Source organism: Hymenobacter montanus (assembly GCF_014699115.1).
In the GTDB taxonomy this organism is placed as follows: domain Bacteria; phylum Bacteroidota; class Bacteroidia; order Cytophagales; family Hymenobacteraceae; genus Hymenobacter; species Hymenobacter montanus.
Map to the genome: position 1 here is coordinate 1 of NZ_JACXAD010000033.1, position 51863 is coordinate 51863.

General features: G+C 59.9%; 31 protein-coding genes. 14 read left to right on the forward strand and 17 right to left on the reverse strand.

Features of this window, described 5'->3' with window-relative positions:
* Positions 1-669: 669 nt before the first annotated feature.
* From IC235_RS20570 to IC235_RS20585, 4 genes are all read left to right on the forward strand, one after another.
* Positions 670-1818 carry a hypothetical protein gene (locus tag IC235_RS20570; protein WP_191007097.1) on the forward strand — a complete coding sequence of 383 codons (1149 nt, stop codon included), beginning with the start codon at positions 670-672 and terminating at the stop codon, positions 1816-1818.
* A 211-nt stretch (positions 1819-2029) separates the two neighbouring features.
* On the forward strand, positions 2030-4036 hold the full coding sequence (locus IC235_RS20575; protein WP_191007098.1) for a M1 family aminopeptidase: 2007 nt from the start codon (positions 2030-2032) through the stop codon (positions 4034-4036).
* Between the two features lie 197 nt (positions 4037-4233).
* Entirely contained in the window at positions 4234-5202 is a 969-nt protein-coding gene (gene rfaD, locus IC235_RS20580; RefSeq protein ID WP_191007099.1) for an ADP-glyceromanno-heptose 6-epimerase, read from the forward strand.
* A gap of 110 nt (positions 5203-5312) precedes the next feature.
* The gene (locus IC235_RS20585; RefSeq protein WP_191007100.1) at positions 5313-6731 is read left to right on the forward strand and encodes an FAD/NAD(P)-binding protein; all 1419 of its coding nucleotides are present in this window, start codon (positions 5313-5315) and stop codon (positions 6729-6731) included.
* 337 nt (positions 6732-7068) lie between these two features.
* Here IC235_RS20585 and IC235_RS20590 read toward each other — a convergent pair whose 3' ends face one another.
* The 4 genes from IC235_RS20590 to IC235_RS20605 form a co-directional block, all read right to left on the reverse strand.
* Positions 7069-7341, reverse strand: a complete 273-nt coding sequence (locus IC235_RS20590; RefSeq protein WP_191007101.1) for a hypothetical protein — start codon at positions 7339-7341, stop codon at positions 7069-7071.
* Between the two features lie 144 nt (positions 7342-7485).
* Complete coding sequence (locus IC235_RS20595) at positions 7486-8493, reverse strand: zinc-binding dehydrogenase (RefSeq protein WP_191007102.1); 1008 nt, start codon at positions 8491-8493, stop codon at positions 7486-7488.
* 1692 nt (positions 8494-10185) lie between these two features.
* On the reverse strand, positions 10186-11055 hold the full coding sequence (locus IC235_RS20600; protein ID WP_191007103.1) for a rhomboid family intramembrane serine protease: 870 nt from the start codon (positions 11053-11055) through the stop codon (positions 10186-10188).
* Between the two features lie 516 nt (positions 11056-11571).
* On the reverse strand, positions 11572-12417 hold the full coding sequence (locus IC235_RS20605) for a hypothetical protein (RefSeq protein ID WP_191007104.1): 846 nt from the start codon (positions 12415-12417) through the stop codon (positions 11572-11574).
* Positions 12418-12570: 153 nt separating this feature from the next.
* Between IC235_RS20605 and IC235_RS20610 the strand changes: the two genes are divergently transcribed.
* From IC235_RS20610 to treF, 3 genes are all read left to right on the forward strand, one after another.
* Positions 12571-12837 carry a hypothetical protein gene (locus tag IC235_RS20610; RefSeq protein ID WP_191007105.1) on the forward strand — a complete coding sequence of 89 codons (267 nt, stop codon included), beginning with the start codon at positions 12571-12573 and terminating at the stop codon, positions 12835-12837.
* 1233 nt (positions 12838-14070) lie between these two features.
* The gene (locus IC235_RS20615; protein WP_191007106.1) at positions 14071-15879 is read left to right on the forward strand and encodes a glycoside hydrolase family 10 protein; all 1809 of its coding nucleotides are present in this window, start codon (positions 14071-14073) and stop codon (positions 15877-15879) included.
* Between the two features lie 310 nt (positions 15880-16189).
* Positions 16190-17875, forward strand: coding sequence for an alpha,alpha-trehalase TreF (treF, locus tag IC235_RS20620; RefSeq protein ID WP_191007107.1), 1686 nt, complete (start codon positions 16190-16192; stop codon positions 17873-17875).
* Positions 17876-18127: 252 nt separating this feature from the next.
* Here the strand turns inward: treF and IC235_RS20625 are convergent, their stop codons facing one another.
* From IC235_RS20625 to IC235_RS20635, 3 genes are read right to left on the reverse strand one after another with little or no spacing between them, the layout of a single operon-like run.
* Positions 18128-19417 carry a hypothetical protein gene (locus tag IC235_RS20625; protein WP_191007108.1) on the reverse strand — a complete coding sequence of 430 codons (1290 nt, stop codon included), beginning with the start codon at positions 19415-19417 and terminating at the stop codon, positions 18128-18130.
* 39 nt (positions 19418-19456) lie between these two features.
* Positions 19457-21022 (reverse strand): SusD/RagB family nutrient-binding outer membrane lipoprotein, encoded by a 1566-nt coding sequence (locus IC235_RS20630; protein ID WP_191007109.1) that lies wholly within the window; start codon positions 21020-21022, stop codon positions 19457-19459.
* Positions 21023-21062: 40 nt separating this feature from the next.
* Complete coding sequence (locus IC235_RS20635; protein WP_191007110.1) at positions 21063-24191, reverse strand: SusC/RagA family TonB-linked outer membrane protein; 3129 nt, start codon at positions 24189-24191, stop codon at positions 21063-21065.
* Positions 24192-24577: 386 nt separating this feature from the next.
* Between IC235_RS20635 and nagB the strand changes: the two genes are divergently transcribed.
* Positions 24578-26512: a glucosamine-6-phosphate deaminase gene (gene nagB / locus IC235_RS20640; protein ID WP_191007111.1), complete on the forward strand. Its 1935-nt coding sequence runs from the start codon at positions 24578-24580 to the stop codon at positions 26510-26512.
* A 592-nt stretch (positions 26513-27104) separates the two neighbouring features.
* Positions 27105-28316, forward strand: coding sequence for an anhydro-N-acetylmuramic acid kinase (locus tag IC235_RS20645; RefSeq protein ID WP_223847456.1), 1212 nt, complete (start codon positions 27105-27107; stop codon positions 28314-28316).
* A 221-nt stretch (positions 28317-28537) separates the two neighbouring features.
* On the opposite strand, the gene IC235_RS20650 is transcribed toward IC235_RS20645, so the two are convergent.
* The gene (locus tag IC235_RS20650) at positions 28538-29851 is read right to left on the reverse strand and encodes a RagB/SusD family nutrient uptake outer membrane protein (protein ID WP_191007112.1); all 1314 of its coding nucleotides are present in this window, start codon (positions 29849-29851) and stop codon (positions 28538-28540) included.
* Positions 29852-29938: 87 nt separating this feature from the next.
* On the reverse strand, positions 29939-33136 hold the full coding sequence (locus IC235_RS20655) for a SusC/RagA family TonB-linked outer membrane protein (protein ID WP_191007113.1): 3198 nt from the start codon (positions 33134-33136) through the stop codon (positions 29939-29941).
* A 513-nt stretch (positions 33137-33649) separates the two neighbouring features.
* On the opposite strand from IC235_RS20655, the gene IC235_RS20660 reads away from it, so the two are divergent.
* The 3 genes from IC235_RS20660 (at position 33650) to IC235_RS20670 (ending at position 37484) form a co-directional block, all read left to right on the forward strand.
* A complete protein-coding gene (locus tag IC235_RS20660; protein WP_191007114.1) occupies positions 33650-34831 on the forward strand; it encodes an acyltransferase family protein in 1182 nt (393 codons plus the stop codon).
* A gap of 348 nt (positions 34832-35179) precedes the next feature.
* Positions 35180-35980, forward strand: a complete 801-nt coding sequence (proC, locus tag IC235_RS20665; protein WP_191007115.1) for a pyrroline-5-carboxylate reductase — start codon at positions 35180-35182, stop codon at positions 35978-35980.
* Positions 35981-36149: 169 nt separating this feature from the next.
* Complete coding sequence (locus IC235_RS20670) at positions 36150-37484, forward strand: hypothetical protein (RefSeq protein ID WP_191007116.1); 1335 nt, start codon at positions 36150-36152, stop codon at positions 37482-37484.
* On the opposite strand, the gene IC235_RS20675 is transcribed toward IC235_RS20670, so the two are convergent.
* The 7 genes from IC235_RS20675 to IC235_RS20705 form a co-directional block, all read right to left on the reverse strand.
* Positions 37409-37840, reverse strand: coding sequence for a DUF3703 domain-containing protein (locus tag IC235_RS20675; RefSeq protein ID WP_191007117.1), 432 nt, complete (start codon positions 37838-37840; stop codon positions 37409-37411). The two genes, IC235_RS20670 and IC235_RS20675, sit on opposite strands and share 76 nt — an antisense overlap.
* 22 nt (positions 37841-37862) lie before the next feature.
* Positions 37863-39962, reverse strand: coding sequence for a heavy metal translocating P-type ATPase (locus tag IC235_RS20680; RefSeq protein WP_191007118.1), 2100 nt, complete (start codon positions 39960-39962; stop codon positions 37863-37865).
* Between the two features lie 82 nt (positions 39963-40044).
* Positions 40045-40467, reverse strand: a complete 423-nt coding sequence (locus IC235_RS20685) for a Fur family transcriptional regulator (protein WP_191007119.1) — start codon at positions 40465-40467, stop codon at positions 40045-40047.
* Between the two features lie 110 nt (positions 40468-40577).
* Positions 40578-40769, reverse strand: coding sequence for a hypothetical protein (locus tag IC235_RS20690; RefSeq protein WP_191007120.1), 192 nt, complete (start codon positions 40767-40769; stop codon positions 40578-40580).
* A 213-nt stretch (positions 40770-40982) separates the two neighbouring features.
* Positions 40983-42608 (reverse strand): 3-(methylthio)propionyl-CoA ligase, encoded by a 1626-nt coding sequence (locus IC235_RS20695; protein ID WP_191007121.1) that lies wholly within the window; start codon positions 42606-42608, stop codon positions 40983-40985.
* Between the two features lie 90 nt (positions 42609-42698).
* Positions 42699-45680, reverse strand: coding sequence for a glycoside hydrolase family 3 N-terminal domain-containing protein (locus tag IC235_RS20700; protein WP_317173624.1), 2982 nt, complete (start codon positions 45678-45680; stop codon positions 42699-42701).
* A 432-nt stretch (positions 45681-46112) separates the two neighbouring features.
* Positions 46113-46526, reverse strand: a complete 414-nt coding sequence (locus IC235_RS20705) for a DUF6196 family protein (RefSeq protein ID WP_191007123.1) — start codon at positions 46524-46526, stop codon at positions 46113-46115.
* A 660-nt stretch (positions 46527-47186) separates the two neighbouring features.
* Here IC235_RS20705 and IC235_RS20710 point away from each other — a divergent pair.
* Both IC235_RS20710 and IC235_RS20715 read left to right on the forward strand, forming a co-directional pair.
* On the forward strand, positions 47187-48857 hold the full coding sequence (locus IC235_RS20710) for a leucine-rich repeat domain-containing protein (protein ID WP_191007124.1): 1671 nt from the start codon (positions 47187-47189) through the stop codon (positions 48855-48857).
* 76 nt (positions 48858-48933) lie between these two features.
* Positions 48934-51201 (forward strand): leucine-rich repeat domain-containing protein, encoded by a 2268-nt coding sequence (locus IC235_RS20715; RefSeq protein WP_191007125.1) that lies wholly within the window; start codon positions 48934-48936, stop codon positions 51199-51201.
* 471 nt (positions 51202-51672) lie between these two features.
* On the opposite strand, the gene IC235_RS22315 is transcribed toward IC235_RS20715, so the two are convergent.
* The coding region (locus IC235_RS22315) for a hypothetical protein (protein WP_223847457.1) at positions 51673-51863 on the reverse strand (191 nt) is incomplete at its 5' end.

The window sequence follows — 51863 nt, forward strand, 5'->3', positions numbered from 1 at the left end:
TGGCCGCGGGCCTCTACACCGTGCTCTGCCAGACGGCTGACGGCCAGCTCTTCGCTCGCCGCGTAGAGGTCCAATAGCCTCCGGCGGCCGACCCGCGGCCGAGCGCCGGGGCTGGGGCATCCCCTAGCCCGCGCTCACCCGATCAATTCGACAAACCCCCTTGGCACGGCCAAGGGGGTTTTTTGATGCCCACCGTGCTGGCGAGCGAAGCCTATTAACGAAAGTAACCCGACCGCCTTCGCCCCTGGAAATCAGCGCAACGAGGCCCGTTGAGTACTGATCAACAGCCAATTTCCTGGTTATGGACGCGCAGAATTGGGAGAGGTGACATGGGTAACCCTAGCCAGCCGCGGCCCTCTACCTGAGTTGATGAAAACAGGCTTTCCGAGAGCCAAAAGCGTCTGCAACACCCAACACTGAGTTCGTCACCGGCAACCCCTCGTTTGTCACTTTTCCGAGAATAAGGATGGTATCAGGCGCGACTATTGACGTAGACCCGCTTAACACTGCACCCTCTTATACTGGTCCCCAATCTTAACTCTTTTCTTGGTAAAAAGGCTTTAACACTCCTTCTACACCCCTTGCTGCCCTTCAAAATGCTGGGCGTTGGCTTGTACCGTCAAGTAAGCGGTATTTCTAAAACATCAATTTTTAAACCTCAAAAAACACATGTGGAACAACACAAAACTCGCTTTGCTGGCTTCGCTAATCTTCGTTGCTGGCTGCAAGAAAGATAAAGATGATATTATCCCACAGCCGCCCATCCAAAATAATTCGGCTTACATCCACGACATAGACGCTACGCCGTTGTTCGCCAGGGTAAATGATGCCACGGGCCGCACCAGTGAGGAGTTTATCCGGGCGGTTGGCCGGCCGGCCCGGTTTCTAACTGACTTTTACGGCTACCAGGCGCTGCGGCTGACCTCGCCCGAACGGATCAAGCGGGATTTCGTTCCCAAATACGCGCAGGTGGTTCGGGAGGATAACAACGTGCTGGAGTTAAAATTCAATAGCGGCTGGAACGGCACGTTTTACAGCAACACCGCGATGAGGATCAGGGCGTTTAACACCTACACTGTTCCCATCGACCATTTTTACGCGAGCGGAGCGACTTTTAGGGATTTTCTGCCCCGCCTGGAAGAGTTCCGCGACATCATCCGAAGGGAAGGGCTCGAATCCAGGTATTTGATTCCTAACCCGGATTACGAGTTGGAGCTTGATACTGAAGCTAAATTGCCTCAGCTGAGACCCGCTCCCGTTATCAGAGGAGATGAGATAAACACGTTTCCCTCACAAACAAACGCCATACTTATATTACCGGATGAGCACGGTAATGAGTCGATCTATAACGGGTTGTATACTGCTCTAAGCAATGCCGATATCTACGATTGGTTTGCATTAGAAATGATGAACGAAAGGCTACAGGGCGATGTGAATACCTTCTTGTCGGCCCCGGAAGGCAGTGACGCTTTTCTCAAGGCTAAAAAAGCCCTCCTGGATTACTACGACACGGCCTGGAACCAATATTTCCCAGGAACGCGGGAGAACAACAATTACTTCCGCCTGATTGACTTAGCCCGGCGGAAAGGTAAGCGGGTCTATGCGCTCGAAAAAGTCGACAATCTCAATTTCTTTTTCCGCTACGGAGAATTCCCTTTTGGCCTCTACGTTCGAAATAATGGCTGGGCCAAGAACCTCCCGGCAACGGGAAGGGGCATTGTTTTCGGGGGCAGCGCGCACTTTGAGGGGCCCGGTGCCGTCAACACGCAGGATTTCGTGCACCTCTATCACCCAGAACTCCGCATCTACAAGAATTGATGAGCGGCTGCGGCATTCGGAACGCCCCCGCAGCACGAGGCCCAAACACTATCTGAACGGCTCCATCATTGGCCCGGCTTGACCGGTCAGGCCGGGCCAATGATAAATACTAGAGCGGTTGGGATGCTGGTAAACAGCCCGGCAAGTGCCGGGCGCTTCTTGCCCAGCAGCCGGCGGCTGACTCATTTTTCCACTACTTGCTTTTCCTCACATGTTTCGCTTTTACTGCTTGGTGGCTGTTTTGCTGCTGACAACCGCTGGCCTTTGGGCGCAAACTCCCACTATCCGCCCGGCTTTCGCAGATTTAACCCATGACGCGGCGGCCAGCTGTGCCAAGGGGCACCGGCAAGCAGCCCAGCGCGGCCCCACAACCACCGTACGCCATCGCCAGAAAATGGACCGCTACGATGTGACTTACTACAAGCTGGACCTCGCTCTGGAAAACAACTCGCGGGACGTGAGCGGCAACGTGCGCCTGCTGGCCCGGAACCTGGCCCAGCCGCTCGATTCGGTAGCCTTCGAGCTGTACCCGACTTTCACCATCGACTCCGTGGTGGTAAACGGGCGCCGCTCGCCGGGCTTGCGCCGCGCCGGTTCCGACGTAACGGCCCGGCTGCCGCAGGTAGTGCCCGCCAACACCCTGTTCAGCGCCGTGATCTACTACCGGGGCACCGCGCCCAACGGCAGCTCGCCCGGTAGTGAGAACGCGCTCAGCACTCAGCTGGTCTCCGAGTTTGGCGTGAACGTCACCTGGAGCATCTCGCAGCCCTTCGCGGCGCACGAATGGTGGCCCTGCAAACAGGTGCTGACCGACAAAGCCGATTCGCTGGATGTGTGGGTGACGACGAGCAGCGCGAACAAAGTCGGCTCCAACGGGGTGCTGACGCGCGTGACGCCGCTGCCCAACGGCAAGAGCCGCTATGAGTGGAAGCACCGGGCCAAGCCCATTGCCTACTACCTCGTGTCGGTGGCCGTGGCCCCGTACGTCGAGTACGTCAACTACGCCCACCCGGCCGGTGGTCCTCAGATTCCCATCGTCAACTACGTCTACAACCAGGCCGCCCTGGAGAGCTACCGTGAGCAACTGGACTACACGCCGCTGCTGCTGGAAAACTTCTCCAGCCTGGTGAACCTCTACCCGTTTGCCTCGGAGAAATACGGCCACAGCATGGCCCCCATCGGCGGCGGCATGGAGCACCAGACCATGACCACGCAGGGAAACTTCAATGTCCTGCTCACGGCGCACGAGCTGTTCCATCAGTGGTTCGGCGATAACGTAACCTGTGCTTCGTGGGAGGATATCTGGCTCCACGAGGGGTTTGCCTCCTACGGCGAGTACCTTTCGCTGCAACGCTTCGCCCCGGCTGGTACCGACCGGGACTGGATGGACCAGGCCCACCAGCTTGTTTTGCAAAACCCCGGAGGTAGCCTCTGGGTCGCTGATACTACCGACGACGAACGCATCTTTAGTATCCGCCTTTCTTATCGAAAAGGCGCGGCGGTGGTCCACATGCTGCGCTACCTGCTCAACGACGATACCAAGTTCTTCCGGGCCCTGCGCACCTACCAAAGCACCTACAGTGGCCGCACGGCCCGCACCCAGGACTTGCAGCGCATTTTCGAGGCCGAGGCCGGCCGGTCGCTGCAGTACTTCTTTGACCAGTGGTACCGGGGGGAGGGCTATCCCACCTTCGACGTGCGCTGGAACCAGGTTGGGCCGAATTTCTACCTGCGCAGCACCGAAACCACGTCTATGCCCACGGTCACGCCCTTCTTCGACACGGACGTAGACTATACCCTGCGATTCACCGACGGCACCGAGCAAACCCTGCGCCGGCGCCAGAGCCAGCCGGTTTCCTCCTTCACGGTGCCCGTCAGCAAAGCCGTGGCTTCGGTCACCGTGGATGGGCAGCAGTGGATACTGAATGGCCCGGGCACCAGCGTGCGCGACAATACACTAGTACTGAGCACGGCCACCGCTAACCCAGCCCGGTTCACGGTATATCCTAATCCTTGCCGCGAAATCCTGCATCTGCCGGACCTGACGAGCCGGGCCAGCGCCGAAGTGAGCGACGCCACCGGCCGGGTACTGCTGCGCCAGGTCGTGGACCCGCTCAACGCGCGCATAGACACCCGTACCCTGGCGCCCGGCCTCTACCATCTGCGCCTGACTACCGCCAGCGGCGCCGCCTCCCTGGCTCGCTTCGTGCGGGAATAAAGCCAGGAGCCGAAAGCCGGAGCGGCAGTACGGCAGTTTGATCAGCGACCGCAGAGAACAGAGCAGCGGTCAGAGGTAAATACGACTCGGGCTAACAACCCGCCCCCAGCGGCAACCAGTGCTGCGGGGGGTGGGTTGTTAGCCCGAGTCGTATTCTACGCGAAATCAACCCTACTTTTGACGAAAATCCCCGCCTTATGATAGTCGTCACCGGTGCGGCCGGCTTCATTGCCAGCTGCCTTGTTTCCCGCCTCAACGCCGCCAACTTCAACGATGTGGTGGTGGTCGATAATTTCTCGATTGCGAAGAAGCTGCCCAACATTGAGGGCAAGAAGCTGCGCGAGTACGTAGACCGGGAAACGTTTTTTGAGTGGCTTGAGGCCCACCACGAGCAGGTGGAGTTCGTGTTTCACCTGGGGGCCCGCACCGACACCACGGAGATGGACCCGGCCGTGTTCGACCTGCTCAACCTGAATTACTCCAAGCGCATGTGGCAGGCCTGCGTGCGCTACCAGCTGCCCCTGGTATACGCTTCCTCGGCGGCTACGTACGGCGACGGTACGCTCGGCTACACCGACACCGACGAGGCCCTGTTCCCGCTCTACCGCCCGCTGAACCCCTACGGCGAGTCGAAAAACGACTTCGACAACTGGGCCTTGCAGCAGCCCGAAAAGCCCTATTTCTGGGCCGGGCTGAAGTTCTTCAACGTGTACGGGCCCAACGAGTACCACAAGGGCCGCATGGCCTCCGTGATTTTTCACGCCTTCAACCAGATTCAGCAAACGGGTTCGATGACGCTGTTTAAGTCGCACCACCCCGACTATACCGACGGCGGGCAGATGCGCGACTTCGTCTATGTTAAAGACGTGGTGGAAGTGTGCTACTTTCTGCTGCACCACCGGAAAGATTCGGGCATTTATAACCTGGGCAGCGGCCAGGCCCGCACCTTCCTGGACCTGGCGCTGAACACGTTCGAGGCCCTGGACCGTACGGCTGATATTCGGTTTAAAGACACGCCCGAGGACATTCGGGACAAATACCAGTACTTCACGGAAGCGGATATGAGCAAGCTCCGGGGCATTGGCTACGCGCAACCATTCACCCGGCTCGAAGACGGCATTGCCGACTACGTCCGGAACTACTTGGTACCAGGACAGTATTTGTAAGCTGAAGTTTTTAGCTTGCGCCAGCTGTTCCAGCAGCGCTCTTCCGGTTGGGGCCAGTGCTTGGCCACGCCGCTAGCCGTTCCATTGCTTTCCTCAATCTTTCGCTCGCTGTGAATCAACCTGCTCGTCCTGTTATCACCATTGTGGGCGGCGGCTTCGCGGGCACAGCGCTGGCCTTACAGCTGCGGCGCCAGCCGGCCCTGGCGCAGGCTGCTATTCATCTGATTGAGCCCCGGGAACTTCCCGGCCCGGGCCTGGCCTACACCGCTCGCCGCCCCGAGTACCTGCTCAACGTGCGCCCGGGCGCGCTGAGCCTGTACCCGAATGCTCCGCAGCACTTTGCCGATTGGCTGCGCGGCCAACCCGAAAGCACGGCCGGCGTGCCCGAATTTGCGCCCCGGTCCACCTACGGCCGCTACCTCAGCGAAGAGCTGCTGGCGGCGCTAACTGCTTCGCCGACCGCGGAGGCGGGCGGCTTGTGCTGGCACCGCACCACCGCCGTGGTGGCCCCGCTCCGGGCCGATGGCCGCCGTGCCGTGCTGCTGGCCAACGGCACAACCCTCGTGAGCGACTTCGTGGTGCTGGCCCTGGGTAACTTCCCGCCCCCGCCCCCGGCCGGACCCGACCACCGCTACCTGCACCACGACGCTTACCATGCCGACCCCTGGGCCGCCGGTAACCTGCGCCGCATCGGGCCCGACGACTCGGTGCTGCTCATTGGCTCGGGCCTCACCGCCATCGATGTGCTGCTGGCCCTGCGCAAAGACGGCCACCGGGCGCCGGTGAACGTAGTAGCTCGCCACGGCCGCTGGCCGGCCGCGCACGGCTCCGCTACGGCCTCTTACCCCAACTTTTACCCGGAACTGGCCGCCGAAACTACCGTTACCGGCGTGCTGGCCGTATTCAAGCGGCACTTGCGCCGCGCTGCCGCCGAGGGCATCGATTGGCGGCCGGTGATGGACGCGCTGCGGCCCGACTTAGGGCGCATCTGGGCCGCTTGGCCCCTAACCGAACAACGTCGGTTTCTGCGCCACCTGGCCGGTTTGTGGGCCGTGACGCGCCACCGCAGCCCCCCCGAAAACGCCGCGGCCCTGGCTGAGCTCACAGCTGCCGGGCTGGTGCAGCTGCACGTGGGCACGGTGCGCGAAATCCTCCCCGACGGCCCCGTGCTACGGGTGCGGGTGCGGCCCCACGGCACCCGGGGCAGCTGGCACGTGGCCCAACACGTGGTGTGCTGCACCGGCCCCCTGCTCGACTACAGCCGCATTACCGACCCGCTCGTGATGAGCCTGCGCGATGCCGGCCACCTCACGGCCGATTCCCTGCGCCTGGGCTTGCTCACGAGTGAGTGCGGGGCCGTGCGCGGCGCCGACGGCATGACTTCAAGCACCATCTTCACCCTGGGGCCAAGCCGGCGGCCGGCGTATTTTGAGTCCACGGCGGTGCCGGAACTGCGCCAGCAGGCCGTAATGCTGGCCACCGAGCTGGCCCGGCGGGTAAGCCAAGCCCGCTTGCTGGTCCCCGGTTAGAGCTACATCTCCCTGACTCCCTTGACCCGCGAGGCGGGCCGAGGAGCGAGTTTCAACAACCTATTTATAGCAAGCACCCTGCACAGCAAGCGGAATCGAAGCAACCTAAGGCTTAATACAGTACCGCAACTTACAAAGCTGTAATCTGAAGCAAAATATTGATTCTTACCAGATAGTGACTCTAATAAATCATTAAGAAATGAAAATCCCCACCTCTGTCCAGAGATAGGGATTTTCATTTCCTGGAGTTAGTAGTTCAGAGAATGATAGTGGATTCCCGTTGATGCGCATAGCGCGGTGACCTCTCATCACCACTCGCTCAGCTGTCTATTAGCTATTACGCGGCCAAAGCCGGATAGAGCGGTAACACAGGCGCTTCAGCCGGGAAAGAGGGGCTGATGTCGGCCAAGCGAGTGGGTGCGATGGCCCGCGATTCGTCGGCGTGGCGACGCAGGGCCCGCATCAGCAAATACTTATACTTTTCGGCATCAGCCAAGGCTTGCTCGACAGCCTGTACAGCGTCGGCGTAAGCTACTACGGGCTGCAGCTCGCGGCGGGGGCGGCGGGCTTCAAAGACATTAGAAGCGAGGTATTCGGCGGCTGATTTCATGACAAAAACGCAGGTGATTTTGAGGGCGAAATGCCTTGTTTTATTAACCCCAAAGTGCTTGTTTTCATTCCTTCGACTCCTGCTTTTTGCCACTATTCAGCGAAAAAATACAGCATCAATCAATTCGATTAACATCCTGATTTTTCAAACGATTTTTAGCACGATCTTACCAAATTGTGCGCCCGACTCCAGGCGTCTCAGGGCCGCTTCGCCCGCCGCGAGCGGGAACACTTCGTCGACCTCGGGTACGATGCTTTTCTCCGTTACCAGGGCCAGCATGTCGTCGAAGTCCTGGGGGCTGCCCATGGTTGAACCCAGAAGGCTGAGCTGCTTCCAGAATACTTTGGCGGGCGGCAGTTGGGGTATGGCCCCCAGGGTGCCTCCGTAAAATACAATGCGTCCTCCCGGGGCAGCCGCGTCAAGCAGCGCGTTAAAAGGTGCCCCGGCCGCGCTGTCGATGATGACGTCGAACGGGCCACCAGCTTGCTGTAGTAGCGTTTTCACCCAGTTTTCGGCAGTGTAGTTGATGCCGCCCCGGGCGCCCAACTGTTGGGCCCGGGCAAGCTTGGCGTCGGCGCTCGACGTCACCCACACTTCGGCGCCGCGGGCGGCACAAAGCTGGGCGGCTACGGAAGCGACGCCCCCTCCTACCCCGGTTACCAGCACCCGCTCACCGGGCTGCACCTGCGCCCGGGTGAACGCCGCCCGGTAGGCCGTCAGCCCCGCCAGCGGCAGCGCCGCGGCCTGCTCAAAGGTGAGGTGCGGCGGGATCGGCCGGATGTACTGAGCGGGTAAAGTGATGAACTCGGCAAAGGTGCCGGGGTCGGGCATGCCCAGCACCACAAACTCCTTCGCCTGGGCCCGGGGGTTGTCGCCCCAGCGCAGTCCAGGGTTGATGAGGACGCGGGCTCCCACGAGGGGAGCCGTGGCGGGCACGCTTTCGCCGTGCGCAGCTACTTCCCCGGCACCGTCGGCCCCCAGGGTGCAGGGCAGGCGCAGGCCGGCGTACTGGCCTTTTTGAATCCAGACGTCGCGGTAGTTGAGAGCGGCGGCGTGCAGCTTCACCAGGATTTCGCCAGCGGCGGGCGCAGGAGTGGGAACGTCGCGCACCGTGGCAGGCTGGTGGACGGCATCGAGTTGGAGGGCTTGCATGTTTTAGCTGGGCAGTGAGAGGGTAATTACTGAATTGGCAGATCAAAACAACCGGGAATCCGGCGGCGGAAGTTAAGTAGCCCGCGCTTCTACCGGGGAGCAACGGCGAATGGGCACAAGTTGCCCGCCGCAAAGCTGCCGGGCATCAGGCAACACAAGATTACGGCAGCCCGACCTTCAGCGGGCCTATAAACGCGCAGACTGTACTCGCTATACTCGCCACATTGGGGGCTGCTGAGTTTCGGCTGCATTGGGCCATTATGGGCTTACCGCTAGCCTCACGGCAGTAGGTAGTGCAGCAAACAACCCTGCTGCCTCTTCGGACCCCGGCCCTACAAATTGGGCCTGCCATGCGAGCAGGCTCAATAAATGGGCCATTGATGGTGACCAGTACCTATGTTGCCGTTATGTCGGACAGCTACATACCTCAAGTTGCGACCTAGCCTGGTAGCGGCAGTAGGTTGGTAGTAGTTCAAAGAGACCCTGCGGTTGAGAGCCGCGTCGCGGTCGTACCCGGTAGGGCGGAAGGTTGGTAGTAATTGAAATAGGCCCTGTGGTTCAGAGCCGCGTAGCGGTGACACATTTGGCGGTTGGCGTTGGCCTGTCACCGCGACGCGGCTCTCGTTTGGCCCGGGTTGCCATTTTCTACCAACCTCCCGCCCTACCGGGTACGACCGCGACGCGGCTAGTCCGCAACTTGGGTTACGTAAATAAATCAGGCGACGCAGCTTTCTCGATTTTTGGGACTAAATTTTAAAATACCAGAGCATCTCTTTAGCGTTTTGGCTTTATCCAGTTAATAAACCCTTCGGCAGCGTCTTTGACTCTGGGAGCCAACTCATTTAAGCCCTCAGCTAATTCATTTAATAAGATCATGCACATAATAAGGTACATTAAAAAAAGGGTGACGCAAAGAATAAGAAATGCGTTTAGGTAGAAAACCCAACGAGTTTTAATCCGCCTATACATTCGATATATCAGGAAGAATGCAAACGTAGGCGGAATACTTAATACAAGGCTAAAGTGAACGAAAGTATGTTTTAGCGAAGTGGGATCAATGTCAGGATAATCTGATATTTCAAGTCCAATGGTAACACCTACACAAAATAATATAAATACAATTATTACCTTACAAAACAGGTTGAATATATTCTTCATGATTATTTCTTTTACTGTCGTTTTTCCAGGCTGAAGTTTCTCCTTGCGCCATTTAGTTACTGCTGGCCAGAACTGAGATGACTTAAACTGCTCCCTTACGACTTATAGCACTACCCCATCGTATGCATAGGTACGACGTAGGTAGCTACTTCCCTGAGCCAGAGCGAGGCTTTGTGAGGGGCGGCAAGCGGAGCAGCCATAGCCGGAGCGAGCGGTTGGGCTCTTCACCTATCTAAAAATGTTCTCAGGCTCACCACTGGCAGGCGCTAGTATTAGGGGCTCGCTCATTTGATCTCCACCGCCACTATTTGCGCCGGGCTTTTTCAGGCGGGCTGGATTAGTAATGCTCAGGGTGGGCAACCAAAAACAGTAGTTCAGCGCTGATTTTGGTGATAAAAATCGGGGAAGGAATCAGCCACAGCACTCGGTCGGGGTGAAAGAGCAGAGGCGGCAGCAAGATGGCTAATGCCGCCCAATCAACCGCGCCTAATCCCTACCGCCCTAGGCCACTCAAGGGCCCACCCTCCGCAGGGCTTACGCATGGGTTTTTAAGCCAATCAGGGCCAGGGGGCCGGCCACTAGCAGGCCGGTTGCCAGGCCACCCAGATGAGCCGCGTTATCGATATTTCCAGTTACGCCCGCCAACAGGTTGCTCAGTACCAGATACAGTACCAGGCCGAGCATGGCCCGGCGGTCAGACTTGTCGAGCACCAGCTTCTTGCCAATCAGCAGGGTCAGCAGTAGGCCGTAGAGGCCAAAGATGGCCCCGCTGGCTCCCACTGAGTTGATGCCGGCAGTGTGCCACCACAGGCTGGCGAGCCCGCCACCCACGCCACAGGCCAGGTACACCAGCACGAGGCGCCCGGGTCCCACCCGGTCTTCGACCAGGAGGCCCAGCAGCCACAGCGAAAACATGTTCAGGAGCAAGTGCGAGAGGCCCGCGTGTATGAATAAGCAGCTGAATAGGCGCCACGGCTGCCCGGGCAGCGTGAGCCCCGACACGTTGGAGCCCCAAAGCATGAGCTGGTGGCCCGTGGGCTCGGCAACCGACACACCACTCAGCACCATCAGCCCGAACACCAGCAGGTTGAGGTCGAGCAGCAACGGGGTGGCCAGGAAGCGGCGCGAAGGAATAAACAAGCCCCGCATCAACGCCCCAATGAGCTCCGGCCACGTTTCGGCAGACGCGGTGGGAACGGGCACGTGCTGGGGCGGGGCCTCGGGCAGCAGGCCCCGGCGCTTCAGCTCAGCTACGGCGGCGGCCCCCACGGCTGGTGGGTAACGGGCCGCGTTTTGGGCCATATACAGCAGCTCGGCTTCGGGCTTCTGAGCGAAGAGCTGGGCGGCCAGGGCAGCCGTGGAACCGGGCTCCGGGGTTGCGTTATTAGGGGCGGGTGCGTCCATACGAGCTGCTGGCGCAAGGAGTGCGCCAGCCTGACCAACCGGCCACTTTGCCAGTTGTTGGAAGGTCGACTAGTCGCTTTCCCTCGGCAGAGGAGGTAACAGCAGGTCAGCGCTAAGGCGCGGCAATTGGAATCGTTCAATGACCCGATGGTGAGTGATTTAGCCCTCATGGGCCATTGTCTAAGAGGTTGTTTGAGTGAATAAAAACGGTCCTGCTTCGACCAGCGGACGCCAGATAGAGCAGGGCGTTCAAAAGTGATTTTCACTGATTCAAACAGCCTCTAAGGATTTCCGCCTCCTCCATTTTCGCTAGCCTGAGTGAAAAGTAGCTGTTTCCAAGAGTATTCCGACTGTTTAGGCAGTCCTGCCGGGCGTAGCGGCGCGCGTACGGGTGTTGGCCGGCATCAACAGACCAGAGGCTGCGCCCAGCGCGCCGGCCTTGTACCCTAACGGTCCATACCCGCTAAGCAAGACTGTTGCTTCTCTCGTCTGAAAGAGGTTCTTCTCCTTCTCTCTTTACAAACGGATGTGGCGCACCATTGGCTTGTAAGGCCGGCCGGTAACCGGCGACTTGGGCAGCAGCCCCGACAGTAAGTCACTCACGTCGGCGGCGCGCCGGCGGGTTTTGTCGTTTTCGTAGGCCTGCGGGTTGTTGGCGACCAGAAGCAAATCGGCCAGCCCTTCCTGCTGCTGCTGGGCCACGCGCATCATCAAATCGAGGTGGTCAGCCATGGCGGGGCCGAACTTGTAGCTATATACCGTAGCCTTGTTCCACTGCCGCCACGTGGCACCCACGGCTTCCACGTGGCCTGGCAGCGCCGCGTTGGGCTGGCCCTTGCGGGCCTCCTCGAGCACGTACTCGGTCTGGGTTTCGGCAGCCCAGAAGCGTTTGACGAGCTCGCGGTACTGGTGCAGGGGCTGGTGGGCCTGGGTAGCGGCGGCCCGCTCGGCGGCGGGGACGCGCCGGAGCTGCTGCTCCACGACCTTCGCCACTACTCCATCGTAGTTCGGCACGACGGAGGTAACCACTTCTGTGAGCCGAGGCGGCCCTTTGCGAGGGGCAGCCAGCGGAGCAGGCGGGGCCGGAGCATTCGGGCCCTTCACCCAGTACCCTATGCCCAGCCCCACCACCAGCAGGGCGGCTACTATCAGCAGAGTCGGACTGATTGTTCTGGCCGCCCGCTCATCGACAGCGGGTGGGGCCGCGGGGCTGGCGGGGGCCGGCAGGGGCACTCCGCGCCGCCCCAATTCGCGCCGGGCCTCGTCAATCAGGCTGGGCTGATAATGCTCGGGGTGGGCAACCAAAAACAGCAGCTCGGCGTCGGTTTTTTGGTGATAAAAATCGGGGAAGGAATCAGCCACAGCAGTTGGTTGGAGGTGAAAGAGCGGAAGTAGGCAGGAAGATGGCTAACGCCGCGCAATCAGCCGCACCCAACCCCCACGCTAGCCAGCCGTACACCTTTCCACGAGCCAAAATTAGGCTTCTATCCTTCAACTTCCTTCTTTTCCAACCCGATGTCCAGCCCCCAGCAGAACTCCGACAAACCACGTCCCGACCAGGCCAGCACTGGCGGACTCACCCCATCGCAGCACGCGGACCCTGACCAGCAGGCCCGTGGCAACCCCGAAGCCGGCACCACGGCCGATGGCGCCATGCCCGAAAGCACCCAGGAAAACATGGGCGACGGGGCCGGTATCCGCGGCGAGTACGGTAACGCCAGCCAAACCAACGGCCTCGAAGGCGGCCCCAACCAGACCGACACCGAGCTAACAGGCTCGTGAGCAATAGGGACGTATAGTCTTTAGACGCGCGTGATGAGCGCGACGAGTATCCGGCTTTACGTGGTCCGGACCACCGCTAGGTATTTGTGCCTCCCCTAGTTGAACTTAGTGCCCGCGCTTGACTGGCCCACTGACCTCACTGAGCAGGTAAAGCAAACGCTGTCGGGGGTAGCGGAGCAGATAAGCGCGTACTTCCCAGCGTGGGGGTCAGGGTCGCCTGCTACAGTGGTACTCGGCGGCCCTGATGGCTTTTTATTGGCAAGTACACCCTGATATACATACTAGCTAGCGTAAGGCGTTTTAGCCGGGTTCCTACACGCTTCCCCACTGCTGCAGGAGCCCGCCCAAAAGGCAGCCGAGATAAACAGCCACGTAGACAGGCATTTCATGATGTTATGATACATAATATCAAATTGATTTAAGATGGAAGACAGCGCTGTTTTTGATAATTTAATTAATAATTACTTTTTAACCTTTTCAACCAAAGGCAACAAATTCAATAATTATAAATTATTTTCAAGCGAGAGAAAAGATAAAGTCATCGATTTTATTACCGTAGAAAATTATTATCAAATAGAGGACAATAGGTTTATATGGAGAAAGAAAAAAATATAAATTCATCGGAAAAATAACTACAATTAATAAAATTGAACTAATAAACATTATTAATAACATTGATTCTGAATGGCATAGAAATTATTTTTTCATGCCTTACAATAATACTTCAACTCTTATATTCATAAATGAAGAAGGTAGTTTTTATGTAGTTGAAGCAAAATACTTCAACACGCTGTAAAATCTCCCAATCCATGGCTGAATAAAAGGCTGTCAAAAATGAGCCTTGGCAACAAGGTTCCACAGCGTCGGACTCTGGAACAATCAATTATCACCTGCCCGACGGGCCAGGTTCTCACCTTTGCCCGTTAAGTGCGGCGCTAACGATGCCCACGCCCGGTGTCTGATTTCGGCCAACATGTTCATGAACGTGAAGCCAAGGATCTTACAACACAGGAGGAGGTTAGGAAATAGAAAGAAGAAAGTGGCGCCGAGCTTCAGGATACCTGAGCGTCGGCACCTCCATGCCTATCATAATTCAACCTTCCTGGCACCTTTCGAGGCCAGGTGTGAGTACCACTTGTTGCGCCCGCAGCACGCGGTAAAGACTGTGCGGTACCCTGGGCTATGCCATATTCTCGTAATTTGCAGCACTTAATCGTGTTGTTCATTTTATTGATGCTTCGTTTGTTCGCCCAGGGCCGCTTTCTTTTTTTGCTACTGATTATTGGCGGGCGCGGTATCCTGGCGCCAACGCAAGCCCAAACCACGGCCGACTCCACACCGCCCCCCAAGCACGAACTGCGGGGCATGTGGATTGCCACCGTCGAGAACATCGACTGGCCCAACAAGCGGGGGGCGCCCCCTGAACAGTACCGGGCCGAGTACCAACGCCTGCTCAATGCTGGGCAGCGCGTCGGCATCAACGCTGTATTCGTGCAAATCAGGCCGGCTTCCGATGCGTTTTACAAGTCTGACTTAGAGCCGTGGAGCAAGTGGCTGACCGGTACCCAGGGGCGCGCTCCGGCCAATGACGACGACCCCCTGCCCTTCCTCATTACCGAGGCCCACCGGCGCGGCATGGAGTTTCACGCCTGGTTCAACCCTTACCGCGCGTCCATGGATTCGGCCACCCACCGCCTGGCGCCCAACCACCCCTACCGCCAACACCCGGAGTGGTTTCTGCGCTACGCCGGGAAGTTGCTCTACAACCCCGGCCGGCCCGAAGTGCGGGCCCATATCACCCGGGTGATTCTCGACGTGGTGCGGCGCTATGACATCGACGCCGTGCACTTCGACGATTATTTCTACCCCTACCCGGAGCCCGGCCACGTACTTCACGACGAGGCCACCTTTCGGGACTTTAACCCCGACAGCATCGCGGACCTGGCTGACTGGCGGCGCCACAACGTGAATGTGCTCATTCACGACCTGCACGACAGCATCCGGCTGGCTAAGCGCTGGGTGAAATTCGGCATTTCGCCGTTTGGGGTGTGGATGAATAAATCAGCCAACCCACTGGGCTCCGACACCCGCGCCGGGCAGCCCTCCTACTCGAACCTGTACGCCGACTCGCGGCTGTGGCTCGAAAAAGGCTGGATCGACTACATCGTACCCCAGCTCTACTGGAGCACCAACTTCCGCCTCGTGCCCTACCCCGTGCTGCTGGAATGGTGGACTCGCAACCACTTCGACCGCCACCTCTACATCGGCCACGGCACTTATCGGATGCTGGAAAGCACCCGCTCCGATACCACCTGGCGCAACCCGCGTGAGCTGCCGCGCCAGATTCGCCTCAACCGCTCGTTCGACGAGGAAGTGGGCGGCAGCGTGTTCTTTTCGGCCAAATCGTTGGTCGCGAACCCGCTGCACACTACCGATTCGCTCCGCCAAGACCTGTTTCGCTACCCAGCGCTGGTGCCCGCCATGCCCTGGCTCGACGCCGTGCCTCCGCTGCCCGTGGCCAACCTAACCCTGCGCCGCCTCCAGCACTCCGTAACGCTGAGCTGGCAGTCGGGCCCACCCGCGGCCGACGGCGACGCGGCTACCTACTACGTGCTCTACCGCTTCGAAGCCAACGAGCGGTCGACTCCCGACGACCCGCGCCGCATTCTGGCCCTGCCCCGGCCCGCGCCCGGCTTCCCCGCCACGTACGTCGACACTACGGCCGTGCCCGGCCAATCCTACGCCTACTACGTAACGGCCGTCGACCGCCTGCACAACGAGAGCCGGCCCATGCGCGTCATCACCACCGGCGAAAAAACTACTGAGTTGGTGCTGGGTCAGGCGCCAGCCGGTAACTCGTCGTCCGACGGCTCGTCGACCGTGGCCGCGGGGCCGGGGGCCAGCCCCACCCTACCCCGCATTGTGTTTCGCCCCAACAGTGGGGATGAAGGTTCCGGACCCTCAACGCCTTTCACAAAAGTCAAATCCAAGGAGAAGCCCAAGCGGCGCGGTTTTTTTGCCCGCCTGTTTGGCTGGCTCTAGCTGGTAGGTTGAGGGTGGGCAGCTAAGTACTCGCCTGAAAATATCCATGTCATACCGAGCGCAACCAAGGTATCTGACCAGCCACAGTAATTGCTACCTGCTATTACCATTGAAGCCGAGCCTCCACCCAGCGAGGTTGTCAGGCGGTGGGGCTTAGGTTGGAACTGACGAGCCTAGCAATCAAGCGTGCATTGAGCAGAAAAGAATACTTTTAGGCGGAGTTTATCCTCTTCCAAACATTTAGCGCGACTACTGCTTCCGTACCATGTCCGCGCTGGCAGCACCTCACCACCTTCTACCTCAATTATTCATGCGTAAAAAATTATCCGGCTGGTTGCTGGGGCTCTTGGTTGTACTGGCGCTGCCTGGTCAGGCCCAAACTAAAAAGAAAGCGCCCACGGTTGCGCCCAGGTTAGCGAGTAAAGCGCCGGCTGCGCCCAAGCCAGCGGACGGGGGCACTCCGGCCGCGCTGCTCTACGCGTCGCCCCGGCAGCTGTTTCCAGGCCTGTTCGAGGCCGTGCAGTTGGGGCATGTTTTCCGCGACAACAAAACCTTTGTCGATGCCGTGCCCCGGCAACGACCGGTTACCATTATGGATGCTTGGTACCGTGAGAAAAGCCGGCCGGGCTTTCAGCTCAAGGCCTTCGTGGAAGCTCACTTCGACTTGCCGGCCGACGGGGAAGCCGTGTTCCGCAGCAACGTAGCGGCGGGCCTGCGCCACCACCTCGACACCCTCTGGACGGTGTTGGCCCGCCCGGCCGCACCGCCCGTGGACCCAAATGACTCGCTGGCCCCTTACCGCTCCCTGCTGCCCTTGCCCCGGCCCTACATCGTGCCCGGCGGCCGCTTCCGCGAGGTGTACTACTGGGATTCGTACTTTACGATGCTGGGGCTGGCCGAAGCAGGTAAAACGCAGCTCGTGCGCGACCTGACCGACAACTTCGCCTTTCTCATCAGCCGCTACGGCTTCGTGCCCAACGGCAACCGCAGCTACTACCTCACCCGCTCGCAGCCGCCTTTTTTTGCCCGGATGGTGACCCTGCTGGCCGAGGCCCAGGGCAACGGGGTGCTGCTGAGCTACCGTTCCGCCCTGGAGCTGGAATACCGCTACTGGATGCTCGGGGCCGACCAACTGGCGCCCGGCACCGCCGCCCACCGGGTGGTGCGCCTGCCCGGCGGCGCCGTACTCAACCGCTATTGGGACGAGAGCATCCAGCCCCGCGAAGAATCCTACACCGAAGACGTGGCCGCCGCCAAGCGCAGCCAGCAGCCGCCGGCGCAGTTTTACCGCAACGTGCGGGCCGCGGCAGCTTCCGGCTGGGACTTTAGCAGCCGCTGGTTCCGGCCCGGCGGCGGACTGGCCAGCATCCAAACCACCGACCTCGTGCCCGTGGACCTCAACTGCCTGCTTTACCAGTTGGAGCAAACCCTAGCTGAAGTATGCCGGGTGGCGGGCCAGCCGGCGCTGGCCCGCGAATACACGGCCAAGGCCACCCGGCGCCGCACCGCCCTGCTGGCACTGTGCTGGAATAGCCCCACCGGCTGGTTTCAGGACTATAACTGGCGCACGCGCCAGCGCTCGCCGGTGCGTACCCTGGCCGGCGTGTACCCCCTGGCTTTTGGGTTGGCAACGCCGGCCCAGGCCGCTCGGGTAGCCCAAGGGCTGAAAGCGAACTTTCTGCGGCCTGGCGGCCTGGTGACGACCCTGACCAAAACGGGCCAGCAGTGGGACGCGCCCAACGGCTGGGCGCCCTTGCAGTACCTGGCGGTTGAGGGCCTGCGCCGCTACCAGCAGCGTCCACTGGCCGATACCATTGCCCGCCGCTGGGTAGGGCTCAACCGCCGGGTGTTCACCCAAACCGGGCAGCTCCTCGAAAAGTATGACGTGGTGAATCCCAACCGCCGCGCCGGGGGTGGCGAATACCCGCTGCAAGACGGCTTCGGCTGGACCAACGGCGTGCTGCTAAGGTTCCTGGAGTGGTACGACCTGAAATAAACCATCACGTCATCCCAGCAAACAGTGGGTCGCTCATAGCCGCATAGCGAAACTTTACCGCCCCAAAGTGAACGGAACTTAACAGCGGCGGCTCCTAAACGCGTAAGGACGGCCCTGCTGAGCTGGTCGAAGCAGGAGCGACTGGCCGATACAGTTACTTCATGAACGGGTATTCAGACAAAAAGCAGGACGCTTCTCCACCGGAAGCGTCCTGCTTTTTTCATCAGTCAAGTCATGGCCTGCCTGCTCTGCCTACTGCGCCTTGATGTTCAGGCTCACCGTCACATCGGTGGCGGAAGTACGATTGATGCCGGCCACTTGTACCACGACGTACTGGTCCTGGCCGCGTAGCTTCAGGATGAGCACGTCGCCCACCACGATGTTATCGAGGGTGCTAACCTGGGCCGTGGCAGCGGCGGCGGTGTAAGCCTGCCGGATGCTGTTCAGCGTAGCCGAGGGGTACGCAGCCGCGGTAGCCCGCACCAGTCGCGTGCCTGTGCTCAGGGCTTGGAACTGCACCGCGTTGCCGCCCGTGCTGCTGATGACTAAGTCTTTGCTAGTGGCTGGACCGGCAGCAGCAACGGGCGTGAAAGTAGTCAGGTCGAGGGCGGCCAAGTCCCCGCCAGTAGCGCCGGTGTAAGTCAGCACCCGGGCCTGAGTGGTTGCCAGGGCCGTGGGAGAGCCGAGCGTGATGGGCGCGGCCGTGACCGAGCTGGCGCGGAAGCTGGGGGTGCCCAGGTAGCGGCTCTTGGCCTCGAAGCGAAATACTACATTTTGCCCGGCCGAGCCGGTGGGCAGGGCCAGGTTTAACGTTACGGAAGTGGCCGCGCCCGTTTGGGTCCCGGCGAGCGGCAGGCGCTGGCGGGCAAAGCGCCGCTCGGGGGCCCCGCCTACGCGCACGTAGGTAATGAGGCTGTCGAGGTTGTTGAAGAGAACCGCCGTGGCTGTCGGGGGTGCCGCCGGCCGCTCGGGGTAGAGATTGATGCCGTTTTCATTCAACAACAGGCTGTAGCGCACCACGTCGTTGGTCACCAGCGGGGCGCCCGCCGGGGCAGTCAGGTTGGTGGCCGATACGACGCGGACCGTGGGCGTGGCCTCCGCTACCCGAAACGGCACCGCACGCGTCTTGGTCAGCCCATTCTGGCTAACGACCACGGCCGAGAAGCGCACCCGCGCCTGATTGGGCGCGGAGGGCAGCACCACATTCACCACCAGCGTGTCGGCAAACTTGCGGCGGGAGTACGCGGCCTGACGGCCGGGCAGCGTTTGTACTACCGTCGAGTCCGGGGCGGGCTCGATGCGCTGGAAGACGCGGATTTCCTGAATGGACGCACTTTGCCCGGCGAACTGCAGCTCCAGGGGCACGGTTTCGCCGGGAGCGTACTTGGTGGCCACGCCCAGCGAATTGCTGAGCAGGGTCGGGTACCGGTCTTCGCTGCTCACGGCGTAGGGGCGCTCGTCGTTTTTCTGGCAGCTCGCCAGGAGCCCGCCCGCCACGGCCAGCACGGGCATCAGCCGTAAAAAATATTGTTGGTTGGTCATGAGGTCAAGGATGGATAAAGCGTGGGACAACGGGCGCGGCTATTGGTCCCACCACACTTTTTGGGTGAAAAATGTTGGGCTCAGGCCGTTCACGGTGCCGTCCGGGCCGGTCAGGCTGCGCACCCGGGCGGTGTTGAGCACCACTTCCCGCTCGGCCGGCAGCAAGCGCCGCGGGTACTGCCCCCCCGCGTCGGTGTTGGCGCCCGCCGGGAACGTCAGGTTGGGGTAGATGTCGGGGCTGAAGTCATAGCGCCGCATGTCGGTCCACGATTCCGGGTTCAGAAACAGGGCGATGTACTTCTGCTGCATAATGGCGCGCGGCACACCGGGGGCAGTGGGTGAAGCCAGCTCCGCCTCATTCTGGGCCACGGCGGCACTGCTCAGGTAGGCTGAAATCTGCGCGGACGTAATGACCGGAATGGGGGCCGGGGCATCGGGGGCCAGCGGTGTGGTGGTGCCGCCTACGCCAATCTTGGTCATGTGTGCCTCGATGCCCTGTTTATAAGCCAACAGCGCGTCGGTCCGCTGCCCCGCCAGAAAGGCTGCTTCGGCCTTAATAAACAGGAGCTCATGATAGGTAATAACCTCCTGGTAGCCCAGGTCGCGGGCGTAAAACGACTTGTAGAAGTCGGTAGACACATTAGTAGGCTGTGGGCCGCCGCCGCGGCCCGGATCGGCCCCGGTGCTGGTGGCAGTGGCCATCACGGGCAGGCGCGGGTCGATGACCCCAGCATAAGTCGCCCCGTTCAGAAACTTGATAAAGTTAGCGCCGTACGTAGCCGTGTTGAAGTTAGCCCGGGTGGGCCCGTAGATGTTGGTGGTGCCGGCTAGCCCCGGCCCGGGATTCACAAATAGCAGCTGGCAGTCGTCGGCCGACGACTGGAAGCCCTTGCTGACGAATTCGAGCACCTTGGCGGGGTCGTACTTACCTGCTTTTTTAGTGAGGTGCTGGAGCTGCCGCGCCTTGAGCGACCAGGCGAGGCGAATCCACTTTTGCACGTTGCCTTTGTAGAGGATGTCGCCGTTGGGGCTGGGCACGTCGGAATAAAGCGGCCGCTTGTTCTCCGCCGCGGGCTTGCTCATTTCCGCTATGCCTTCATCGAGCAGTTGCTGGATGTCGCCGTAGAGCTGCTCCTGCGGGTCGTAGGCCGGCGAAAAGTTATCATCCCGAAACGCTTCCCGGTAAGGAATGTCGCCGAGCATGTCGGTAGCATGGCTCAGAATCAGGGCCATCATAATCTTGCCCGCGCCCACGTAGTAGGGCGAGCCTTCCTCCTGGGCCTGCTTGATCATGGGTGGAATGTTGCCGCCCACCAGAAAGTAGGTGTTATTAAAGGTCGCGTTGCTGTTGGCCGTGGTCAGAAAGTACTGGTCGGCGCCCCCGGCACTGGCCGACCGGGAGGCTACGTACTGCGTGATGTAGGCCGTACGCAGGCTCGTGAGGCCCTGGATAGCCAGCCCGTTGGATATAATGCTGGGCAGCAGAAAGTTCGGCGTAGTTTCGGTGGGGCTGTTGGGGTCGGTGTTTTTATCGAGGAAGCTCTCGCAGCCGGTCAGCGCCGGACCGGCCAGGGCCAGGAACAAAATAAGAAGTAGCCTTTTCATAGAAGTCAAAGTCAAGGTCGAAAGTCAGGAAAGAGAAAACTTAGAACGTGGCGCGAATGGCCATATCGACGCCGCGGGAAGCCGGTACTCCGCCGTAGTCGAAGCCCCCCGAGCCCCCGCCCCGCACTCCGGATCCGCTGGCGGCTACTTCGGGGTCCGAGCCGGTATAGTTGGTGAAGAGCAGCAGGTTGCGGCCGGTCACGCTCAGCTCCACCCCTTTCACCACCTTCGAGTCGCCCAGCCACTTCTTAGGCAGGCCGTAGCTTAAGGTGGCATAGCGCAGGCGGGCCCAATTCACTTCTTCCACGAACATGCCGCCCGCCGCGCCCAGGATATCGCGGTAGTAAACCTGCGTGGCCTCCACGGCGCGGGTGTTGGGCACGTAGCTTACCGCCCCATTGACGGGGTCGGTCACGGCCACCACGCCGTCAATCACAATGGGCTTGTAGCGGTCGAGGGTCCGCTCGCTGATGCCCACCCGCGTGGCGTACTGGGCGGTGCCGTTGTACACCTTGCCGCCCCGCCGGAAATCCCAGAGAAACGTTAGCCCCACTCCTTTATACGTTAGCGTGTTGGTAATCTGGGTCGTGAATTTTGGGGCCCGGTCCCCCAAATAAGTGAAGGCGGCGTTCACCGTAGGGTAGCCGTTGGCGCCAATGAGCACCTGCCCACCGGGGGCGCGGTTCAGGTCGGAGCCGGCAATGCCGGTGAGGGGCAGGCCGAAAAAGGCCGCACCCTGCACGTAGTCCGATACCGACGACTCCGACTGGGCTACGATGCCCAACCCGATGGGCAGCTCGGTCCGGTTGCGGTTGGTGAAGAAGTTGGCCCCGACATCCCAGGTCAGGCCGTTCGGCTGGCGCACGGGCGTACCGCTCAGGCTCAACTCCAGCCCTTCGTTCACCACGTTCCCACCGTTGAGGTACTTGAAAACAAAGCCCACGGCCTGGCTTACCCGCGGGGCAATGAGCTGGTCGATGGTCGTTTGGCGGTACACGGCCCCGTCGAAGCGCAGGCGGTTTTTGAGAAATTGCAAGTCCAGCCCCAGCTCGTAGCTGCGGGTTTGCTCGGGCCGGAGCACCGGGTTCGAGCCGTAGAAGCCGTTGCGCAGGCCGCCCCCAATGAAGGTGTTGTTCGTCAGCGGCGACACCACGCGGTACGGGCCGGTGTCTTTGCCCACCTGGGCAATAGAGGCGCGCAGCTTGCCGTAGCCCAGCACGGGGTGTTGGTCGAGGTTCAGAGTCCGGGAGAATTCCCAGCCCACCGCCGCCGACCCGTAGCCGAAGCCTTTGCCGAAAATCTTGTTCTCCTCGGGGCGCGGCAGGGTCGAAGACCGGTCGTAGCGCCCCGACAGCTCCACGGTCACCTGCCGGAACAAGTCCAGGTTGATTCGGGCGAAGTTGCCAATGATAGTCCGCGTGGCGAAGCGCTGCAGCACGTTTTTGTTAACGGTAGTATTCTGGCTGACGAAGTTGGGGTTGTAAAAAACGGTCCCGAGGAAGTCGTTGGACCGGCTATCGTTCAGCTCCAGCGCGTTACCCAGCAGCAGCGAGCCCCGCACGTTCTCGTTGAACTCGTGCGTGAACGTAGCCAGCAGGTTAGAAGTCAGCACCTGGTTGAAGTTCACGCTTTCGGCCAGGCCGCCGTTCTGGTTGTCGGGCTGCGAAGTACCCACGGCCCGCACCGAGCGGGTGCGCTCCTGGTAAAAGTCGTTGCCGATTACGTAGTTCAGGTTTAGCCAGCTAGTCGGCGCGTAGGTGAGCGACACGTTGCTGATGAGGCGGTTCGTGCGGTCGGTCTGGGGGTTGCGGTAGATGGTAAAGTAGGGATTGTCCGGGTCGCTGCCCGCCGCTCCGCCCAGCAAACGGCGGCGGGTCCCATCCGGGTTTTCAAACACCCGGGCGTCGTCGTTGCGCGGCCAGTTGAGCAGGCTCAGGTAAAAGCCGCTGGGCTGGGCCGAGTTGCCAAACAATCCCTGGCCCTGAAACGGCCGCGCCCCGCCCGAATTGATGTAGTTAGCCGACGCCGAAGCGTTAATCTTGGGCGAAAGCTGGGCCGTGCCCGAGAGCCGGACCGACGTCTTGTCGTACTGGCTTTCCGGCACGATGCCATTCTGGATGAGGTGAGAGGCCGACAGGAAGAACGTAGCTTTGTCGGTACCGCCCGACATGGTGAGGAAGTTTTGAAAGGTCCGGCCCTTCTTAAAAACGTTGCCCAGGTTATCGTATACCGTTTCGTCGGGGCCGAAGCGCGGGCCCCACGAGGTGCGCACCCCAGGGTCGAAAACGCCCCCGGTACCCTGCTTGTATTCCCCCTGCAGCTTGGGCAAGCGACTCACCGCGTCCACCGAGTACTGGGTGCGGTAGGTAATAGCCGTGCGGCCGGCACTGCCTTTCTTGGTGGTGATGATGACGGCCCCATTGCCCGCTCGCAGGCCGTAGAGCGCCGAAGCTGCCGGCCCCTTCAGCACCGTAATGGAGGCCACGTCTTCGGGGTTGATGTCGGACGCCCGGTTGGGAGTGCCCACCGAGCGGCTGAGCGTGCCATTGAAGCCTGATCCGCCCCCCGGCACCGTAGATTCGGAGAACGAGGAATTGTCCATAATCACGCCGTCGATAACGAACAGTGGCTGGTTGTCGCCGTCGAGCGAGTTGCCGCCCCGAATAACGATGCTGGCGCCCTCGCCCGGCGCCCCCCCCGAGCTGGTGATACTCACGCCGGCCACCTTGCCCTGCAAGGCGTTCACGATGTTGGGCTGGCGGGTATCAATCAGCTCGTCGCCGCTTACTTGTTGGGCGGCGTAGTTCACCTGGCGCCGCTCCTGCTTGATGCCCAGCGAAGTCACGATGACTTCTTCCAGGGCCGCACTGCTTTCCTGCAGGACCACGTCGATGGCGCCCTCCGCGCCGACGGAGCGCTCCTGCGAGGTGTACCCGATAAAGCTGAATACCAGCACCGCTCCCGGGGCAGCCTGAACCGAGTAGTGCCCGTCGGGGTCGGTGGTGCTGCCCGTGGTGGTGCCCTTTACCAGCACGGTCACCCCCGGCAGGGGGCTGCGGTCGGCGGCCGAAGTAACGACGCCGGCCACGGAACGGACCGCCTGGGCCCAGCCGGCGGGCGCGAGCAGCACGCCTAGCAGCAGGAGCAACAGGGAATATTTTTTTTTCATAGCGTTGGGGGTTAGTAGAGGAAAAGAGAAAAATCAAGGGGCAACAAAAAAGCCGGAACCCCGGCTGTGCATGCCGTCAGGTTCCGGCCGCGAGGGTCGGACAAAGTATAACGTTGCTATAGTACAACGTTTTATTATTCATAAGGCAGTTGGGCGGTAGAATTGAGACAGGGCAGCAGGATTTCAAATGTGCGAAATATTTACGTAATCGGTATCCGAGACCAGCTACCCCTACGCGCCGCGCTCATGCAACCACTGTATAATCATTATATTAATTCGATTGATACTTATTAAAAACTGTTATTTCCCCTCACCATACTTTGATTACCGCCTAGCTTTCGCCAACTTTCCGCCTATTCCCACTCACGGCTTCGGCTTTTTGCTTTATGGCTTCTCCTCTTGCTACGTTATCCGCTACGGCGGGCGCCCGCTTACCCGTCAGCCTCTATGCCGATTCGGAGCTCGCCTCCTCGGCCGTCGCCACCCAAATCGCCGACCTGATTCGGGCACGGGCCGCCGAGGGCAAGCCCTGCGTGCTCGGACTCGCCACCGGCTCGTCGCCCACCCGCGTGTACGAAGAGCTGGTGCGCCTGCACCAGGAAGAGGGCCTGAGCTTCCAGAACGTCATCAGCTTCAACCTCGACGAGTACTACCCCATGGCTCCGGACTCGCTGCAGAGCTACGTACGCTTCATGCACGAGTACCTGTTCGACCACGTCGACATCCGCCCCGAAAACGTGCACATTCCCGACGGCACCGTGCCCGCGGACCAGATAGCCGAGTTTTGCCGGCGCTACGAAGAGCAGATTCAGGAAGCGGGCGGCATCGACTTGCAGTTGCTCGGCATCGGGCGCACCGGCCACATTGGCTTCAATGAGCCCGGCTCGGGCCCGGCTTCCCGCACCCGCCTCATCACCCTCGACCACGTGACGCGCACCGACGCGGCATCGGACTTTTACGGCGAGGAGAACGTGCCGCGCCGGGCCATGACCATGGGCGTGGGCACCATCCTCGAAGCCCGCCAAATTGTGCTTCTGGCCTGGGGTGAGGGCAAAGCCGCCGTGGTGAAGCGCATGATAGAAGGCGACGTTACCGACTCGGTGCCCGCCACCTACCTGCAACGCCACCCCGCCGTGCAGGTGGTACTGGACGAGGCCGCCGGCGCCGAGCTTACGCCCCGCAAAACGCCCTGGCTGCTGGGCCTGCCCTGCGACTGGCACGACACCGCCCTGGTGCGCAAAGCCGTGACCTGGCTGGCCCGTACCCTGGGCCAGCCCATTCTCAAGCTCACGGACGAAGAATACAACGAAAACGGCCTCTCCGAGCTGCTGGCGCAGTCGGGTCCGGCTTACGACATCAACATTCGGATCTTTAACGAGTTGCAGCACACCATCACCGGCTGGCCGGGCGGCAAGCCCGGCGCCGACGACACCTACCGCCCGGAACGCGCCGAACCGTTTCCGAAGCGGGTGCTTATCTTTTCGCCTCACCCCGACGACGACGTGATTTCCATGGGTGGCACCCTGCTGCGGCTCGTCGACCAGGGCCACGAGGTCCACGTGGCTTACCAGACCTCGGGCAACATCGCCGTGTTCGACGACGAGGCCATCCGCTTCGCCGACTTCGTGGCCGACTACGACCACGCCTTCCGTCTGCCTACCGAGGAGCCGGCCGACAACCTGTACCACCGGGTAGCCGACTTTCTGAAAAACAAGCCGCCCGGTCAGGTCGATTCCGACGAAGTGCAGCAGATAAAAGGCCTCATCCGCCGCGGCGAGGCCAAAAGCGCCTGCCGGCTGGCCGGGGTGCCCGACGCCAATGCCCACTTCCTCGACCTGCCCTTTTACGAGACCGGCCGGGTGCGCAAAAAGCCGCTGGGCGACGAGGACATCCGCATCACCATGGAGCTGCTCAACCGCATTCAGCCCCACCAGATTTACGCTGCTGGCGACCTGAGCGACCCCCACGGCACCCACCGCGTGTGCCTGGCGGCCATCTTTCAGTCCATCCACCAGCTCAAAGCCTCCGGCACGCCCTGGCTGGACGACTGCTGGGTATGGCTCTACCGCGGCGCCTGGCAGGAGTGGGACATCGACCAGATTGAAATGGCCGTGCCCCTCTCACCCCAGGAGCTCACGCGCAAGCGCCGCGCCATTTTCAAACACCAGTCGCAGAAAGACCGGCCGCTGTTTCCCGGTGCCGACCAGCGTGAGTTCTGGCAGCGCAGCGAGGCGCGCAACCGCACCACGGCTAAGCTCTACGACCAATTGGGTTTGCCGGAGTACGAGGGCATTGAGGCGTTTGTGCGGTGGCAGTTTTAAGCAAGTATTAAACCTCCCCGTAGCCTATTAAACCTCCCCCGTAGCCGAGGCAGGACCTTCTGCACCGCGGAAAACTGAGGCGGTTGAAATAGTTAAGCAGTTGTTTATGACTGCTCGGCTATATTCCATATCAGAACGTCCTGCTCTATCTGGCGTCCGCTGGTCGAAGCATCTCTCCCGCTTCGTAGCACAACGCTAGCCAAACGGTAGAGATGCTTTGGCTCAGCAGGACCGCCTTCTTCTATGCCATCCCTTTTGACCGACTACTTAAACAATGCCTGAATACCACCACGCCCCCAACGACCTGGCCGCAAGCTGCCAACTTCACTGGCCTGGGCTTAACGTCAATTAGAGCCGTTTCCTCGTCCGTGTACACGCCGTTTGGCTCCCCTCTCTTGAGGAGAGGGGTTGGCCCCGTAGGGGTCCCGTGAGGTTTTCCCGGCTGCGCCCGGTACATGGAGCTGAATACCGCTATAAGCAAACTTTAAGGCTCATGAGCTACCCTTTCCGTCCGTGCCAAAGCACAAACATCCCCTCCTCGCTTGGATAAGGAGAGGGTTTTTATTTTCTCTGTCTCAATCAAGTATTCTCATTGAACCCTTACGTTGCCCGCCTGCACCACCTGGCCAGCCAGCCCAGCCGCCGAATCATCGGCCTCATGTCGGGCACTTCGCTCGATGGGCTCGATGTGGCACTGTGCCGGCTCACGGGCCACGGACCGGGCACCCAACTGGTTCTGGAGCACTTCCAAACCGTGCCGTACACCGACGACACGCGGGCGCGCATCCGCACCGTGTTTGCCCGTGAGCACGTCAGTCTGGAATACCTCACCCTGCTTAACCCCTGGCTGGGCAGCCTGCACGCCGCGGCCATTCTCGCCTGCCTCCGCGAGTGGCGGGTAGCTCCCGAGGAGATAGACCTCGTGGCCAGCCACGGCCAAACCGTATACCACGCCCCCCGGCACCAGCACCAACGCCCCGACTTCTCCCTAAATGCCACCCTGCAGCTCGGCGACGGCGACCACGTGGCTGTGGGTACGGGCATTATCACGCTGAGCGACTTCCGCCAGAAGCACGTGGCAGCCGGTGGCGAAGGGGCTCCCCTAGCCGCCTACGGCGACTTCCTGCTCCTGAGCAGTTCCGCCGAAGAGCGGCTGCTGCTCAACCTGGGCGGCATTGCCAACTTCACCTTCCTGCCCCGAGCCGGCGGCGATGCCAGCACCGCCTTCAGCACAGATACGGGGCCGGGCAACACCCTGCTCGATGCCACCGTGCGGGCCCATTATCCCGACCGGCAGTACGATGAGGACGGCCGCCTCGCCACCGCCGGCCAGGTCCACCACGGGCTGCTCTCGGCCCTGCTCGACCATCCCTTCTTCGCCGCCGCCCTGCCCAAAACCACCGGCCCCGAGCTATTCAGCGCGGCTTACCTGGCCGATGCCCAGCGGCGCAGCGGCACTGCCGCCCTGGGCCTCGAGGACACCCTGGCCACCCTGGCGGAGTTAAGTGCCGTGGGCGTGGCCCGGGCCCTGCGGGAGGCCTTCGCGCAACGACTGGCGCCTACCGCCGTGTACACCAGCGGCGGCGGCGCCCACAACCCCGCCCTGCTCGCGGCGCTGAAACGCCAGTTGCCCCACGCCAGCTTCACTCCTACCGATGCGCTGGGCGTACCCGGCGATGCCAAGGAAGCCATCCTTTTTGCCGTACTGGCCAATGAGGCGGTAGCCGGCCAGCCGGTGGCCATTGGGGCCGGCCGGCAGCGGGTGCCGGCCGTGAGCATGGGCAAAGTTTCGCTGCCGGGGTAGGCAGCTCTCCCCAGCTGAGCACATAAGCTTCTCATTACCTGAACACTTTAACTACATGTCGGTGGTAGCTACCGGCTTTTTGTTATCTCGCCCAGACCGGCCAGCTCGGGCAATACCGAAAAAGCCCGCTGTAGGTATACAGCGGGCTTTTTTGAGTCTTCAACAGCCGGGGCCTGGAGTTCAAAAGAGTCCCCCATTAAGGTTACCGGATGCTGACCTGGCTAAATGGTGGGGTCAGGGGGCGTGGAGGGATTATTCTCACGCTCGACCCTGGGATAAGGGTAGAAATTACGGTTCCGCTCGGCACCCGGGGCACCCGGACCCGGGCGGTTAAAACGGCGGCTGTCGCTGAGGCGGAAGCCCTGAAAAGCCAGCTCAATGTTACGGTTACGTAGGATTTCTAACAGCACGGCATCAGCTGTCAGCGGCCCCGAGTACGGAGGCAGGGCTGCCCCAACACCGAAGGCATCGGTAGTCGGGGTTTTGGGCAGGACTCTATTCAGTTCCGCCACAGCATTGGTCAACTCTCCAGTCCTGGCGTACGCTTCGGCTCTGATCAGCAGCATTTCACCAGGCAGATAAACGGGAATAGGCGCGTTGTTGGCAGTATAGAAACCCGCGCCGCGGTTCTGCTGGGGGGTGGGACTAGCGCGAATAAAGAACGGCACCCGTCGGTCGTTGGGATCAGGAGCCAAGGCGCCCGTCAGGCCAAGGTTAGCGTTGGTCGGTTCAAATAAATTCCGGTTGCCGAAAGACGTTTCGAATAGCGGATTGCGGGTGTTATCGTCAAAGTTGAACACCGAACGTACGGTCAGGCTTGTTGGGTTTTGTTCGACCGCACCAGCGGCACTTATTGCTCGGCTATAGTCACCAATTTCTAGGCTATACCGCGCTATCAACGCTCGTAGGGTATTGGTCAGGTTAATGCCGGGTACGATCTTGGAATTAAAATCGGCCGAAACGGGCGTAGCCGCCAGCTGCGTGGCAGCGGCTTCGAGCTGGGCAACCGCACTGCGTAGCAATGTCAGCCGGTCGACAAATGGGGCGTTTTCTTGTACAACCAGCGGGGCCTGCTCAAAAAACTCGGCCAACGTGCCCAACGACAAGGCCCGGAAAATGGAAGCGTATGCTACAATACCGCTCCGGGTGCCCGGGTCTACTGCGTTGCCGGAGTTTCGCAGAATCAAGTCCGCGTTGGCTTTCACCAGATTGGCCTGCGTCCAGATGTTGCGGATAACCCCATTGGTATTGTTGGCGTTACCGGCCCCCAGGCTGATGTTGTATTCTTCGATGTTGCCGACGTTGAGAATAGTCAGCTCGCCAGTACTCAGCCCACCCAAAGCAACTCGATTATAGAGTACACTAACAAGGCCGCCCGTCGCGTAGCGTGCTTGAAGGCCATTGCAGAGGGTAATCAACCCATCCGAGTCTCGAACGGCTAACTCCGGAGTGGTGGTACTTGGGTTGGTGTAGTCCTTGTTACAGGCACTCATGGCCAGCGCAAGCACGGACATGAGTAAAATAATTTTTTTCATGATGAGGTTCAAGGTTAGGGCTCGGGGCGGGAGAGGCCAGGTACGTGGTAGCCCGGCACAAGGGCTTTAAGCCCGCCCACTGAATAGTTAAAAGGTAGCCGCCAGCTTCAGCTGATAGGTGCGCGGGATGGGCACGTTGCCGAAGTCGATTGCGCGCAACAGGTCGCTGGAACCACCGGCACTGGTTTCGGGGTCAAACCCATTGTATTTGTCCCACGAGTAAAGGTTGCGACCTACCAGGCTCACGTTCAACGCACTAACAAACTTGATAACGTTCGGGAGGGTGTAGTTCAACCCTACTTCGCGCAGCTTCACGTAGGAGCCGTTATCAATCCGGAATTCCTGGGTGTTATAAATGGCGAAGATATAGCCGCGCGGCAGCGTGCCCCGGAGCTCTTGCTCGGCGAGGTCGCCCAGGCCCACGCCCTGCCGCGTGCGCTTGTCGGCATTGAACACATCCACACCCTGCACCGCGTCGAGCAGCACGTGTAAGGTCAGCTTCTTGTAGGTCAGGTTGGTGTTGAAAGAACCGGTCCACTTCGGATTGGGGTCGCCGATGAGGACGTTGGCTATGGTCGTGCCGGGGGCGTAGCTGGGCTGGCCCTGGCTGTTGCGGGCCAGCGTGAAGGTCGTCGACCCTACCGCCTGCCCCATGGTACGCTCATCCTGCGGGAACCCCTGGGGAGTGAGCAAGAGCGAGCCATCGGGGTTGCGGGCGTAGCCCGAGCCGTAAAACACCCCGGCGGCTTGGCCTTCCAGCAGGTACACCGGTGCCCCGGCCGCGTTGTCGACGGAAATAGCTTGGGTGAAGCCGCCGGAACCGGGCAAGCTCAGCACCTTGTTGCGGTTGCGATTGTAAATGAACGAAACGTCCCAGGTGAAGTCTGGGGTTTTCACTGGCACGGCCCCCAACGACAGTTCAAGACCCCGGTTTTCCATCGTTCCCACGTTGTTAACGATGCTGGAGCCACCCGTCGTAGGAGCGATGTTGCGTCTCACCACCAAATCGTTAACTTTCTGATAGTACGCCGTAACGCCTAAATTGATCCGGTCGTTGAAGAAGCCCAAATCCGCTCCCCCCTCCAACTCGCTCATCCGCTCGGGCTTCACCTCCGGATTGGCGAATTGGGCGTTAGGCACAATCGTATTTCGGCCCAAAAAGCCCACGGGGCTGTACTGGTAGATTCGGTCGTAGGCCCCAATCCCCGTCAAATTGCCAGCTTCTCCATAGCTAGTACGCAGCTTCAGGCTGTTAAAGGCAGTGGCAAAAGCCGCGTTCTTCCACAAGTCCAGGTCTGACACTACTACCGAGGCGCTCACCTTAGGGTAGTACACGTTGGTGAGTGACTTCGCAAACTTCGAGGATTGGTCGCGCCGGACAGCCCCGGTAAGAAATGCCAGGTTACGGAACCCAAAGGTGGCCTGGGCATAGTAGCCACTCAGGTCGAACCGGTCGACGTTGTAGGCTGAAGTTACGGTGGTGTTCGCCGCTCCGGAAACGGTTTCAATGCCCGGGGCCAGGTTCTGGCCCTGCGTGGCGGCAAATTCCTGCTGGCTGTACTGGTAGCTGTAACCCGCCCGCAGGTTTATCTTGAAGGCCTCGTTCACCTGATACTCGTACCCCAGGTTCAGATCGGAATTGAGCTGCAGCAACACGTTATTGCCGTTGGCCGCGTAGCCGAACGGATAACGGGCGGCCGGCAGCCCGGCCGTGGGCTGGTAGGGATAGGGGCGAATGTAGCTAAGGCCCGCCTGCGAGTAAGTATCCACACCCAGGATGTAGTCCACCGATAGCGTCTTGAACGGTGACAGGTTCACTTGTAAGTCACTTACCGTTCGGTTCACGCCCTGCGTAAACTTCATGTCCTCAATGGTTGAGAGCGGATTGACGCGAGTGGGCTCCACGGCCAGCAGATTGCCGCGGGCGTCCCGCTGGGTGATGTCGTAGATGTTATTGGTGATGTTGACGGAGTTAATCGGGCTATAAAACACGTTACCGTTGGCTTTCTCATTTGAGAAGCTGTTGATGTAGCTCAACCCCGCGGAAATTTTCGCCCACTTGGTAAGCCGTTGGTCCACCCGAGCACGCAGATTGTAACGCGTAAAGTCCGTGCCTTTGATGATGCCCTGGTTTTTCAGGTAATTAAGCGAGACGTAATACTGGGTCTGTTCATTGCCACCCGAGATAGAGGCTGCATTATCGGTGCCGTAGCCCGTCCGAAAGATTTGGTCGAAGTAGTTATAGCGGGTCACGTCCACTAGGTTGGTGGTAAGCAACGTAGTCGCGTTGGCCCGGGTAATACCCACAGTGGTGACATCGGGCTGGCTGGCCAGGGCCCCTGCCGCGCCAATGGTATACAACCTAAGGCTGCTTGCCCCAAACTGCTTGCCATACGTATTCACTGGCACGGATTTACGCAGCTCATTGATGTTAAAGCTGGTCGACACCGACACGCGAGGCGCGCCATTCTGGCCGCGCTTGGTCGTAATGAGCACTACCCCGTTGGCTGCCCGCGAACCGTACTGGGCCGCCGCGGCGGCACCGTTGATGATGTTGATGCTGGCGATGTCGTTAGGGTTGAGGTCGGCCAGGCGGTTCTGGCCGGTGTTGGCCGCACCCACGTCGTTGGCTACGGCCAGCTGCGACACGTTGGTGCTGGCGTTGCTCACGATTACGCCGTCGATTACGTAAAGCGGATCTGAGGAGCCCACCAGCGAGTGAACACCGCGTAGCCGGATGGAAAGCGAACCTGCCGGGTCGCCCGAGTTCTGGGTGATTTGCGCCCCGGTCACCTTGCCCTGCAAAGAGTTCAGCAGGCCGCCCGACCCGCTTTGGGCTAAGTCTTCCGCTTTAATGGTGCTGATGGCGTTGCCCAGCTCCCGCTTCGGGGCGCTGATGGTTGAGCCCACCACAACTACCTCATCGAGCTTCTGGCGGGCTTCCGCCAGGGACACGTCGGTGGTCACGGTTGCGGCCGAGCCCAGCGTGAGGGAGCGCGAAACCGTCGCGTAGCCGATGAGCGAAATGGTCAGGCTGTACTCACCGGGTGCCATCGTCACGGCCAGAGTGTAGGTGCCGTCGGCGTTGGTGGCCGTGCCCGACGACGTGCCGTTGAGCAGCACCGTGGCGCCCGGCAGCTCGCGGCCGGCAGCGTCGGTTACCCGGCCAGTCAGGGTGTAGCGCTGCGCGCTGCTGGGCTGCGCCCCGACCCGTGTGGCGAGCAGGAGTAAAAGGAGCAGGCTGGCCCATTGCCGGTACAACCTAGTAAAGAGGTATATTTTCATCAAACTAAAAAAATGAAAGAGTGGGAAATCAAGCAAAATGTACCGCAATAAATTTACAATAAGTAAAAGCACGACAAAGATTTTTTTGCGGGCCGTCTATATTCCCACGGGGATGGTCCTTCTATCCACCAAGGGGGTGCTTTTGCCGGACTGTAAATCAATGCAAAGGCCGGGAAGTAGTCGCGAATAATGGTGCTGGCGGGGGCTTCTGCCGCCCAGCTACTTTTGGCGTCGGGGCCATCCCCAGGTCTGAGGCACTGCCCACCTCGCCGACGCCAAACCAGCCGGCTGCGCGGCCCCGATGTGCGCCAGCCCCACCCTCAGCCTGCCTAACCGACGCTCACTACATGCTCGGCGAAGACAGCTAACGGGAGCAGCGAGCGACGCCATCGGTAACGCCCCGACAGCCGCGCCAGGTGGCCGCCGGAATCTGATTTGTTGGGTGGCTAGGCTTGCCCCGCTACCTGCGGACGCGCTCTTTTTCTACCAGGAATAAATAACGACCTTAGTCTCATGCAAACCACTACCCAGGCCGCCGTGGCCACTACCGGGGCGCAGCCCCTGGCCGAAGCCTCCCAGCCAGGCCGCCTCATCTCGCTCGACGTGTTCCGCGGGCTCACCGTAATGGCCATGATTTTGGTTAACAACCCCGGCAGCTGGAGCCACATCTACCCGCCGCTGGAACACGCCGAGTGGAACGGATGCACGCCCACCGACCTCATTTTCCCCTTTTTTCTGTTCATTGTGGGCGTGAGCCTGATATATGCCCTCGACGGCGTGAAGCAGCGCGGGGGCCCCCAGGGTGCCGTGCTGGGGCGGGTGCTGCGCCGGGCGGCGGTGCTCTTTGGCCTGGGCCTGCTCCTGTCGCTTTATCCGAAGTTCGATTTTGCCGGGGTGCGCATCATGGGCGTGCTGCAACGCATTGCCCTGGTGTTTCTGGGGTGCAGCATTATCTTTTTGAAGACCACCTGGCGCACCCAGCTCGGGCTGCTGGCCGGCTTGCTGGTGGGCTACGCGGTGCTGTTGCAGCTGGTACCCGTGCCCGGCTTCGGCCCGGCCAATCTGGAGCCCGCTACCAACCTCGGCGCCTGGCTCGACCGCCTGATTCTCGGCGAGGCTCACCTCTGGAAAAGCAGCCGAACCTGGGATCCCGAAGGCCTGCTCGGTACCCTGCCGGCCTTGGGTACGGGCTTGCTGGGTAGCCTCAGCGCCCAGTGGCTGCGCAGGCGCGACCAGGAGCCCGCCGCCAAAGTGGCTTGGCTGTTCGTGGCCGCGGGGGCCCTGATCGTGCTCGGCCTTATCTGGCACGCCTGGTTTCCCATTAACAAGGCGCTGTGGAGCAGCTCGTACGTGCTGTACACCGGCGGGCTGGCCGTGGCCGGGTTGGCAGCCCTGTACTGGGTGTGCGACGTGCAGGGCTACCGCGCCTGGACGGGCCCGGCCCTGGCCTACGGCGTCAACGCCATTCTGGTGTTTTGTTTGTCGGCCCTGCTTTCGCGCACCTTTGGCCTGTTCAAGCTGCGGGGGCCCAGTGGCCAAACGGTCGGGCTTAAAGAGTGGCTGTATGAGTGGGGCATTGCCCCACACTTCGCCGACCCCCGTAATGCTTCGCTGGCTGGGGCGCTGCTCCTGGTCCTAATTTGGCTGGGCATTTTGAGCTGGATGCGCAAAAAAGGCATCATCCTGAAAGTGTGACGGTGGTATGGAAGAGTAACAATCCGCCACTGAGCGCAACCGGAGCACCTCAACTGGCCAGAATCAATTTTCAGTTTAAAGTTGGCGATGAGAAGCGTGGCCGACCATGACAAAAGGCTTTGCTGGCCAGCACTGCGCAATGGTGAATGACCGCGCCTGACGAACTTGCGTCTGCTACGCGACGGCCAGCCGCTCATCCCGCCGTAGTACCCCCCTGCTGCCCTACCGGATACGACTGGGCAGCAGCCATTTCACAACCTGGGCTCCTTTCTACGCCACCGGGCGGCCCCAGCGAGCGCCACCTCACCAACTTCCTTCGGGGCACTGCTAACTCCATTTATCTATCACATGAAAATCCTCATTATCGGCGGTGGCAACATGGGCCTGACCTATGCCCGCAGCTTTGTGCGCGCCCACATCACATCGCGGCTCGATCTGCGGCTGCTGGCCCGCTCGCCCGAGCGGGTGCCGGCCCTGGCGGCCCACGAAATCGGCACCGTGTGGGGTCACCCGGCCGAGTGCGTACCCGGGGCCGACATCCTCATCCTGGCCGTGAAGCCGCAGGACTCCCCCACCCTATTTACGGCCTTACGGGGGCTGGTGCAGCCGCAGCAGGTGGTACTCAGCATCATGGCCGGGGTCCGCATTGCCACGCTACGCGAAGCCCTGGGCACCCCGAAAGTCATCCGGGCCATGCCCAACCTGCCGGCCCAAATCGGCATGGGCATGACGGCCTTCACCAGCACCGACGAGGTGACTCGCGCCGAGCTGGTGCAAGTGCAAAACCTGCTGTCGACAACCGGCAAAACAGTGTACGTCGAAGAAGAATCGGCCATTGATGCGGCCACGGCCATTTCCGGCAGCGGCCCAGCCTACGTGTACTACTGCATGGATGCCCTGATGGCCGCCGCCGCCCAAATGGGCTTCACTCCTGCCGAAGCGGAGCTGCTGGTCAGCCAGACCTTTCGCGGGGCAGTAGATCTGTACTCGCAGTCGGGGCTGAGCTGCGGCGACTGGATTGCCCGGGTGGCTTCCAAGGGCGGCACCACCGAAGCGGCGCTAGGAGCTTTTAGTACGGGTGCCGTCCGCGAAGGGCTGGTAGCCGGAGCCCGAGCCGCGCGCGACCGGGCCGAAGAGCTGGGGCGCTGACGCTCTCTATCCTAAATAAATACGCTGAAAAGCGGCGGGGCAAGGGGGCGGTGCTGCTTTCTTCCAGATGCCTCCAAAAAAGAAATGCACGACAAAGGCCGAGGCATGGCATGCGCCTCGGAGCGAACTTCAGGTGATGTGGTAGCCCAGTCTGTTTCTACTTGATACATTGAAAACGAATAGCCTGGCCTACTTCCGCCCTGTGCTGACCGCCACGGTGCTGCTGGCAATGCTTCCGGCAGTGATGCTGCCGGCTTACCAAGGGACTAGGCGGTTGCCAGTGCCTGCCCCGGTAACGGTAGCCAAGCAGCCCGCACCACTAGCCCCTCCTATCCAGTCCGATACGCTGACCGCCACCGCCGAGATTCCGCCGGCGGCCTCTGCGCCAGTACTGGAGTCGTGCCCACCACACCCCTTGGTGTTTAGCCGGGGCAGCCGGGCTGCACAGCGGCCGTTGCTGGTGCGGCGCTACGTGGGCACGGTGGGTGGGCAGGCCGCCACCGCGCTGTTGCAGTGGCAGAACCCCGATTCGATAACCGGCTTTTTCTACCTGCACCGGGGCGGGCCGACCTATGAGCTGAGTTCGAGTAGCTCACGCGCAAGACGGGCAGTGGTGCTGCAGGTATCGCCGGAATACCCCAATGACTCTGCCCCAAACAGCCAGTGGCACCTACCGGCCCGACCGGGAGCAATGCTGGCGGGCAGTTGGCGCACGGCGGCCGGTTCGCAGCACGTGGCACTGCGCGAAAGCTACGTGGGGGCAGTGCCGCTGGCAATCCGCACGCTATACCTGCGCGGAGGCAAGTCTCTGGTTGACAAGTCTGATGACCCGAACTGCACCAACCAACCCAGCCTGAGCTATGATTTCTGGCGCTTGCCCGCTGGGCCCGCCACCGTGCCGCCGGCCCTGCGGGCGGTGTTGAACCCCACACCCGCAGCATGCCGCCGTACGCTGCGGGCCCGCCTGGAGGGTGATGGACGGGCAACCTATTCGCTAGCAATGCGGCTCAATGATTTTGGGCTACTTAGCTACCAGACCTACTACATGGCCAGCCCGTATGGTGGCCGGCCACAATATGAGGTGCGTGGCTCCCTGTTTGACTTGGCTACGGGACGGGCCTTGACTATGCGGAGTCAACTGCGACCGCAGTACGACCTGCCGTTGCGCCGCTTGATAGCTTGGCATCTACTACACGATGCCAAGTTTGATGACACCAATAAAGCCCATAGCCAAAGTTGGCAGTGGGAGGAAAAACCGAAGCCAAAGGCAGCCTCCGACACCGCGTTTAGTAATAGCCTATGGCTGTTGCGCGACTTAGCGCCCGTGCCTGAGCAAATTGCCTTTACCAGCGAGGGCCTGGAAGTATCGTACTGGCGGGGCAGCCTGGGACAGGCACTAGGTAACCTACGCGAAACGGTGCTGGTGCCCTACCGCGACTTGCGCCCCCTGGTGCGCCCCGGCACCCCGCTGGCCCGCATGTTGGCGGCCCGGGGGATGTGGTAGCTTTCGGCTAGAATCGCTTGCAAATCAGCCGGTACGGGCATGGGTTGCTCGGCGGGCACATTGGCACCACCCGTGTTGCCGGTGGGAACCCGGCCGAAAAACGAAAGGGCGAAACCGCCGATAATGCGCACGAGCTGGCCCAGGATTTCGCGCAAGTCGCGGATACGCAGGCCGTGGTGCAGCATGAGCAAGTGCGTGTGGGTGTGTGGCAACGCCCAGCGCTGCCCCAGGATGTGGGCCCGCTCGAGATGTGAGAAGGCCCTGGGCAAGTCCTGGCGGGCGGTAGCGGCACGGGCGGCTTGCAATTCGGCGCGGTAGTACGAGCGCAGGCGGCGGGGTAGTCGGAGGTAAAACATGGCTTGATTGATAGAACGCGCGTTAAAACTTCATGCGCTGAATACGCACGGCGTTGAGAATGGCCAGCAGCGCCACGCCCACGTCGGCAAACACTGCCTCCCACATGGTGGCCCCGCCCCCGGCACCTAGCGCCAACACGATGGCCTTCACGCCAAACGCCAGCCAGATGTTCTGCCACACCACCCGGTGGGTGGCGCGGGCAATGCGCCGGGCGGTGGCAACCTTGCTGGGGTGATCGGTCTGAATCACTACGTCGGCCGTTTCAATAGTCGCGTCCGCCCCCAGGCCGCCCATGGCAATGCCCACGTCGGCCAGCGCTACCACCGGCGCGTCGTTCACGCCGTCGCCCACAAACGCCACCCTGCGGCCCTCGTCGAGGTACTGCTGCACGTAACGGGCTTTGTCCTCGGGCAGCAAGCCGCCGTGGGCCTCGTCGATGCCCAGTTCCCGGGCTACCCGCTGGGTGATGCTGTCCTTGTCGCCGGAGAGCATAACGAGCTTGCTGATGCCGTCGGCTTTGAGCTCCCGCACGGCCTGGGCCGCATCCGCCTTCGGTGCGTCTGCCACCGTGAGGTAACCGGCGTAGCGCCCATCAATGGCCACCACCACGATGCTGTCCGCAATCTGGTCGACCTGGGCCGGGTAAGGCACCCCGAACCTGGTGAGCAGCGTGGTGTTGCCGGCCAGCACTTCCTGTTGGCCGACGCTACCGCGCAGGCCGTGCCCAGCAATTTCCTCCACCGCTTCGGGAGAGCGGACGGCGCCGTGCTGGCTCACGTGCCGCACGATGGCCTGGGCAATGGGGTGCGTCGACTTGCTTTCGAGCGTCGCCACCAGATCCAGAAACTGGTTGGTCTCGAGGCCCGGTACGGTTTCGACCCGCTGCACGGCAAACACGCCCCGGGTGAGCGTGCCGGTCTTGTCCAGCACCACCGTGTCCAGCTCCCGTAGGGCGTCAAGGAAGTTGGCGCCCTTGAACAGAATGCCGGCCCGGGCCGCCGCACCGATGCCGCCGAAGTACCCCAGCGGGATGCTCACCACCAACGCGCAAGGACAGGAAATTACCAGGAAAACCAGCGCCCGGTAGAGCCAGTCGCGGAACACGTAGTCCTCCACCACGAAGGCGGGCACCAGCAGGAGCAGCCCGGCCAGGCCCACGACAAGGGGCGTGTATATCCGGGCGAAGCGGGTGATGAACTGCTGCGTTTTGGCTTTGCGACCCACCGCATCCTGCACCATCGCCAGAATCTTCGAGAGCTTGGTGTCTGCGAACGCGGCCGTGACCTCCACTCGCGCCAGGGTTTCCCGGTTAATCATGCCGGCCAGTACGGCCTCGCCCGGCTGCTTAGTCTGGGGGATGGATTCGCCGGTGAGCGCGGCCGTGTTGAAAGAAGCTGCCGCCGCCCGCAGCGTGCCGTCGAGGGCTACTTTTTCGCCGGGCTTGATTTCCATCACGTCGCCGATCTGCACCTGCTCGGGACCGAGTACCAAGGGCCCGCCCCCGCTTAGCACGGTCACCTCGCTGGCTTGAATTTCCAACAGGGCGCGGATACTGCGCTTGGCGCGGTTCACGGCCGCGTCCTGAAACAGTTCGCCTACCGTGTAGAACAACATCACGGCCACGCCTTCCGGGTACTCGCCGATGGCGAAGGCGCCGCCCGTGGCCAGGCTCATCAGCAGGAACTCGTTGAAGATATTGCCCGAGGGAATGCTCCGAATCGCCGAGCGGATGACTTTCCAGCCCACCAGCAGGAACGCGACAATGTACCACGCCAGGCGGACGTACCCCGTGAACCAAGTCGCGTCAACGTAATCCAGGGCAATGCCGCCCAGCAGCAATACCAGGCTCACGCCCGGCCACCGGTACGGATTAGCCGTAGTCGGCCCGTGGTCATGGTCGTGATCGTGATTATGGTCGTGGTCATGGTCATGACTGGGGTCGGTACTCGGCTTCGGGTTAGCAGCCGGGGCGTGGTTATGGCCCGGCACGTCATGGCCTTTGGGATCGGCCGCGGCTTTGGACGGGAGCTGTTCGCGGTTAAGTGCGCCCACATTGTCGAGGTCCGCCTGCTGGGCGGGGTTCAGTTCCTCGTTCGTGGTTTGGGATGAAGGATCCGGCATGGCAAGTCGAGCGGGTAAGAAAACAGTTCTGATTACGAACGCAAACCTCGCTCCCCAGGTGATGCAACGCTATTGCATTGTTTCAGCGGGTACCGACGCACCGCGGACAGAGCCCCTTCATCACCAGGCTGGTTTCCTGCACCTGGTAGGCGCCGGGCAGGGCAACAACCGGCACGGCCACCGTGGGCAGGCAACTGGTTTCTCGGCAGCGGGTGCAGAAAAAGTGCACGTGCAAATCCTGGTGGTGCCCAGGCGTACACCCAGGCTCGCACAAGGCATATTTGACGGCCCCGCTGCCGTCCTCGACGCGGTGCACCAAGCCTTTATCGGTGAAAGTCTTTAGCGTGCGGTGCACGGTAATGCGGTCGACGTGGCCAAGCAGCTGCTCCACATCGGCCAGGCTTAGTGCCGCCGGGTGCTGCTGCAGCACGTCGAGCACCAGCAGGCGCATGGCCGTGGGGGTGATCTGCTTGGCAATAAGGGTGTCTTCCAGTGGATGTGCCATGGTTTATTCCTCTTGCGCATTTTTCAGCTTTGCCCGCGGCAAGTGAGGCCCAGTGGGGCGAAGGTAGCGGCGAGGTTGATACCCTGGTGAGTGGAGAGCGTTTGTAAACGTTACCTGACTACGTTGAATAGCCGCATCAGGTCTTCCCAGTGCCGGTTGAAGCCGTAAATGAACTGGCGCGTGTAAGCACTGGCCCCGCTGTGGCGCACGTGCGTGATGTTGCCCAGCAAATTGTACCCGTAGCGCTGGGTGTAAGTCCTCGTGCTGGCCGCCCTCTCCACGAATGCTGAACCCCCAGCCACTGATGCTTTTAGCTGTTGGCAGCTAATTCTGCACCAGTAGTATTTTTCATGGCTATCAGTCGAAGGTACAGACCAGCAAAATGGTTGCGGCTCATATCAACCTCGCCCGCAGCACACGTAAGCCAAGCGAAAGCAATGCAAAAGTAAGCTTCATCGCACCCTTAAGGACCGATTAAACGGGTGTACAGCGCTTTCGGGACAGTTATGAAAGCACTACGGTAGCTCGTACCCCGCGAAGTCTTTACGCAGCTGGGTCTTAAGCAGCTTCCCCGTGGCCGTATGGGGCAGTTGCTCCACAAATTCCACCGCGTCGGGCTCGCAGAACCTGGCCACTTTGCCTCGGAAGAAATCGAGCAGCTCCTGGGCTGATACGTCCATGCCGGGGCGCCGCACCACGACGAGCAAGGGCCGCTCGCTCCATTTGGCGCTGGGCACGCCGATAACGGCGGCCTCGGCCACGGCCGGGTGGGCCACCGCCAGGTTTTCTAAGTCGATGCTGGAAATCCACTCACCCCCCGATTTGATGACGTCCTTCGAACGGTCAGTGATTTGCATAAAGCCGTCGGGGTCGATGGTGGCCACGTCGCCGGTGCGGAACCAGCCGTCGGCGGTGAGCTCGCCGGGCGAGCCGCTGCGGAAGTAGTCGCGCACCACCCAGGGGCCGCGCACCAGTAAGTCGCCGAATGCCGTGCCGTCGTGCGGCAGCTCCTGGCCGTCGTCGCCCACAATTTTCATGTCAACGCCAAACACCACCCGGCCCTGCTTGGCCAGTACCGCGGCCTTTTTTTCGGGGCTCAGCGCCAGCTGGCTGCCCTTGAGGCGGCCCGCGGTGCCCAGGGGGCTGGTTTCGGTCATGCCCCAGGCATGAGTGATGGTCACGTTCAGCTCCTCCACAAAGGCCTTCATCAGGGCCGGCGGGCACGACGAGCCCCCCACCACCGTGCGCCGCAAGGTGCGAAACTGCCGGCTGCCTTCGCGCATAAACTGCAGCAGTGCCAGCCAGATGGTGGGCACCCCGGCCGAGAACGTAACCCCTTCGGTCTCGAACAGCTCGTAGAGGCTGGCGCTGTCCATGCCGGCGCCGGGCAGTACCAGCTTGGCCCCATTGAGCGGAGCCGCGTACGGCAAGCCCCAGGCATTGACGTGGAACATGGGCACCACGGGCATTATTACGTCGAGGGCCGAGCAGCCCAGCGAATCGGGCAGGGAAATACCCAGCGCGTGCAGCAGCGTGGAGCGGTGCGAGTAGAGCACTCCCTTGGGCTGGTCGGTGGTGCCGGAAGTGTAGCAGAGCGAGCAGGCCGTGTTTTCGTCGAAGCTGGGCCACTCGTAGTCAGCGTCCTCGGCGGCCAGCAAGTCTTCGTAGCTGCACAGGCCGGGCAGGGCCGACCGGGCGGGCAGGTGTTCGGGGCCGGTCATCAGCACCCATTTTTCGACGGTGGGGCACACGGGAGCGAGCCGCTCTACCAAAGGCAGGAAGGTCAGATCGAAGAACAGCAGCCGGTCTTCGGCGTGGTTAATGATGTAGACAAGCTGCTCCGGAAACAGGCGCGGGTTGATGGTGTGGCACACCGCCCCGAGGCCCGCCACGCCGTAGTAGAGCTCGAAGTGCCGGTGGGTGTTCCAGGCCAGGGTGCCCACGCGGTCGCCAGGGTTAATGCCGGCTCGCAGCAGCGCCTTGGCCAGCTGCTTGCTACGTTGGTTCGCCCCGGCGTAGGTGTAGCGGTGGAGGCCGCCTTCGGGCAGCCGCGAAACCACCTCGGTATCGGCGTGCCACGTGGCCGCGTGTTCGAGAATGCCGGCCACGCGCAGCTGGTCGGCCATCATTAGTCCTAGCATAACAGTAGTAGAGCAACGTGATAATGGGAGCAGGCCCGTAAGATAGCGAGCCCCCCTGCATTTCCCACGAAGCCGGCGTCCCCGCCCGGGCTACTTCCGCACCGCCTCGATGGCTACCTGCAACAGCGCCGAGCGCACCCCCAGCTCCGTGAGCTTGTTGTTCTGCCGCGTGGGGTGCACGCGGTTGGTGAGCAGGATAACCACCAGTTCTTCCTTGGGCTCGACCCAGAAGTAGGTGCCGGTGAAGCCCGTGTGGCCATAGCTGCCCGGCGAAGCCCCTTTGGCCGAGTTGACGGTGGGGTCGGCGGCGGGCCGGTCGAAAGCCAGGGCCCGGCGGTTGTCGGGGCAGAACTGGCAGCGGGTCCAGTCGGCTAAAATCTCTTTGTCGAAAATCTGCTGGCCGCCGTAACGGCCGCCCCAGGCATAAGTTTGAACGAGCTTAGCCACGTCGTTGGCCGACCCAAACAGGCCGGCGTGCCCCGAGAGGCCCCCGAGCAACGCCGCGCCTTCGTCGTGCACGGTGCCGTGCACCAGTTGCTGGCGGAATGCCGAATCCACTTCCGTCGGCACAATGCGGCGGAGCGGAAAGCGGTTGGCCGGCCGGAAGCCCAGCGTGCTGGCACCCAGGGGCCGGTACACTTCCTGCTGCAAAAAGGCGTCGAAGGTTAGCCCGGTGCGGGCGCGAACCAGCTCGGGATAGAGGATGAACGACAGGTCGGAGTACACGTAACCGGGCTTCTCATTCAGCGGCGACGCGCCTATTTCCTGGTAGATGCGGGCCGGCAGGGTTTGACGGGCCCACAAGCCCCGCGCTACCGGCAGCGGGAACCGGGCCGAGGAGTCGGCCCGGAAATATCGGTGGCGCAGCTTGCCGTTCTTAGCGGTCAGCTCCTTCCAGAACGGAATCCAGGCCTGCAGGCGGGCTTGGTGGGCCAGCACGTCGCGCAGGCGCAGGCCCGCCTTGTTGGTGCCGCGCAAAAACGGGAAGTAGTCCCCCATCGTGCTGTCGGGGCTGAATTTGCGGTTCGCCTGCAACCGGAGCAGGGCGGGCGTGGCGGCCAGCAGCTTGGTTAGCGAAGCCAGGTCATACAAGTCGTTGTCGCGCACGAGGCGCGGGGCACTTAACGAGGCCGAAGAGGACAGCAGGGCTGGAGCGGACGGGTGCTTCATTCGCCTTTCACTCTTCCCGTTTCCCTTATCATTCAAAGCAAAGCCCGCGTACGTGTGGTTGCCGTAGCTTTTGCGGAGTACCACCGTGCCCCGCCGGGCAATGAGCACCTGCGCGCCCGGAAACGCCTGCGCCGCCAGGGCCCGGCCCACGAGGCTATCGACGCGGGCTTCGAGGCGGCCATCCAGGCCCACATCCTCGGGGTGGCCGTAACGCAGGCGCAGGTTGCCGGCCGTGCCCAGGCCGAAGCCGCGCGGGTAGCGGTCCGACACCGTAACCGGCAGCTTACCGGTGGCCGCAATACCCCCGAATAAGGCCTGCACAGCCAGATTTTGGGCATCTCTGCTTTCCTGGTAGGCCAGCACCACGGCCCTGGCCCGGTCGAGCTCGCGTACCTTAGCCACGGCGTAGGCCGAGCCGAACACGGTGAGTACCAGCTGCTGCTGCTGGCTAATGAGTTCGCGCAGCAGCAGGTTGGTTTCGGGCGTTACTCCGAAGCTGGTGGCGGGCAGGCGGCCGAGACTTTGCAGGGCCACCAGCACCAGGTTGTAGGGCTTTAGCGCTTCGCGCAGCCGGGTGAGTTCGTCGAGCGTGGGCGTGGCCGAGGCGTGGAAGCAGGCCGTGGGGGCGTAGTCGGCCACGGCTCGCTGGAAGTCGGTGGTGTCGCGCGGGGAGCCCCCCAGCACCAGCGTGGCAATGCGTAGCGTATCGAGCCGCTGCAGGGGCAGCAGGTTGCGCTCGTTGCGCAACAGGGTGATGCTGAGCTCGGTGAGGCGATGGCTGAGGTACCGGGCGTGGGGGGAGTTCAGATCCTGGTGCAGGTTTTGGGGGTCGATGGGCCGGTAGTGGTTCAGGCCGGCCCACTGCTTGAGGGCCAGCACCCGACGGCAGTGCCCGTCGATTTCCTGCTGCGAAATCCGGCCGCTGTCGACGGCCGTGCGCACCATGCGCAGGGCCAGCGGGATGTTTTTGCTGAACTCCAGAATGTCGTTGCCCGCGATGAGGGCGCGCACGTCAGCCTCGCCGGGCGGAAACATGCTGATGACGCCCTTCATGTTCATGGCGTCGGTGAAGATCAAGCCCTTGAAGCCGAGCTGGTCGCGCAGCAAGTTCTGGATGATGGGCCGCGACAAGGTGCTGGGGCCCGGTAAGGTATCCAGCGCGGGTACATTAAGGTGGGCCACCATCATGCCCCCCAGGCCGCCGGCAATCAGGCTGCGGAAGGGCGGCAGCTCCAGCGAATCGAGCCGGCGGCGGTCGACGCGCACCGTGGGCAGGGCCAGGTGGGAGTCGGCGTCCACGTCGCCGTGGCCGGGGAAGTGCTTGGCCACGGCCAGGATGCCCGCGTCCTGCATGCCGCGCATGTACTGGCGGCTATCGCGCGAAACGGCGGCCGGGTTTTCGCCCCAGGACCGAAAGCCGATGACCGGGTTAGCCGCGTTATTGTTCACGTCGACCACGGGCGCGAAGTTGACGTGCATGCCCAGGCGCTTGAACTGCGCGGCCACCTCCCGGCCCATATCGTACAGCAGCGTGGTGTCGATTCCGCCGCCCAGGCTCATTTGATAAGGGAACTTCACGACGCTGTCGAGGCGCATGCCCACCCCCCACTCGCCGTCCATCGCCACCAGCAGCGGCACCCTGGACTGGCTTTGGTAGCGGTTCAGCAGGCGGGCCTGCCGGCCCGGTCCCCCCTGAAAAAATATCAGTCCCCCAATGCCATACCGCTGAATGAGCAGCGAGATCGAGTCTTCGTCCACCCGAGTGCGGTTGGAGTAGGCCGCCACCATGAACAGCTGCGCCACCCGCTGGTCGGGCGTAAGGGTGCGCATCAGGCTGTCGACCCAGGGCGAGTGCAGGTAACGGGTGAAGGCCGGGGCGTTCGTGGGGCGTGGGGCAACCACTGGCTGACGGCGGACTGCTTGGGCGGGCGCCCTGGGTCGCCGGGGAAGCCGGACCGGCCCCCTGGGAACCAACTGCTTCGGCGGGGCAGCGGCTCGGCGCGGAAGATGCGATTGCGCCGGGGCCAGCAACGGCCAGGACAGCAACCAAAGGAGCACGAAAGACTTCGGGAAAGATAAAAGCAAGGGCGGATTTTTTTATACGAAAGTAGTGCCGGTCCCAATGAATTGCTACTCCTGGCTACTCCCGGTTAGGACGGGCGAGTTTGGCCCTCGGCCCGAGCAAGCAGGCCAGCCTCAACCAACCAGGCGAAGAATGCCGGGCGCTCGAAATTAATGGGCATTCCGGCACGAATAACCGAATACCGGATCCGGTCATCCGAATACTAGGGATTCACTGTTCACCATAGGCTAGCTCTACTTCAACAACACCTCTTAAGCTGAGGTAACGACCTTAATGACCTCCTCCGCGACTGCTATGGGACAGCCCCAATAATCGAAAATACCGCCTTTAGCGGAGTTCTGCCCACATACTACAAAGACACCAGATCCGGTCTGGCTTTTAATCTTAGAGGCTAGCCAGCCAACAAAACCACTATTGTCAAGTCCAGGAGTAAAGTGGAAGCTAAAAACGGTAAACAACTCATTGCTGGCGTCTTCACATGGCACTAGTTGGCTCCACACCTCATCATCGCCTACAATTGCCAAAGCATTTGGGTTGAATACATACTCAGCTCGAGGATATTCTTCAAAACAGTAGGTACCCGAATATAACTTGAGGTGGGCTTGTCGTAGTACGCTGAGTAAGCGAGCTTCAATCTGCTGGGTTGTTTCTTGGCTGACGTACATGGTATTTTACAGTAGTGTCCTTATAAGCAATATAGTGGGCGTGTTGAACAAACAAGGCAGAACCTCAACTCAGCGTTCCCGAATTATAGGCAAACTTTCTGTCAAAATAATGAAACGCTTTAGCTCCCAGTAAAGTAGCACGTCGTGTTGAGCGCAGAAAAGCACCTCAGCTTTTCTTCTAATCGGTTTAAATGATCAATAGGCTGCCAGGAAGCAAACAATTTTTATGTAATTTTAGCGGTTTTATAAAACAATGAACAATATAGCAACTATTATCAGATAAATTGATATGGCAGAAGCTTTTTTGCACACAGATGCTATAGTAAGAACGCAATTATTTTATTAGTCCTTCGATGACAGAGATCTGCTATAATTGATTTAATTCTTATTTTTCCGTATTTTATTCGATCAGGAAAGCAATTCCTCATACTAGGCATGACGAGTCCGTTTACGATAAGCACAGTAGGCAAATTTTAGATTATTTCACTTATTAACGAGCTTCTGGAAACCTTCCTGTACTTTATAAATCTTTAAGTGAATTTAACTTTGCCTGTTGAGCACTATCTCTACCATCATATAAACCAGCACTGCATCGACTGAACGACTAATCCATCATCCTACCATTCCCCTTCGCGGGTAGGAGGCTACACCATTTTAGCGATGACTCCCGACCAAGACTGTTCTTCAGATCAAACTCCCTTTTCCGGTTCAAACGCTCTTGCTAAGCAAGTAAAGGGGCTGATCCGATTGGTACGCTCGGGAGAGGCCGCCAACGTCAAGCTAGCCTTACTTTTAGCTAAGAGCCTAGGCAGTCCGCCCGCTTTTGGGCAGTACCTGGATGAACTGCTGCCGCTCTATCAACTGGCTTTTAAGCGCAAGCGCAAGAAGCTCGCTGCCCCTTCCCTGGCGAAGTTATTCCAACTTACCGAGTTAGACATATCGGAAAGAGACCTTACCACACTGCCGGAAAACATTGGAGAACTCCAAAACTTGCAAGCACTCGATTGCGGTGGGAACCAACTACAAACACTGCCCGAAAGCTTAGGAGAGCTAAAAAACCTGCAAAAGCTCGCCTGCGGTGGGAACCAACTACAGGCACTGCCCCAAAGCATAGGTCAGCTATCCCAATTGCAAAAACTCTACTGCGGCGGGAATCAACTACAGACACTACCCAAAAGTGTAGGACAGTTACATAACTTGCAAGAGCTCTATTGCCATCATAACCAACTAAAGTCTCTGCCCAAAAGTATAGGACAGTTACAAAATTTGCAAAAACTCTATTGCCATGAAACCCAACTGAAAACACTGCCCGGAAGCCTGGGACAACTACATAACTTACGAGTACTCTATTGCCGTGATAATCAACTCCGCGCCTTGCCTGAAAGCATAGGACAGCTACGTAAATTGCAAGAGCTCTATTGCCATCATAACCGACTGAAAACACTGCCTGAAAGCCTGGGACAGTTACAAAACCTGCAAAAGCTCGATTGCTATGATAACCAACTGAAAACACTGCCCGAAAGCCTGGGACAACTACATAACTTGCAAGAGTTCAAGTGTACTTCTAATGACCTACGAGCTTTACCCGAGAGCCTGGGACAGTTACAAAACTTGCAAAAGCTCGATTGCTCTTTTAACCAACTACAGGCACTGCCCCAAAGCATAGGGCAATTATACCACTTGCAATACCTCGATTGCTCTTCTGACCAGCTACGGGCCCTCCCCGAAAGCTTGGGAACGTTACTCAGCTTGAAAGGGCTCTATTGCGAGAATAACCAACTGAAAACACTGCCCGAAAGCCTGGGACAACTACACAATTTGCAATCGCTCCATTGCTATGATAACCAATTACAAGCATTGCCCGAAAGTATAGGACAGCTCCAAAATTTGCAAAAGCTCTATTGCAGTGACAATCAACTACAAGTCTTGCCTGAAAGCATAGGACAGTTGCAAAACTTTGAATATCTCAGCTGCTATGATAACCAGCTAAAAACCTTGCCCGAAAGTATAGGACAGTTACAAAACTTGCAAGAGCTCTATTGCTACAATAACCAACTACAAGCCCTGCCCCAAAGCATAGGGAAGTTAAAGAACTTGCAACAGTTATATTGCAATGGTAATCAGCTACAAGTATTACCCGAAAGCCTGGGACAGTTACAAAACCTAAAAAGGTTCTATTGCGGTGAAAACCAACTGCAAGCGTTGCCGGAAAGCTTAGCGGCCTTACCCAAGCTCAAGGAATTGGATGCCCGTCGCAATCCGCTCATTCGTGTTCCCCCAGCCCTATACCAAAAACCAGGATTAGAACTACTGGTCGATCAGCTAAGGTAGTGAGCCCTTGTGGGCAAGTAGCCTTGTATATTCTTGTGGCAGTTTTATGGCTCGTATCTGTCCTTATCTTATCTCTATGGCTTCAGATCAAACTTCCCTTTCCGGCTCAGACGCTCCTGCGGAGCAAGTAGAGGTGCTGCTCCGATTGGTCCGCTCCGGGGAAGAGGCCAACATCAATCTGGCCTTGCTCTTGGCGGAGGGCTTAGGCAATCCGGTCCGTTTCCAACAGTTCCTGGACGAACTGCTACTGCTTTACCAACTCGCTTTTAAGAGCCAACTTCAGCAGCTCAATGCCGCTGCCATCGCCAGGTTATTTCAACTGACCCGTCTGGAAATACGAGGAAGAACTCTTATTACCCTGCCCGAAAGCCTGGGAGAGCTCCACCGCCTGGAAACGCTCACTTGCTATAAGAACCAACTCCAAGCTCTGCCCGAGAGCATAGGAAAGCTCCAAAATCTGCAAAGCCTCTATTGCGACAACAATCAACTATTATCCTTGCCCGAAAGCTTGGGACATTTACAAAACCTGAGAACGCTCTCTTGTGCTAACAATCAACTGCAAGCCCTGCCCGAAAGCATTGGGCAGCTACTCCAATTGCGAGTGCTCTACTGTTATGGTAACCTATTGCGAGCACTGCCCGAAACTCTGGGAGCGTTGCAAAACCTACAACAGCTCAATTGCGCTTCTAACCAACTCCAAATAATGCCCCCAAGCATCGGGCGGCTACATAGCTTGCAAAGGCTAGAATGCGGTAATAACCAACTCCACACTCTACCAGAAAGCATCGGGCAACTACAAAACTTGCAAAACCTTGATTGTTCTTATAACCGACTCCAAACTTTACCAGAAAGCATCGGGCAACTACAAAACTTGGAAGACCTCCGGTGCGATTCTAATCAACTGCAAGCCTTGCCCGAAAGTCTAGGGCAGCTACCCAACTTGCAAGAGTTCTCTTGTCGTTTTAATTCCCTACAAGCCCTGCCCGAAAGCCTGGGAGGGCTACAAAGCTTGCAACAGCTCTACTGCAATAATAACCAGCTGAAAGCCTTGCCCGAAAGCCTAGGACAGCTAAAAAGCTTGAAACGACTCTTTTGTCATGTCAACCAGCTACAAGCCCTGCCTGAAAGCTTAGGAGCGTTACAAAACTTGCAAGCGTTCGGCTGCGCTTCTAACCAGATACAAATCTTACCCGAAAGCTTGGGAGGGCTACAAAACTTGCAACAACTCTCTTGCGATCATAACCACCTGCAAGCATTGCCCAAAAGCCTGGGAGCATTACAAAAGCTGTGGGCTCTCTCTATCTCTACTAACCAGTTGCAAGCGCTGCCCGAAAGCCTAGGACAGCTACATAGCTTGCAAAGGCTCGATTGCGGTAATAACCATTTACAAGCGCTGCCCGAAAGCCTGGGACAGCTACGAAGCTTGCAAGAACTCTATTGCAATGAGAACCTTTTACAAGCGCTGCCCGAAAGCGTAGGTCAGCTAAAAAACCTAAAAGAACTCGTTTGTTATAGTAACCAGCTCCAAGCCCTGCCCGAAAGCCTAGGAAAATTACGCAATTTGCAGAAGATCTTTTGTCCTTTTAACCTGCTCCAAGCCCTACCCAAAAGCCTGGGAAGGCTACAAGACTTGCAAAACCTCTTTTGCTCTTATAACCAGCTCCAAGCCTTACCAAAAAGCATCGGGCAGCTACAAAACTTGAAAGAGTTGCACTGCAATAATAACTCACTACAAGCCCTGCCTGAAAACCTGGGGCAGTTACAAAACTTGCAAGTGCTCAAATGCGCGAATAACCAACTCCAAGCCTTACCCGAAAGCTTAGGAGAGTTGCAAAAGTTGCGAAGGCTCTTTTGTTCTTCTAACCAGTTACAAGCCCTACCCGAAAGCCTCGGGTACCTACATCGATTGGAAACACTCGATTGCGAGAATAACCAGCTACAAGCCTTCCCCGAAAGCTTGGAACGGCTACTCCACTTGAAAACACTCGATTGCTCTAATAACCCAGTACAAGCCCTGCCGGAGAGCCTGGAAGCGTTACAGAACTTGCAAATACTCTACTGCGCTTCTAGCCAGCTACGAGCGCTACCTGAAAGCATAGGGCAACTAGGTAGCCTGCAAAAGCTCAATTGCACTAACAACCTACTGCAAGCATTACCCGAAAGCCTAGGAAAGCTACGCAACTTGCACACCCTCTTCTGCTCAGCTAACGAGCTAAAGGTATTACCCGAAAGTTTAGCAGAATTACCCAGCCTCACCAAATTGGATGTACGAAACAATCGCCTTACCCATATTTTCCCATCCCTACGCCAAAAGCCAGAATTGGAATTGCTGGTGGATGAATAAACGGGTACGTCACTAGTGGACGAGCAGTCTTTTTGCTAGCTTGTAGCCAGTTGACTTGTTAGGATAGCCTTCATAAACACCAGCTTTAATGAAACGGCCCTTTCGCTTGTTAGGCATTAGGTGGTCATCAAAAGGCTCGCCCTGCTCATTTCACTTCCGCAGAACTGAAGCATGACCTCTAAGCGACCCAGGTGCTTTTTCTCACTCGGAATGCTTGGCAACAATGGCCTTCCGCTTCGCTCTGCCTGAGATGCCGCTGCATTCGGGCTCTCAGGTACGGCTGCTTTTCATGAGTAATTAACAACTTAGCCTGGTTGGAGCTTCCCCCTCTCGAGGGCGAGGGGGAAGCTCCAACCACCACAACTATTCCGCTGTTCCAAGGGGATGACTTTTTCCGGGATAGCACCACTGAGCCATTTAAGTAGTCACTCAGCAGTAACCGTATAGTGCTTGGGGGTATCTTGGGCTATGTTACGCCCTGCCACCGCCCTCCCGCCAGAAGAAGTCCGTTGGTTGGAAGCCTGCAGCCAGCACGGGCCGCACCCGCGCATGCGGCGGCGGGCGCTGGCCGTGCTGGGCTGGCCGTGCTGGGCTGGCCGTGCTGGGCTGGCCGTGCTGGGCTGGCCGTGCTGGGCTGGCCGTGCTGGGCTGGCCGTGCTGGG

Excerpts from the sequence above, each read along its gene's own strand:
- IC235_RS20630 (WP_191007109.1), bottom strand. The coding sequence starts at position 21,022 with ATGAAAAGGCTACTTCTTATTTTGTTCCTGGCCCTGGCCGGTCCGGCG.
- nagB (WP_191007111.1), top strand. The coding sequence starts at position 24,578 with ATGGCTTCTCCTCTTGCTACGTTATCCGCTACGGCGGGCGCCCGCTTA.
- rfaD (WP_191007099.1), top strand. The coding sequence starts at position 4,234 with ATGATAGTCGTCACCGGTGCGGCCGGCTTCATTGCCAGCTGCCTTGTT.
- IC235_RS20570 (WP_191007097.1), top strand. The coding sequence starts at position 670 with ATGTGGAACAACACAAAACTCGCTTTGCTGGCTTCGCTAATCTTCGTT.
- IC235_RS20680 (WP_191007118.1), bottom strand. The coding sequence starts at position 39,962 with ATGCCGGATCCTTCATCCCAAACCACGAACGAGGAACTGAACCCCGCC.
- IC235_RS20675 (WP_191007117.1), bottom strand. The coding sequence starts at position 37,840 with ATGTTTTACCTCCGACTACCCCGCCGCCTGCGCTCGTACTACCGCGCC.
- IC235_RS20695 (WP_191007121.1), bottom strand. The coding sequence starts at position 42,608 with ATGCTAGGACTAATGATGGCCGACCAGCTGCGCGTGGCCGGCATTCTC.
- IC235_RS20655 (WP_191007113.1), bottom strand. The coding sequence starts at position 33,136 with ATGAAAATATACCTCTTTACTAGGTTGTACCGGCAATGGGCCAGCCTG.
- IC235_RS20710 (WP_191007124.1), top strand. The coding sequence starts at position 47,187 with ATGACTCCCGACCAAGACTGTTCTTCAGATCAAACTCCCTTTTCCGGT.
- IC235_RS20590 (WP_191007101.1), bottom strand. The coding sequence starts at position 7,341 with ATGAAATCAGCCGCCGAATACCTCGCTTCTAATGTCTTTGAAGCCCGC.
- IC235_RS20635 (WP_191007110.1), bottom strand. The coding sequence starts at position 24,191 with ATGAAAAAAAAATATTCCCTGTTGCTCCTGCTGCTAGGCGTGCTGCTC.
- IC235_RS20610 (WP_191007105.1), top strand. The coding sequence starts at position 12,571 with ATGTCCAGCCCCCAGCAGAACTCCGACAAACCACGTCCCGACCAGGCC.
- IC235_RS20650 (WP_191007112.1), bottom strand. The coding sequence starts at position 29,851 with ATGAAAAAAATTATTTTACTCATGTCCGTGCTTGCGCTGGCCATGAGT.
- IC235_RS20615 (WP_191007106.1), top strand. The coding sequence starts at position 14,071 with ATGCTTCGTTTGTTCGCCCAGGGCCGCTTTCTTTTTTTGCTACTGATT.
- proC (WP_191007115.1), top strand. The coding sequence starts at position 35,180 with ATGAAAATCCTCATTATCGGCGGTGGCAACATGGGCCTGACCTATGCC.
- IC235_RS20575 (WP_191007098.1), top strand. The coding sequence starts at position 2,030 with ATGTTTCGCTTTTACTGCTTGGTGGCTGTTTTGCTGCTGACAACCGCT.
- IC235_RS20660 (WP_191007114.1), top strand. The coding sequence starts at position 33,650 with ATGCAAACCACTACCCAGGCCGCCGTGGCCACTACCGGGGCGCAGCCC.
- IC235_RS20600 (WP_191007103.1), bottom strand. The coding sequence starts at position 11,055 with ATGGACGCACCCGCCCCTAATAACGCAACCCCGGAGCCCGGTTCCACG.
- IC235_RS20625 (WP_191007108.1), bottom strand. The coding sequence starts at position 19,417 with ATGACCAACCAACAATATTTTTTACGGCTGATGCCCGTGCTGGCCGTG.
- treF (WP_191007107.1), top strand. The coding sequence starts at position 16,190 with ATGCGTAAAAAATTATCCGGCTGGTTGCTGGGGCTCTTGGTTGTACTG.
- IC235_RS20705 (WP_191007123.1), bottom strand. The coding sequence starts at position 46,526 with ATGTACGTCAGCCAAGAAACAACCCAGCAGATTGAAGCTCGCTTACTC.
- IC235_RS20715 (WP_191007125.1), top strand. The coding sequence starts at position 48,934 with ATGGCTTCAGATCAAACTTCCCTTTCCGGCTCAGACGCTCCTGCGGAG.
- IC235_RS20595 (WP_191007102.1), bottom strand. The coding sequence starts at position 8,493 with ATGCAAGCCCTCCAACTCGATGCCGTCCACCAGCCTGCCACGGTGCGC.
- IC235_RS20685 (WP_191007119.1), bottom strand. The coding sequence starts at position 40,467 with ATGGCACATCCACTGGAAGACACCCTTATTGCCAAGCAGATCACCCCC.